Source organism: Kitasatospora sp. NPDC058162 (assembly GCF_042884005.1).
Lineage (GTDB): Bacteria > Actinomycetota > Actinomycetes > Streptomycetales > Streptomycetaceae > Kitasatospora.
In genome coordinates this window covers 1-55917 of record NZ_JBHVUS010000002.1, presented here as the reverse complement: position 1 = coordinate 55917, position 55917 = coordinate 1, and the positions used below count along the sequence as shown (strand labels likewise).

Here is a 55917-nt window from a genome sequence, read left to right as displayed (position 1 = left end):
CGGCCGGCGTGCTCGGCCTGGTCGCCGGCGGCTTCGCCGCCCTGGCCGGCACCGGCGCGGCCTCCGCGTCCGCCTCCACCACCGACGCCGGCCCCGGGCTGGGCAGCAACTGGTACGCCTCGGCACCGTACCTGATGCCCGAGGACAACAGCCCGCCGGACGCCGCCGCCGTGATGGACGCCACCGGCCAGAAGGCCTTCCAGCTGGCCTTCATCCTCGCCCAGGGCAACAGCTGTTCGCCCGCCTGGGGCGGCACCTCCTCGATCGACTCCGACACCACCATGCCCGCCGTCATCCAGACCATCCGCGGCAAGGGCGGGGACGTCTCGGTGTCGGTCGGCGGGTACGGCGGCACCAAGCTCGGCCAGGTCTGCGGCACCCCGGAGGCGACCGCCGCCGGGTACCAGCAGGTGGTCACCAAGTACGGGCTCAAGGCGATCGACTTCGACCTGGAGGAGCCGGAGTACGAGAACACCGCCGCCATCCACAACGAGATCGGCGCGGCCCGCATCCTCCAGCAGAACAACCCCGGCCTGTACGTCTCGATCACCACGGCCGGCACCAACGCGGGCACCGGCTGGTTCGGCACCCAGATGCTCAACGAGGCCAAGTCGCAGGGCTTCACGCCGAACAACTACTCGATCATGCCGTTCGACGGCGGCTTCAACGGCGCCGCGGCGCAGACCGACGCGCTGGTGAAGTTCAACCAGATCCTGCAGACCACCTTCGGCTGGAGCGAGGCCACCGCTTACGCCCACGAGGGCGTGTCGATGATGAACGGCCGCACCGACGCCGCCGAGTACTTCCGCCAGGCCGACTTCCAGAGCGTGCTGGACTTCGCCACCGCGCACGGCCTGGCCCGGTACACCTTCTGGTCGGTGAACCGGGACCGCCAGTGCGCGGGACCGGTGGACCCGGGGCTGTCCGGCTCCTGCTCCAGCGTGGCGCAGAGCGACTGGGACTTCACCAAGTACACCGTGAAGTTCGCCGGGGCGACCCCGCCCACCACCCCGCCGACCACGCCCCCGTCCACCCCGCCGACCGGCCCGGGCACGCCGACCGGCAGCCCGACCGGCAACCCGGGCAGCTGCACCGCCCCGGCGTGGAGCGCGAGCACCACGTACACCGCGGGCGCCAAGGTCTCGTACAACGGGCACGCCTACCACGCCAAGTGGTGGACCCTGAACGAGGTGCCGAGCGCCAGCGGCCAGTGGGGCGTCTGGGGCGACGACGGCCCCTGCTGACCAAAGCCCGACACGGGGGTGGGGGCGGGCGTCCAAGGACACCCGCCCCCACCCCCGGCCTCAGCTCCCCGCGAACCGCTCCCGCAGCTCGGTGAGCACCCGCGGCGCCTCGGTCAGGCCGGCCGCCTCGGAGCGGGCGATCCCCTCGGTCAGCCGCTGCACCGCCGCCCCGGCCCGGCCGAGGTCGCCGCCCTCGATGAGCGCGGCCAGCCGGACGGACTCGGCCCGCAGCGACTCCGGCTGGGGCGAGCCGGCCGGCTCCCCCTCCTGCCCGTACACCGCGACGGCCCGCTCGGCCTCGGCGAGCGCCTCCTCGAAGCGGTCGGCGATGGCCAGGCAGCGCGCCCGCGCGTAGTGCGAACCGCCGCGCAGGTACCAGCCGTTGCACTCCTGCCCGAGCCGCTCGGCGGCCTCGCCGAGCGCGTCGGCCTCGGCCAGCAGGGCGAGCGCGGCGTCCAGCCACTCCTCGGGGCCGCCCCGCTCGCACGTCGTGAGCTGGGCGAACTCCCGCAAGGTGGCCGCCAGTTGGTCGACCTTCGGGGCCTTCTCATGCGCCTCCCGGGCGCGCCCGAGGGCGGCCTCGGCGGCGTCCCAGCGGTCCGCCTTGGCGAGGGTCAGGGCGGCCTCGCAGGCGACCATGGTGTGGGTCTCCTGGTCCTCCCAGTCGGAGACCAGCTCGGCCAGCCGCAGGTACTCCTCGGCCGCGTCCCGGTACTCCTCCAGGTCGACCAGGCCCCGGGCGAGGTCCAGCCGGACCTGGGCGACCATCCGCGCGTCCAGTCCGGCGGTCGAGGCCTGGGCGTCCAGGACGGACTCCAGCACGGCCACCGCGTCGGCGTCCCGGCCGGTGCCGCGCAGCACGTCGGCGAGCTGCAGCCGCACCCGGGCCGCCTCCTCGACGGCCCCGGCACCCTGCCGGTCGAAGCGCGCGGCGGCCTCGGACAGCGCCCGGACGGCGCCGCCGAAGTCCTCGACCTGCATGCTGGCGTGGCCGAGCATCATGTACGTCGGCGCGTACGGGTAGGCGTCCTCGCCCCAGCGCACGGCCTCGGCCAGGGCCCGGTGGAACACCTCGACCGCCTGGCCGGGTTCGCCGCCCTGCAGCAGCACCTGGCCGAGCAGACCGAGCACCCGCGGGGTCTGCCAGGGCAGTTCGGCCTCCTCCAACTGGGCCAGCACCTCGCGCAGTTCGGCCGCGGCCTCGGCGAGGCGGCCCTGCCGGGCGGCGGCGTCGGCGAGGTACTGGCGGGAGGTCGCGGCCCGCCGGGCGGAGCCGAGCTCGACGGCGGCGCGCCGGTAGCCGCCGACGGCGGCCTCGAAGCGCTCGGCGGTCTCGGCGGGCGGCTCGGGCAGCGCCTCGACCAGGTCGTGGTGGGCGGCGTAGGCGCGCGACTGCAGGACGATCAGGTAGTCGTCGTCCAGCATGCCGCCCGCGGCGTGCAGCTCCTCGGCCCGGGCCAGGGCGGCGTCCAGGGCCGGCCAGTCGACCACCGCGCCCTCGACGTCGCCGAGTTCGACGATCAGCGTCCGGGTGCGGGTCATCAGGGCCGGGCCGGGCAGCCCGGCCTGCTCGAACAGCTCGGCGGCGGCCAGCAGCCCCGCCGCGCCCTCCGCGTGGTCGTCGCGCCCGAGCGCCTCCTGGGCGCGCTGCTCGGCGAGTTCGGCGCGCAGCTGCTCCGGGCTGCCGAGTCCGGCGTCCTCGGGGTGGGTGAAGTCCGCGGCGGCGGCGCGTTCGGCGATCCGCTTCCAGAGCCGGTCGGCGTCGGGGTGGCCGAGCAGCTCCAGCTCGCGGGCGCGCAGCACCAGCGCGGCGAAGTCCTCCGGCTCGGCCTCGACGGTGCGCCGCGGGGCCGGGGCCACGGCCGGTGCCGCGGTGGCCAGTTCGGGCGCGGCGGCGGCCCGGACGCCCAGTGCCAGCGGCTCGGCGAGCAGCGGTTCGGCGGCCAGTCGGGCGCGCCGGGCGGCGCCGACCGTGTCGGTGCCGTTGCGGGCGTCGAAGCGGGCGGCCAGGGCGTCGGCCTCGGTGCGCAGGTGGGCGAGCAGGGTGTCGACCGTCCAGGCGGTGCCGGCCGGGCCGCTGACCGTGAGCCCGCCGTGGCCGGCTGCGGCCAGGGCGGCGACCAGCACCTCGACGCCGGTCAGGAACTCCAGCCGGGCGGACGGCTCGCCGGTGACCGCGAACAGGTCGCGGTTCTCGGCGAGCAGCTCCAGGCCGCGCGGCTCGTTGCCGGACAGCGCGCAGAACTCGATGTGCTGCCCGATCGCCGCCAGCATCGCGGCCTTGCCGCGGGCGTAGCGGTAGCCGGTCAGGTGCGCGGAGCGGGCCTCGTCCGGCCGGCCGCGGCGCAGCAGCGGCAGCAGGGCGGTGGCCTGGCTGAGGTAGGGCTCCTGCTCGCAGCTGCTGCGGCCGTCCAGCACCGGGGCGAGGACCTCCAGCGCGCGGGCGTCGTCCCCGGCGTCGACGAAGTGCCGGGCCCGGGCGCGGGTCTCGCAGGCGTGGCAGTCGCTCAGCTCGGTGCGCGGGCGGGCCGTCCACAGCTCGTAGGCGTCCTGGACGTCGACGCCGGTCTGCGCGGCCAGGTGGTAGCGCTGGGCGTAGTACGGCTGGAGGTCGTAGCCGGCCTTGCGGTAGCGGTCGCGCAGTTCGGTGTGCCAGCGGCGGATGGCGGGCAGCGGGACGTCCGGGGTGTCCATCAGCGCGGCGGCCACCCACTTGAAGCGCCAGTACACCTGGTGGCGGGCCCATTCGCCGAAGCCGTCCGGGTCCTGGTCCCAGAGCTTGAGCACCCGGGCGAAGACCACCGGGCTCTTGCTGCGCTCGCCGTCGTACTCGTAGGCCTCCATGAGTTCGAGCAGGGCCATCGAGCGGACCCCGGTGTCCTCGAACTGCTCGGCGGCGTCGACGAGTTCCTCGGCGGTGACGGTGCGGGTGCGGCCGTACGGGCGGGCGTCGTTCTCGCGCAGCCCGGCCATCACCGCGTCGGTGGTGTCCAGCATCACGCCTCCTTCTCGTCGGCGCCGGCCGCCTCGTGGCCGAGCATCGCGTGGTCGAGCAGGCTGATGAACGAGCGGTTCAGCAGCGCGGACTCGCTGGCCTTGAGCGGGCGGCGGGTCATCAGCACGGCCTGCCCGTAGAGCGCCTCGACGGCGGTGACGGCGAGGTCCCGGTCGGTGACGGTGGCGGCGCGGCGCACCAGCGGGTTGAGGTGGTTCAGCACCAACTGGGCGCGGGGCACCTCGGCGCGCAGCGAGCCCAGGATGTCCGCCCACAACCCGTCGGCCTCGTCGGCGAGTTGGGCGCGGGTGCGCTCGTGCCGGGCCTCCCGGTTGTCGAGCAGCAGGGCGGGCGCGTTGGTCGGGTGGAAGCTGCGCAGGGCGACGTCGCAGTCGAACCGGCCGACCACCTCGCGGGCGATCGCCAGGAAGGCGCCGGCGGCCAGTTCGGCGGCCGGGTCGACGGTGTCCAGGTGCGCGGTGACGGTGCCCGGGTCGAGGTCGGCGACCGAGACGCCGGGGCGGATCTCGGGCAGCCGGTGCACCAGGTCGCGGTCGTAGGTGTAGCCGCCGTTGACCACGCCGAGCCCGGCCGCGCCGGCGATCGGGGCGACCTGGCGGAACTCCTCGACCGTACGGGTCACCAGCACCACCGGGTGGCTGCGGGCGAACTCGTCCAGGGTGACGTTGCCGTCGGTGGTCTCGAACGGCAGCCAGGGCAGCATCATCCGCAGCAACTCGTCGTCGTAGCGGGCGAGTTCCTTGACGGCCAGGTGGTGCACGGAGAGGAAGCGGTGCAGCAGCGTCGGGTCGCTCGCGGACAGGCCGGTGAGCCAGTCGCGGATCCGGGCGCCGAGCGCGTCCCGGACGGCGGCCAGCGTCTCGTCGGCGTACAGGCCCTCGCGCGAGGCGGTGGGGCGCAGCCCGTCGGTGTCCACCACGCAGCGGACGAAGAACGCCCAGTCCGGCAGCAGTTCGGCGGCCTGGTCGGAGAGCAGCATGCCCTTGAGGTGCACCCGGTGGCCGTTGCGGCGCGAGGGCGGGGCGGCGTCCGGCAGGACGTACGCGACGCCGCGCAGGCCGACCAGCGGGAGGTCCAGCTCGATGGTGTCCAGCGGGACGAAGTCGAAGGTGGCGCGGCAGTACTCGGCGAGCGCGTCGCGCCGGGCCAGCGGGGAGCCGTGCCGCTCGGCCCACGGCGGGGTGCGGTTGACCGCGTGCGCGGTGCCGTCGGCGTCGACCACGGTGACGTCGTGGCGCAGCAGGCTGCCGAAGTCCCGGGCGAGGGTGAGCACCCGGGCGGGGCGGGTCCACTCGGCGGCGTCGGCGCGCGGGGCGAGGGTGACGGTGGTGCCGGGCTCGGGCTTGGCCGAGGAGGGCAGGGTGCGGATGGTGTAGCTGCCGTCCGACAGGCCGCGCCACTCGATCACCGGCGCGTCCGGGCTGCCCGCGTGCCGGGTGACCACGGTGATCTCGTCGGCGACCACGAAGCAGGCCAGCAGGCCGATGCCGAACTGGCCGATGAAGTCGCCGCGGGCCTGGGCCAGGCCGTCGCCGTCCAGCCGGCCGTCGGCGTCGCGCTTGGAGCTGCGGCCGATGGTGGCGAGGAAGGTGTGGACGTCCTGCTCGGTCAGGCCGATGCCGGTGTCGGTGACGGACAGCTCGTCATCGGCCCGGACGGTGATGGCGGCCGGCGCCCCGGGGTCGAGGGCGCGGCGGGCGGAGATCGCGTCCACCGCGTTCTGCAGCAGCTCGCGCAGGTAGACCCGCGGGCTGGAGTAGAGGTGGTGGGAGAGCAGGTCCACCAGGCCGCGCAGGTCCACCTGGAAGGTGTGCGCACTCGTCGGGTTGTCGGTTGGGGACACCGGAGGCTCTTTCGGTCGCGGAATGCGGAAGGGGTGACGTACGGGGCGTACAGGGTGTACGGGACGCGCGGGGCGTACGGGGCGTACGGGGCGTACGGGGCGCGCGGGGTGCGCGGGGCGCGCGGGGTGCGCGGGGTGCGCGGGTCAGGACGCGGCGCAGCGGTCCCGGTGGGCGCGGAAGGCCTTGACCGGCTCGCCGGCCAGGTAGTGCCAGGGCGACTCGGTGACCATGCCGTCCAGCGCGTCGAACAGCAGCCGCGCGGTCTTGCGCTGGTCGGCGAGCGAGAAGGCCATCGCGAAGGTGTTGAAGCCCGCCTGCCAGCCGCCGGCCGGGACGAAGTCCGGGTGCAGGACGGAGCGGAACGCCGCCTCCTGCAGATCGGCCAGCACGGTGGGGCTGGTCAGGTAGGCGTGGTCCTCGCCGTCCGGGAGGTCCAGCCAGCGCTCCAGGTGGGCGAGCGCCACCAGTTCGCCGAGCGGGCTGCCCTCGGGGGCGGCCAGCATCGAGGAGCGGGCGAACTCGTGCATGGCGTCGTGCGAGCCGCCCCACTTGGCGCTCAGCTGCTGCAGGCGCTGGCGGTGCGAGCCGGGGTGCCCGGGCACCCGGCGCACTGCGGCCTCGAAGCGGCAGGTGGCGACCTCGGGGGCGAGCGAGGCGCCGCGCGCGCTGATCTGCAGGAAGTACCAGGGCGCGAGCCAGGACGGCTCCCGCTCGGCGACCTCCAGCAGCTGCTCCTCGGCCACCTCCAGCCGCTGGTGGAAGAGCTTCCACTGCTCCTCGGTGACGTGCTTGGCGCGGGCGCCGCTGCGCGCCTCCCAGGCCCAGGTGACGTGCCGGGCGCCGGACAGCAGCAGCGGCAGCGCGTCATCGGGGGAGTCCGCGATCGCGCGGGCCGTCCACTCCTCGACCCCGGCGACGTCGGAGACCGCGCCCACCAGCCGGTTCAGCTCGGCGCCGTCCGCGGCGGCCAGGGCCGGGCGCAGCGCCGTCCACTCCCCGGCGGCGGCCTGCCCGAGCACCAGCCGGACGGTCTCGTCCCCGAGGGCCGGATCGAGCCGCGGCTCGGCCCCCCGACCGGCCGCGGGCGCCTCGGCGGCCCGCTTGCCCAGCCCGAACCCGAACCCGCGGCGACCGGCCCGGTCCTGCGCGCCCTCCCCGCCCGAGCGGCGTCGGAACAGCGGCATGTGTGGCCCCCTCGAACATCATCGGCATCAATCGCACGGCCGCCCAGCGGCCGTCCCAGATGAGTACATATCACGGCCGACCGACATCCGTTTGCCCAGCCCAGCGCCCCCGGGCCGGGTGACATCTTGCTGCCTGACACTTTCCTGACACCACGCCCGCCACCACCCGGGCCGACGATCCGTCAGGCTGTCTCCCGTGCACGCCATCCGCTTCCACCTGCGCGCCCCGACCCACCGCGACGGCCCGCCGCCGCCCTCCCCGGAGACCCTCCGGTCCGGCCTGGCCTGCGGACTCCCCGCCGGGGCCCGGATCGAACACGCCCACCTCCAAGTCGGCCCGGGCACCGTCGACGGGGTGGCCTTCGTCCTCGCCGACGACCTGCTCACCGCCGAGGCCGCCCTCACCCTCGCCTGCACCGCCCTGACCGAACCCACCGGCCCGCTCCCCGGCTGGCACCTCGCGCACTGCGCCCTGGACACCCTGCTGGCCCTCGGCGTGCACGAGCTGCCGGTGTTCCCCTGACCCCGCCCGGCTGACCCCACTCGACACAGGGGGTGGGACGGTTCGTGTGCGGGGTGGTCGCTATCTTGAGGGATCACGGACAGGCGTAAGGGAGTGGGCGCATGGGGATGGGTGGTCGGCGGGGCACCGTCGTGGTGGCGGCCGGGGTGCTGGCGGGCGTGTTGGCGGGGTGTTCCTCCGGTGCGTCCGAGGGGGCCAAGAACGCTGCGGGGGCGCCGAGTTCGGCGATGACGAGCGCGGCGGCCGGTGGTACGACGGCCAGCGGTTCGGCCGCGGTGCCGGGTGGTACGGCTTCGGCCCCGGCCCCGGCCGGCGGGTCCGCCGGGGCTTCGGCGCCCGCAGGCGGGACGGCTGGCGGGTCGGGTGGCGGGGCGGCGCAGGTGCCGCCGCCGGCCGCGCCCAGCGCGGACCTGGAGGCGGCACTGCTGGACGACAAGGTGGTCGGGCAGGTGCTGCCGGACGCCAAGGCGATGGCCGGGTGGCAGGAGGAGAAGCGCAAGGTCGACACGGCCGACCACGCCGTCACCTGCACCGCCTCGGCGCCGTGCACGGGCAAGCCGTTGAGCGGGTCGGTCCGGTTCTCCTCGGGGGATCTGGTGACCCGCTTCCTGGTGGAGACGCTGCCGAGCCGGGACGCCGCCAGGAACCGGGCGAAGGAGACGTACGCCTCCTACCCGGTGGGGCCGTTCAAGAAGGTCGACGCCCCGGCCGTGGGCAGTGAGAGCCAGGCGTTCGTGGGGCCGCTGGCCGACGGCGACGGGGTGAGCATCGTGGTGCGCTCGGGCACCGTGGTGGCGAGCGTGACCACGGAGGGCGGGCCGGTGGACCTGCCGGCCGCCCGGCGGTTCGCGGTGATGCTGGTGAACCGGATCGAGCAGGCGCAGTCGGGGAAGGCGCCGGACGCGGGGCTGGGCCAGGCCTGACCGGTCCGCCGCACCCCCGGGAACGCCGGCGGGGCGGCGACCACACCGTGGTCACCGCCCCGCCGCTACGAACCGAGGCCTACCGACTGATCAGACCGCCGGCACCGGGAACGTCGGGAACTCGACGCCCGAGATGTACTGCACGACCCGCACGACCTGGCACGAGTAGCCGAACTCGTTGTCGTACCACAGGTAGAGGATCGCGTTGTCGCCGTCGACCTTGGTCGCCCCGGCGTCCACGATCGAGGCGTGGCGCGAGCCGATGAAGTCGCTCGACACCGCGTCCGGCGAGTCGGTGAAGTCGATCTGGCGCTTCAGCGGCGAGGTGAGCGAGATCTCCCGCAGGTAGTCGAGGACCTCCTCGCGGTTGGTCTCCCGCTTGAGCTGCAGGTTCAGGATCGCGATGGACACGTCCGGGACGGGCACGCGGATCGAGCTGCCAGTGATCTTCGCCTTGAGGTCCGGCAGGGCCTTGGCGACGGCCGAGGCGGCACCGGTCTCGGTGATCACCATGTTCAGCGGCGCCGAGCGGCCGCGACGGTCGGCCTTGTGGTAGTTGTCCAGCAGGTTCTGGTCGTTGGTGAACGAGTGGACGGTCTCGACGTGGCCGCGCACGACGCCGTACTCGTCCTCCATCGCCTTCAGCGGCGGGACGATCGCGTTGGTGGTGCAGGAGGCGCAGGAGATGATCTGCTCGTCCGGCTTGATCATGTCGTGGTTGACGCCGTGCACGATGTTCGGCACGTCGCCCTTGCCCGGGGCGGTCAGCACGACCTTGGCGATGCCGGGCCGAAGGTGCTTGGACAGCCCCTCGCGGTCACGCCACCGGCCGGTGTTGTCGATCAGGATCGCGTCCTTGATCCCGTACTCCGTGTAGTCGACCTCGCTCGGGTCGTTGGAGTAGATCACCGTGATCTCGTTGCCGTTGACGACGATCTTGTTGTTCGCCTCGTCGACGGTGATGGTGCCCTGGAACTGGCCGTGGATCGAGTCCCGGCGCAGCAGCGACGCGCGCTTGACCAGGTCGTCGCCGCCGCCGTTGCGCACGACGATGGCCTTCAGCCGCAGGCCGTTGCCCGAGGCCTTCTCGATCAGCAGCCGCGCGACCAGCCGGCCGATGCGGCCGAACCCGTACAGCACGACGTCCTGCGCGGACCGGCGCTCCAGCTTGTTCGCACCGGTGGCACCGGCGACGGCACGGGCGGTGAACTCCTCCACCGACAGGCCGTGGTCGTCCGCCCGGTACGTCGAGGCGAGCATCCCGAGGTCGATCTGCGAGGGGCCGAGGTCCAGGGTGGTCAGCGCCTGCAGGAACGGCATGGTCTCGGTGACCGAGAGCTCCTCGCCGGCTATCTGCCGGGCGAAGCGGTGCGTCTTGAGGATGCTGACCACCGACTTGTTCACCAGGGAACGGCTGTGGAGCAGGACGGTGACGTCCTTCTCCCGGTGCAGCCGCCCGATGATCGGGATCATCGACTCCGCGATCTCCTCGCGGTTCTTCCAGTCCGTGAACACGTCGTCGTTGACAGTCACAAGTCCATCTTTCGAGCTGAGGGTGTTGCGCACATGGTAGCTTCGCCCGCTCCCGACCCGACGGCCGGTCCCTCCCCCGCCCCTCCGCCGCACCCCTCCCACCTGCGCGTTCCCCCGCCGCGCGGCCGCCAAAGGTGATCACCGCCACCCCCGGGGCCCCCAGTAGAGTGGGCGGCACCGAAGATCCGGACGCGAGATCCGGACGAGGCTTGAGGGGGCCTGGGTGGGGACGCTGGGCATGCACCGGGACTTCCTGCTGGAGTTCGCGGCGCTGGAGAAGTCGGTGCAGCGGCGGGTCTTCGAGACCTTCGAGAAGTTCACCGGGGCCACCCACGCCGGCGCCCACCTGGAGAAGATCACCCACCAGCGGGACCCGCGGATCCGGACCATCCGGATCACCGACTTCTGGCGCGGGGTCGTCCTCAAGGCCGACCGGGGCGACGGCTACCTGCTGCTCAAGGTCCTCCCCCACGACAAGGCCAACGACTGGGCGCTCAAGCACCGCGCCTCCGTCAACGCCGCCACCCAGGGCGTCGAGATCCGCAACGACGTCGCCCTGGAACGCGCCTCCGTCTCGCTGCGGGCCCGGGCCTCGGACGAGCCCCAGCGACTGTTCGCCGACCGCTCCGACAAGGTGCTGCGCAGCCTGGGCATCGACGAGGAGATCCTGCCGATCATCCGGCTGCTGCCCGACGAGGCCCACCTGGAGGCGCTCCACCGGGTCCTGCCGGAGCAGCAGTTCGACGTGCTGATCGGCCTCGCCAGCGGGATGGAACCGGCCGAGATCGACCGCGAGATCGTCCAGGCGTACGCGCGGGCGGCGGCCCCGGTGGACACCGGGCAGCCCGGGGACGGGCTGGTCGCGGCGATGGCCCACGCCCGCGGCCGGGTCGCCCTGGTGTCCGGACCCGAGGAGCTCCAGGAGATCCTGGAGCGCCCGTTCGACACGTGGCGGATCTTCCTGCACCCGGCCCAGTACCGGATCGCCTACCGGGGCTCGTACAACGGCCCGGCCCGCGTCACCGGCGGCCCCGGGACCGGCAAGACCGTGGTGGCCCTGCACCGGGCCTACCACCTGGCCCGCCGGCTGCCGGCCGACGCCCCCGACGGCTCGGTGCTGCTCACCACCTACACCAAGGACCTCGCCGCCGAGCTGGAACGCTGCCTGACCCTGCTGATCACGGACGGGCGGATCCGGGCGAAGGTCCGGGTGGTCACCGTCGACGCCCTGGCGAACGAGGTCCTCCGCCGCGCGCACAGCGGCGCCGCGCTGAAGATCGTGTTCAACCAGCGTGCGGTGCTGGCCCGTTGGCGCCGCGCCGCGCAGCGGACCGGGGTCGACTTCACCGACGTCTTCCTGGACCAGGAGTGGCGGCAAGTCGTCCTGGCCCAGTCGATCGATAGCCCGGAGCAGTACCTCAAGGCCCCACGCCCCGGCCGGGGCACCGCCCTCGGCCCGCTGCAACGGGCCGAACTGTGGCGCGCGGTGGCCGCGTTCGAGGAGGAGCTGCGGCAGAACGGGGAGCGGACCTTCCTCCAGGTCTGCGCCCACGCCGCCCGGGCGCTCGACGAACGCTCAGCACTCGACGAACGGGCGCTCGGCGAAAGGGACTTCGGCGAACGGGAGGACCGCCCGTTCCGGCACGTGGTGGTCGACGAGGCGCAGGACCTCCACCCCGCGCAGTGGCGCTTCCTGCGCGCACTGGTCGCCGCCGGACCGGACGACCTGTTCCTGGCCGGCGACCCCCACCAGCGGATCTACGGCAACAAGGTCTCGCTGCGCTCGCTCGGCATCCAGGTCGTCGGCCGGTCCGCCCGGCTGCGCGTCAACTACCGCACCACGCACGAGATCCTCAGCTGGTCCGCCTCCCTGCTCACCGGCGAGCGCCCGGACGACATGGACGGCGGGGAGGAGTCCCTGGCCGGCTACCACTCGACCCTGCACGGCGCGCACCCCGAGACCCACGGCCACGCCGACCAGGACGAGGAGCTCCGGGCCCTGGTCGCCCGCATCGAGGAGTGGACCGCCTCCGGGGTCGGCCCGGAGGACATCGGCGTCGCCACCCGCACCGCCCAACTCGGCCGCGACATAGCCCAGGTGCTGGAACGGTCCGGCACCCCGGCCTGGCTGCTCGGCAACACGCCGGCCCCCGGCGTGCGGATCGGCACCATGCACCGGATGAAGGGCCTGGAGTTCCGCTGCGTCGCCGTGGTGGGCGTCAGCGCCGGCATGGTGCCCAACGGCAACGCGATCACCCCCGAGGAGACCGACCCGCAGCAGCACCGGGAGGACCTCAACGGCGAACTGAACCTGCTCTTCGTGGCCTGCACCCGCGCCCGGGAGGCCCTCTCGGTCTCCTGGCACGGCGCCCCCAGCCCCTTCCTCGCCCCGGTCGTCCGGGCCGAACCACCCACCCCCTGACCCACCGCCCCGGTGCCCCCGCCGGTGCCCCGCCGAGGATTTGCCGGGGGCCGGGCGCGGTGGGGTAATGGGGAGGGCCGGTGCTTGAGGGTGAGTCGTGAGAGAACCCGGGAGCGAGCGATGAGCGGTGGGCCGGAACCGATCAGTGCCGAGGGGCTGCGTGCCGTGCAGGAGGAGTTGGCGCAGCTGCGGGCGGAGCGGGGGGAGGTGGCCGCGACGCTGCGCGGGGAGGATCCGGTGGGGGACCGGGCCGATGCGGCGGACGAGTTGCAGCGGGCGTCGGACGTGACCCGGCTGGACCGGCGGATCGTCGAGCTGGAGGAGCGGCTGCGGGAGGCCGAAGTGGCCGGGCCGCCGTCCACGGACGTGATCGGGGTGGGGTCGACGGTCACCGTGCGGTTCTCGGACGGCGAGGAGGAGACCGTCGAGATCTCCGAGCTGGCCGAGGAGCGGGAGCTGACCCTGGTGACGTACGACAGTCCGCTGGGGAAGGCGCTGCTGGGCCGCCACGCCGGGGACACGGTGAACTACGAGACGCCCGGCGGCGCGGCGAGCGCGGTCGTACTGGCGGTGGGCGACGCCGCATGACCGACGGCGGGTGACCGACGCCCGGGCTCGATAGGCGCCGCCTCTCAGCCGAGCGGGATCACCTCTTTGACCTGCGACGATGCCGGACAGGACACTGGACGGACGGCCTTCCGCCGCCTCCACCCCCGCCTCCGCCCCGTCCGGGCGAACCGTCCGAGGAGCCCCCGCACGTGCGCCTGGTGGTGGCGGCCGCGGTCTACCAGAGCACCACCTCCAGCGGCTTCCTCACCCCGCTGCTGCTCACCGGCACCGCCGGCCACGCGTCCTACCCGGCGCTGCTGATCGGCATGGCCGCCGTGGGTGTGCTCTGCCTGGCGCTCACCGGCACCCACAGCCGCCGCCACCTGCCCGGGCACCCGGCCGGCCCGGAAACGCGCGAGGATTCATCCGTACAGTCCTGACGTGCAGGCCTGACGCACCCGACCGCGAGACCCACCCCGAGGAGCCGACGACCATGGGCCGAGTGACCGTCCCCCGCAGGGTGCTGCGGCTGCGCAAGGGCGTGCCCTCGTACCGCCCCGACACCCTGGCCGCCGAGGAACCGATGGAGATCCGGGTCGGCGGGCGCCCGCTGACGGTGACCATGCGCACCCCCGGCAGCGACTTCGACCTCGCGGCCGGCTTCCTGGTCAGCGAGGGCGTGCTGCACGCCGCCGACCACCTGGCGGGGATCCGCTACTGCGCCGGGGCCACCGCCGACGGCGGCAACACCTACAACGTGGTGGACGTGGTCCTCGCGGCCGGCGTGCCCGCCCCGGACGCCTCGCTGGAGCGCAACTTCTACACCACTTCCTCCTGCGGCCTGTGCGGCAAGGCCAGCCTGGACGCGGTGCGCACCACCGCGCCGTGGAGCGTCGCGCAGGACGGGCTGCGGCTCACCCCCGAGCTGCTGTCCGCGCTGCCCGACCGGCTGCGCGCCGCCCAGAAGGTCTTCGACAGCACCGGCGGCCTGCACGCGGCCGGGCTGTTCGACGCGCAGGGGCGGCTGCTCTGCCTGCGCGAGGACGTCGGCCGGCACAACGCGGTGGACAAGGTGGTCGGCCACGCGCTGCGCGAGGGCCTGCTGCCGGCCCGCGGCACGGTGCTGATGGTCAGCGGCCGGGCCTCCTTCGAGCTGGTGCAGAAGGCCGTGATGGCCGGCATCCCGGCGCTCGCCGCCGTCTCCGCACCGTCCTCGCTGGCGGTGGACCTGGCCGAGGAGACCGGGCTGACCCTGGTCGGCTTCCTGCGCGGCGACTCGATGAACGTCTACACCCGCACCGACCGGATCGACACCGCCCCGGAAAGCAGCTAGATGCACTTCCGCCAGCTCGAGTACCTGGTCGCCCTCGCCCGCGAGCGGCACTTCGCCCGCGCCGCCCAGGCCTGCCGGGTCTCCCGGCCCGCGCTGTCCGAGGCGGTGCGCAAGCTGGAGGACGAGCTGGGGGTGCTGCTGGTGCGGCGCGGCCGCGCCTACGAGGGCCTGACCGCCGAGGGCGAGCGGATCGTGCTGCGGGCGCAGCGCATCCTGGCCGACCGGGACGCCCTGCGGGACGAGGTGGACGCGCTGCGCACCGGGCTGAGCGGGCGGCTGCGGATCGGCTCGGTGCCGACCGCCTCGGGCGCCGTCCCGCTGCTCACCGGACCGTTCTGCACCGCCCACCCGCTGGCCGCCGTGGAGCTGTCCGGCGGCCTGCGTTCCGAGGAACTCCTGCGCCAGGTAAGGAACTTCGAGATCGACGCGGGCATCACCTACCTCCCGGAGCAGGACGAGGACGGCCTGCGCGCCGTCCCGCTCTACGAGGAGCGGTACGTCCTGCTGACCAGCCCGGCCGACGGGCTCGCCGGGCAGCCCCGGGCCACCTGGGCGGAGGCCTCCCGGCTGCCGCTGTGCCTGCTGCACCCGGGCATGCAGGGCCGCCGGGTGCTGGACGGGGTGTTCGCGGGCCTGGGGCTGGCGCCGACCCCCCGGGTGGAGACCGACTCGGTGGCCTCGCTGTTCGCGCACGTGCGCACCGGCCACTGGGCGAGCGTGGTGCCGTACGCCTGGCTGCACGTGTTCGGGGTGCCGCCCGGGATGCGGGCCGTACCGCTGGTGGAGCCGGTGCACAGCGCGCCGATCGGGCTGGTGATCGCGGCCCGGGAGCCGGGCTCGGTGATGGCCCGCGCCCTGCTGGAGGTGGCCCGCCGGACGGACGTCGCCGGGGTGCTGGGCAGCCTGCCGCAGGCGTGACCCGGCTACTCCGACGGCTGGGGCGTCCAGCGGTGCAGCCCCTTGCGGTCGTAGTAGCGGGTCATCCCGAAGCCGAAGGCCAGCGCCAGCGCCACCCCGATGGCGATCATGATCCAGCCGCGGGCCAGCCCGGCGTCCCCGCGGGCGTCGAAGAACAGGATCGCCCGGATGCCGTCGCTCAGCTGCCGCATCGGCTCGAAGACGGCGAGGAAGCGGTAGAAGCCGGGCACCGCCTGGAGCGGGACGGTCGCCCCGGAGGACGGCAGGGCGAGCGCGATGAACACGAACATGGACACCAGCTGCCCGATCCCGCCGAACGCGGCGTTGATGGCCTGCACCCCGAGGCCGACGGCGAGGCTGGCGCAGTAGGCGAACACCCACAGCAGCGCCTGGTGCGGGGCGTCCATGCCGAGGATGCCGGCCGTGCAGAGCAGCACCAGCGAGGTGGTGACCAGCATGAGCCCGGCGGTCATCAGCATCTTGAGCAGCAGGGTCTGGGTGCGGCTGATCGGGACGGTCGGGCGGCGGGTGTGCCAGGGGCCGATCTCGCTGTCGCTGTAGCCGAGGGCGCCGTCGACGCCGTTGTGGATGATGTTGCCGCCGATGAAGCCGGTCAGCACGGCGAGCAGGGTGAAGTAGAAGGCGCTCAGGCCGAGGCCGCTGTGGCTGCCGATCGGGTGGCCGACCTGGGTGGTGACGGCGAACGGGTCGGCGAGCAGCAGCCGGGCGGTGGCACCGGTGTCCGGCCCCTGAGCACCCGAACCGCCCGAACCGCCCGGGGCCGGCACGGCGGCCAGCAGCTGCTGCCCGGCCGCGACCGAGGCCTGGTGGGCGGCGTTCTGGGCGATCTGGGAGGCGATCGAGGAGCCGAGGCTGCCCAGGCCGGGGTTGGTGAGGACGGTGAGGGTGGGCCGCTTGACGGCCCCGCCGGTGGCGAGCGCGGAGACGGTGGCGGTGAAGTCGGCGGGGACGAGCAGCACGCCGTAGACCTTGCCGGCGGCGAGCAGGTCGCGGGCGCCCGCGTCGTCGGTCTGCCGCCAGCGGACGGTGTCGTCGGGCGTGCCGGCCACCACGGCGCGGGTCAGCTGAGTGCCGAGGTTCACCGGCTGGCCGGGCGGCGGCGGGGCCTGGTCGGCGTTCACCAGGGCGATCGGCAGCCGGTGCAGGTGGCCGGTCGGGTTGACGATGCCGCCCAGGTAGAGCAGGGAGAGCAGCACGGCCACCAGGGCGCACAGCACGCCGGGGAAGAGCCAGAGCTTGGGGCGCCGGGCGAGCGCCAAGGCCCTCGCCTGCCGGGGAGCCCCCTGGGGGCCTGCGGTCTGGGAGCCGGCGGTAGCCATGCCACCCCTCTGCTGCGTGTGCGGGTACGGATCCGGCGGGAAGTCGTTCCGTCGTCACGCGGTGCTCAAACCCGCGTCACCCGGACGGGGGCCACGCCCGACGCCACACCCGCCGTCACATCTGACATCACACCCCCGCCAAAGGTAAAGGTTCTACCAAGTGCGCAAGTATCGCGCTCCGGCCGGTCTATGCTTCTTGAGGTTTGAAGAAGGCACCTCGTTCGGTGAGGCTTCTTCACGGACACAGGCCACTGATCCGACGACGTCGAGAGACGCCCAGGGTTAGGACAGATCTTCCCGACCTAAGGGTTGATCCGAAGTGGCTTCCGGCCCAAGCGGGTTGGACACGCCGTGGAGTGCCAAAGCTCTGACGAGTTGGGGTGAGCCGGCGTCTCTGTAGCGCGTCGGCGAACTCCTTGCCGTGTCGATGACACGCACCACGGGGTGCGTCGACCGGGAGGAGGCGAGAGACATGGATTGCAGTAGTCCGGGCCACAGTTGCCCCCACCCCCGCTTGTCCTCGTACACCTCCGGCACGCGGTAACAATCTCCCCTGCGCGTCCCTCCGGCGACGCATCACCTCACGCTCGCGGCTTCGCCGTGCCCGCACCGCCGCGCGCTGATGCGCCATGCCCTCACGCAGGGGGAATTGCTGCTGCGCGCCCCCATCACCCCGCCTGCCCAGGGGTCCACGGGAGGAACGTCATGACCACCAACGCCACACTCAACTCCAAGGTACCGCCGCAGCGTTCGGCCGTCCTGGACGACGCCCACGTCGGCGACATCAAGGGTGCGCTCGGCACCATCAAGCTCGATGACGACGCACCGCGCACCGGTCTGTCGGCGAGACTCAAGACCCTGCTCGCGATCGTCGGCCCCGGCCTGATCGTGATGGTCGGCGACAACGACGCGGGCGCCTTCTCCACCTACGGCCAGGCCGGGCAGAACTACGGCACCCAGCTGCTGTGGACCCTGCTGATGCTGGTGCCCGTGCTGTACGTCAACCAGGAGATGGTGCTGCGCCTGGGCGCCGTCACCGGCGTCGGACACGCCCGGCTGATCCTGGAGCGCTTCGGCAAGTTCTGGGGCGCCTTCAGCGTCATCGACCTGTTCCTGCTGAACGCGCTCACGCTGGTCACCGAGTTCATCGGCGTGACACTCGCGGCCGGGTACCTGGGCCTGCCCAAGGTCGCCTCGGTGGTGCTGGCGGCGGCGATCATCATCGCCTCGGCCTTCACCGGCTCCTTCCAGCGCTTCGAGCGGGTCGCCGTCACGCTGTGCATAGGCTCGCTGCTGCTGGTGCCGATCTACTTCATGGTCCACCCCAAGACCTCGCAGATGGCCCACGACTTCGTGGTGCCGCAGATGCCGGGCGGCGCGGGTGAACTGGCCGCGGTCATGCTGGTCATCATCTCGATCGTCGGCACCACCGTCGCCCCCTGGCAGCTGTTCTTCCAGCAGTCGTACGTCATCGACAAGCGCATCACCCCGCGCTTCATGAAGTACGAGAAGGCCGACCTCTGGATCGGCATCGCGATCGTCATCATCGGCGCCGCCGCCATGATGGGCTTCACCGCCGCCGCCTTCGCCGGCACCGACGGCTTCGGCCAGTTCTCCGACGCGGGCGCCGTCGCCCAGGGCATCGAGGACAAGGCCGGCCACCTGGCGGGCGTGCTGTTCGCCATCGCCCTGCTGGACGCCTCGATCATCGGCGCCTTCGCCGTCTCGCTCTCCACCGCCTACGCGATCGGCGACGTCTTCGGCATCAAGCACTCCCTGCACCGCGGGGTCAAGGGCGCCAAGGGCTTCTACGGCATCTACGCGGGCCTGGTGATCGCGGCGGCCGCCATCACCCTGCTGTCCACCGGGTACATGCAGGGCCTGATGACCCAGTTCGTCCAGGTGCTGGCCGGGGTGCTGCTGCCCTCCGCCACCGTCTTCCTGCTGCTGCTCTGCAACGACAAGGCCGTGCTCGGCCCCTGGGTGAACGGTCCCAAGACCAACGCCTTCACCGCCGCCGTGGTCGGCGTCCTGGTCACCCTCTCGCTGATCCTCACCGCGGCCGTCGTCTGGCCCGACATCAGCTCGGACGCGATCCTGCGGATCATGGCCGGCTGCGGGGTGGCGGGCGTCCTGGTCGCCGGGTACTCCTTCCTCTCCGGCCGCCGCGGCACCAAGGAGGACCCCATCGACCGCACCGGCCGGGAGAACTGGCGGATGCCCCCGCTGGAGACCCTGGAGAAGCCGGTGATGTCCACCGCCCGCAAGATCGGCATGGGCGCCCTGCGGGCCTACCTGCTGGTCGCGATGGTGATGGTGATCATCAAGATCGTGCAGACCGCCCTGAACCACTGACGCCGAACCACTGACCGGCCGCCGGGGGCGGCGCCGCGCACGACCGCCCGCCGCCCCCGGCCCGCCCCGGAACCCTCGACCGCCCCGCACCCCGGGGAAGGAAGGAAGTACGGCCATGCGCACCACCCCGTTCCACCGCTGCCCGAGCGTCCGCCTCGCCCTCCACGACGGCGTCGAGCGCGCCTACCGCCTCGACGACCCCGGCAGCTGCCCCCACTCGGGCACCCGCAACACCCCGGCCTCCGCGTACGAGCCCCGCGTCCACCTGGCCTACCTGCTGGCCCGCCAGGGCCACCGCCCGGACTGGCTCGCCCGCTTCGCGGACCTCCCGCCGGCCGCCGCGCACCGGCTCGCCCACGCCGCCGCCCATCACCGGGCCGCCTCCGCGAGCACCGCGTCCGCGCCGTTCGCTGCCTGAATTTTCGTCAATTCCCGTACTCACCAGTGCAGTTGTTCACATTCATTGTCCTTGTCACGGAGGTGACCAGCCATGTCCATCGTTGCCGCGTTCCAGCCCGCCCTTCCCTCCTCCGACCCCGGCCGACTGCGCGCCGCCCTCGCCGCGGTGGGCCGACGGCTGGCCACCAGCCCGCTCGACAACACCGTCCTGCGCGCCGTCGGCACCCCGGCCACGCCCCTGCCGAGCAGCCGTCCGACCCGGCTGCGGGCCCGCTGGCACTCCGTCACCGGCCCCGACGGTGCCGCCCGACTGGAAGCCTCCTGGCACCCGGGCCACTGACCGGCCGCCCCTCCCCCCTTCCCACCACTTCGACCCGACGAAGGAGCTTCCGCCATGGCCGTGCGCTACCGCAGGCTCGACGCCATCTTCTCGGACCACATCGCCGCCGCCCCGGTCCTGCGGCCCGTCCCCGCCACACCGCCCGCCCCCGGCCCGCGGCCCGTCATCGACTCGGCCGGCCTGGTGGTCGACTCCGAGCAGCGCACCGTCATCGTCGACGGCCAGCAACTCACCCTGCCGTACCTGGAGTTCGAACTGCTCGCGCACCTGGTCGGCAACCCGCTGCGGGTGCACTCGCGCCGCCAGCTGATGGAGTCCGTCTGGGGCCGGCCGGACACCGGCGACACCCGCACCATCGCCACCCACATCGCCCGGCTCCGCCGCAAGCTCGGCCCCGGCCACCGGGAGGCGATCGCCACCGTCCGGCAGATCGGCTACAAGTACGACCCCCGGCTGGTCCGCGCCGCCTGAGGCCGGCCCCGCCGCAGCACCGCCGCAGCACCGAATCACCGAATCATCGAAGGAGGACACCGCATGACCAGAACCGCCCTGTTCCCCTGGACGAACCGAGTACGGCGCTCTGCGTCGTCATGCTCCTCCTGGCCCTCCAGGTCACCGCCCTCGGCGTCGCCCCCGCCCCGCTGCGGCTCTTCCTCTCCGGCGTGCTGATCGGCGCCTCGGTCGTCGGACTGCTGCTCGCCCTGCTGCTGGCCCACAGCCGGCAGCGGGCGGGCCGGCCGACCGCCGACCGGGCCGCCGCCGTCGCGGTCGCCGCCGGGGACGACGACGCCCAGTGGTTCAGCGCCCGCTCACTGGAGGGCTTCCCGATGGAGCAGGTCCGCCCGCTCCTGCTCGGCCCCGACGCCCCCGGCCTCAACCGGCTCTACACCGCCTGGGTGTTCGCCACCCACGGGCACGACCCCCAGTGGATCGCCCACCACCTCGGCCTGCCCACCCCGACCGCCCGGCTGCTGGTCACCGCGGCCCGGCAACACGCCACGCCCACCCCGTCCGACCCCTCCGAGAGGAAGCCGCAGTGATCACGGCCCTCGACCACGTCCAGCTCTCCGCGCCACCCGGCAGCGAGGCCCTGCTGCGCGCCTTCTACGGCGACGTCCTGCAGATGGCCGAGATCCCCAAGCCCCAGCCGCTCACCGGCCGCGGCGGCTGCTGGTTCGCCGCCGACGGCGGCCGGGTCCGGCTCTACCTCGGCATCGAGGAACGCTTCCGCCCCAGCACCAAGGCCCACCCCGGCATGGCGGTCTGCGAGATCGAGGACTTCGCCGACCGACTCGCCGAACTCGGCGCCCAGGTCGTCTGGGACGACACCCTCCCGCCCCGCCGCCGCTTCTACACCACCGACCCGGTCGGCAACCTCCTCGAGTTCGTCGAAGCCCCCGCCTGACCACCGAACCGGCCACCGACCGGTCCGAACACGGGTTCATTTGCGTACGGACGTCAGAAGGGAGCAGACTGCCCGGGTTTGCGCCGGAGGTCCCCGCCATGTCCTTCCCGTCCTTTCCGAAGTCCGCCCCGGGCCTGTCCCGGGGCTCACTGCCGTCCCGGACCGCGGGCCGCCTGGCCCGGATGGGCTGGGTGGACGTGGTCGTCGCGGCCGCCGTGCTGGTGCTGCTCTACCTCGCCCTGCGGGTCGGGCAGGGCACGACCGTGCGGTTCTCGACCGCGCGCGACGCCGCCGTGGACACCGACCCGGCCCGGCTGCCGTACGACGCGGCGCGCTCGCTGCTGCGGATGTTCGCCGCGCTCGTCGTCTCCGTCGGCTTCACCTTCGGCTACGCCTACGCCGCCGCCCGCAGCCGCCGGCTGGAACGGGTGCTGATCCCCGCGCTGGACATCCTCCAGTCGGTGCCGGTGCTCGCCTTCCTGACCGTGGCCGTCACCGGCTTCCTCGCCCTCTTCCCCGGCTCCGTGCTCGGCCTGGAGTGCGCGGCCGTGTTCGCCATCTTCACGTCCCAGGCGTGGAACATGACCTTCGGCTTCTACCACTCGCTGGTCTCGCTGCCGCGCGAACTCGACGAGCTCTCCCGCTCCTTCCGGTTCAGCCGGTGGATGCGGTTCTGGAAGGTCGAACTGCCCTCCGGCATGATCGGCCTGGTCTGGAACGGCATGCTCAGCTTCGGCGGCGGCTGGTTCTTCCTGGTCGCCTCCGAGGCGATCAGCGTCGACAACCAGCGCTACGCCCTGCCCGGCGTCGGCTCGTACGCGGGCGCCGCCATCGCCGCCGGGGACCTCGGCCGGGTCGGCTGGGCGATCGCCACCATGGCCGTCCTCGTCGTCGGCGTGAACTTCCTGTTCTGGCGGCCGCTCACCGCCTGGGCCGAGCGCTTCAAGAACGAGCAGTCCGAGGCCACCGAGGTGCAGCGCTCCGTCGTCCTCGACCTGCTGCGCCGCTCCCGGCTGCCCGGCCTGCTCGGCCGGGCCCTGCTGCCCCTCGGCCGGGCCCTGAACCGGGCCGGGCGGCTCCTCGGCACCGACGACCGGCCGCTCGCCGTCAGTCCCGCCCGGCAGCGCACCGGCGACCTCGTCTTCGCCGTCGTCTGCGGCGGCATCGTGCTCTGGGGCCTGGTCGACCTCGGCCGCTACCTCACCGACACCACCGGCCTCGGCGTCTTCGGCGAACCCCTGCTGCTCGGCCTCGCCACCCTGGCCCGGGTCGTCGTGCTGGTGGCGGTCGCCACGGTCGTCTGGGTGCCGATCGGCGTGAAGATCGGTTTCTCCCCCCGGCTCACCAGGATCGCCCAGCCGCTGGTCCAGATCCTCGCCAGCTTCCCCGCCAACTTCCTGTTCCCGCTGGTGGTCTGGCTGCTGCTGCGCACCGGCCTGTCGATCGACCTCGGCGGCGTCCTGCTGATGGCCCTCGGCGCCCAGTGGTACATCCTGTTCAACGCCATCGCCGGCGCCATGGCCATCCCCAGCGACCTGCGCGAAGCCATGGACAACCTCGGCGTGCGCGGTCGGCAGCGCTGGCGGCGGCTGATCATCCCCGGGATCTTCCCCGCGTACGTCACCGGCGGCATCACCGCCTCCGGCGGCGCGTGGAACGCCTCCATCGTCTCCGAGGTGGTCACCTTCGGCGGCACCACCCTCACCGCCACCGGCCTCGGCGCGTACATCGCCCGCGCCACCGAACGCGGCGACTACCCGCACCTGCTCGCCGGGGTCGCGGTGATGAGCGTGTACGTCGTCGCCCTCAACCGCCTGCTCTGGCGCCGGCTGTACCGGCTGGCCGAGCGCCGCTACTCGCTCCAGTGAGGTACTCCCCGATGCGCTTCCCGTTCCTCCCCCGCCCCGCCCACGCCGCCGCCCAACCCCCGGTGGCGGACGGCGCGACGCTGCTGGAGACCGTCGGCCTCACCAAGTCCTACGCCGGGGCCGACGGCGAACTGCCGGTGCTCTCCGGGATCGACCTCACCGTCCGGGCCGGCGAGATCGTCGCCCTGCTCGGCCGCTCCGGCTCCGGCAAGTCCACCCTGCTGCGCTGCCTGGCCGGCCTGCTCCCGCCCAGCTCCGGCACCGTCCGCTACCGCGGCACCCCGCTCACCGGAGCCAACCCCGGCACCGCCCTCGTCTTCCAGACCTTCGCCCTGCTGCCCTGGCTCACCGTCCGGCAGAACGTCGAACTCGGCCTGGAGGCCCGCGGCGTCCCCCCGCGCGAACGCGCCCGCTCCGCCGACCAGGCCATCGACCTGATCGGCCTGGCCGGCTTCGAGAACGCCTACCCCAAGGAACTCTCCGGCGGCATGCGCCAACGCGTCGGCTTCGCAAGGGCGTTGGTCGTCGAACCGGACGTACTGATGATGGACGAGCCGTTCTCCGCGCTCGACGTGCTCACCGCCGAGAACCTGCGCGGCGAACTCATGGAACTGTGGGACTCCGGCCAGTTCCCCACCCGCGCCGTCGTCCTGGTCACCCACAACATCGAGGAGGCGGTGCTGATGGCCGACCGCGTCGTCGTCCTCGGCTCCCGCCCCTACGGCACCATCCGGGAGGCCGTCGACGTCGACCTGGAACGCCCGCGCGACCGCGACTCCGCCGCCTTCGACGAACTCGTCGACCGGGTCTACCGGATCATGACCGGCCGCCCCAAGGACACCCGCCCGGCCGAGCCCCCGTCCACCGGGCGCCCCGAACCGGACCGCCCCGAACGCCGCACCGTCGCCAACACCCCGCTACCCACCGCGAGCGTCGACGGCCTCTCCGGCCTCGCCGAGATGATCGCCCACCGCGCCGGCCGCTGCGACCTCGCCGGCCTCGCCGACGAACTCGGCCTCGACATCGACGACATGCTCCCCCAGGTCGACGCCCTCGACCTGCTCGGCTTCGCCGAGATCCACGGCGACGACCTCCTACTGACCGAGGACGGCACCGCCTTCGCCCACGCCGACGTCCAGGACTCCCGCGCCCTCTTCGCCGGCGCCGCCCTCGACGTCCCCCTGGTCAAACTGATCGCCAACAGCCTGAGCGGCCACCCCGGCGCCACCGTCCGCACCGGCTTCTTCCGCGACCTCCTCGCCCACCACTACACCAGCGAACAGGTCGACCGGCAGCTGGAGACCGCCACCGACTGGGGCCGCTACGCGGGCCTGTTCGGCTACGACGCCGCCCGCCAGGAATACCGCTCCGACGACACGTAGCCCGTGCACAATGCCATGCAACTCCCTCACCCCGACCGGACGGAGCACACCATGGCATTGAACAGGCGTCACTTCCTGGGCGCAGCAGGCGCCATCGGACTGGCACCATACGCAACACCCGCCGCACCACAGAACCACGAACACTTCATGACAGCGGCGATCGAGGAGGGACGCAAGAACGAGCGCTACCCCTTCGGAGCGGTGCTCGTCCGCTCGGGCCAAGTAGTGGGCCGAGGCGTCAACGTGGCGCAGGACGGCCCGACGTACCACGCCGAGATGGTCGCCATCGACGACTACGGGCAGCCCTACGGCAGCCCCGAATGGGCCGGCACCGCCCTCTACACCACCGCCGAACCCTGCCCGATGTGCATGAGCGCCTGCGCCTGGGCCGGCATCGGCCAGGTCGTCTGGGCCACCTCGATCGAAGGGCTGCGCCGCACCGGCCTCGACCAGATCGACCTGTCCGCCACCGCCGTGGCCAAGGCCGCCGAGTCCTTCTACCACCCGCAGCTGCTGCTCGGCGGGGTACTCGCCACCGAAACGGACGACCTGTTCCGACGCGCCCAGGTCATCCGAAACAACAACGAAGACGGCGCGTAGGGCCCGCGAGGAACTGGCGGGCCCGGCGGCCGCGTGGCGGCCACCGGGCCTTTCAGCACTCGAAGATGACGATCCGTCAGGAGGGCCAGATCGAGAGCCGGGCCGTGTTCGGGGCGACGTCACAGAAGTAGGTGATCGCCTCCCCCCGGGCCACGTAGGCCTTGCCCGCCGCGTCACACGCGGCGCCGCTCGGGTACATGCCGATGTAGACGTAGCCGGTGGCCTGCGCGGACGGCGCGGCCAACAGGGCGCCGGCGGTCAGTAGTCCGGCCAGGCTCAGGGTCGAAATCGCTTTGCGCATGGTCGTATTGCTGCCTTCCCGTTCCGGTGGCGAGGGCTCCGGTCGTGATGATCCGGTGCCCGGTGGGCAGCAGCCTCCTTCACCTGCGCACGGAGGGCAATGGTCGAGACCAATTCGGCCGGAAGCCACCGGTGGTGGCGCAGCCCGCGACCGGCGGTCCGTCGACGAAGAACCGGCGCCGGCGGCGGGCACGGCCGCCCGTAGGGACAGCCCACCGCGGACCCACGCGTTCCGGCCACTGGTCCAGACCACTTGATCATGCCCAGCACAACCGCAGGGCCCGACGGGCCCCGCCTCAGCCCGCCTGCCCGGCCGCCGGGCGGCGGCGCACCCCCCGCACGGCCCGGGCGAAGGGCTGCTCCGCCGTCTCGGCAGCCGGAGCCGCACCCCCGTCACCCCCGCCGCCACGACCCGGCAGATCGTTCGCGATCACAGCGGCCTCGGTCAGCAGCCCACGCACCTCGGTGGCCCGGTAGAAGATCCGCGTCCCCTCCCGCCGGGCCACCACCAGCCCCGCCGCCCGCAGCTTCGCCAGGTGCTGCGAAGTGGCCGCCACATGGGCCCCCAGCAGCTCAGCCAGCTCGCTGACCGGCAGCTCCCGGCGGCTCAGCGCCCACAGCAGCCGGTACCGCGACGGGTCGGCCACCGCCTTCAGCACCGCCACCGCCCGCTCCGCCGCATCGGCATCCCAGGCCTCGTCCTTAGCACCACCCATACAGCGATCGTACCGACGCCCACCAACCCACCCACCCCAACCACCCCCTCCCCCACCTCCGCACCCACCCCAACCACCCACCTCCCCCTCACCCGACCAAGGCGAGAGGGACGCGCTGCGGGAGGGGGCGGTGGAGGGGGTGGGTGCGGAGAGGGGCGTGACGGGTGATTTTCAGACCGCCAACGGCGCCCAACACCCCTCGATGAGGGTCGGCGGTCCGAAAATCATCCAGCCCCCGGAGCGCCCACCCCCGGAACCGCCCCCGGACCCACCCACCCTCCCGAAAGCCCACCCCCACACCCAAGCCCCGCGCAGCGGACCCCCTCCTACCCCGACCGGGTCCCGTCCAGATACGCGAGCACCGCAAGAACCCGCCGATTGTCATCATCCGAAACCCCGAGCCCGAGCTTCGCGAAGATGTTGGAGGTGTGCTTGCTCACCGCCCCCTCACTGAAGCGGAGCCGCTGGGCGATCGCCGCATTGGAGCGCCCCTCGGCCATCATCGCGAGCACGTCCCGTTCCCGCGGAGTCAGCATCGCGAGCGGTTCGTCGAAGGCGTTGCGGGCGAGCAGCCGGGAGATCACCTGCGGGTCCATCACCGTGCCGCCGGCCGCCACGGTGCACACCGCGGCGACGAACTGGTCCGCCTTGGACACCCGGTCCTTGAGCAGGTAGCCGACCCCGCCCGCACCGTCCGCGACCAACTCCCGGGCGTACAGCTGCTCGACGTGCTGGGAGAGCACCAGCACCGGCAGGCCGGGCTGCTCCCGGCGGGCCGCCAGCGCGACCTGGAGGCCCTCGTCCGAGTAGGTGGGCGGCAGCCGGACGTCGACCACCGCGATGTCCGGACGGTGTTCCGCGAGCGCCGCGGCCAGTTCCGGTCCGCTCTCCACGGCGGCGACGATCTCGTGGCCGTGGGCGCTCAGCAGGAGTTCCAGTCCGTCCCTCAGCAGGACGAGGTCCTCGGCGAGGACAACACGCACGGCAGCTCCATGATCAGCCTGGTCGGGCCCCCCGGGGGGCTGGTCAGCGTGAGCGTACCGTCGAACACCGCCAGCCTCCGCTGGATGCCCCGCAGGCCGCTGCCCCCGTCAAGCACGGCGCCGCCCCGGCCGTCATCGGCGACCTCCGCGCGCAGCAGCCCGGCGGCGTGGGTGAGTTCCACCGTGGCGTGCCGGGCGTCGCCGTGCTTGACGGCGTTGGTGAGCGCCTCGCTGACCGCGAAGTACACCGCCGACTCCACCGGCGCCTCGGCCCGGCCCGGCAGTTCGGCCCGGACCTCCACCCGCAGCGGCACGTCCAGGGCGAGCGCCCGGATCCCCTCCGCCAGACCGCGCTCGGCGAGCACCGGCGGGTGGATCCCGCGCACCAGGTCGCGCAATTCCTGCAAGGCCTGGGTGACGTTCTCCTGCGCGTCCGTCACCACCTGCTTCGCCTTCTCCGGGTCCCGGTCGATCAGCGGCACGACCGCGCCGAGCCGCAGGCTGACGGCGACCAGCCGGGCCTGCGCGCCGTCGTGCAGGTCCCGTTCGATCCGGCGCAGTTCGGCGGCCTGGGCCTCGGTGGCGTCCAGCCGGATCTCGGTGAGCTGCTCGACCCGCTGGGCCAGCCGGGAGCGCTCGGTGGGGCCGAGCAGGGAGCGGGTCCACCGGCCGTGCAGGTGCAGCGCGGGCCGGGCGAGGGCGAGGCCCGCGGACACCAGGAGGAGGCCGAGGAGCGGTCCGAGCAGCCCGGGCAGCGGCAACAGGCCGTAGCCGGGGCCGGGTTGGGGCAGGACGGGCTGCGCCAGCCCGTACAGGCCGTAGCCGGTCAGCAGGACGGGCGTGGCCGCGACGGCGCCGCCGACCAGCGGGTCGACGAGCACCCAGGCGGCGTCCCGCCAGGTCGCCGGGTCGTTCCACAGCCAGCTCAGCGTGAGCGCGAAGCCCGCGAACCAACGGTTCTTGTGGTAGTCGCGGCCGGTCCAGAACCAGCCGTGCAGGGTGCGTTCCAACGCCGGACGCGGCACGTACGGCACCGGTACGGGCACCTGCGACCAGTGGCCGGCAGCCCAGCGCGCCCGCTCGGCGGCGGACCGGATCACCCGGGTGGCCAGCGGGAACAACGGGAACAACCCGAGGCAGCCCCAGAGCAGGAACGAGGTCAGGTAGAGCACCGCCAGCACCGCCCCGGCCGGGATCAGCAGGGTGCGGACGGCGAGCCGCCCGAGCGCCTGGAGGGCAGTGCGCAGCGCCTCGGCGCCTCGGGACTGCGCGGTGCTCATGGGGCCTCCTCCGGTCGGCTCGAACGACATGTGCTGCGCTGGACGATCATGATGGCAGCCCGCCAACGAGCCCTGATCAGCTGCCCGTTGCCTACTCGGTACCCCGCTCCGCCGCATGCTTGGCCCGGATCAGCCGGTACACCCCCACGAAGCACACCGCGCCCAACAGGATGAACCCCGACGCCACCGGCACCTGCCAGCCCGGCGGCAGGTACAGGGCCAGGAACCAGCTCCGGTTCGCCGGTGCGAGCAGCGACATCGCCAGCGCCACCCCGCCCTGCGGGGCCGTGCTCAGCACCCCGACCGTCACCAGCAACCCGGCGGCCGCCGTCCGACGCCGGGCGAGACGGTCCAGCAACACCTGCTCCTCCTGCGACCGGCCAGCCGGCCCGCCCGCGGCCCCACCCACCGGCCCACCCACGGACGACGTCCCCCGACGGACCCCCTTCCGCATCACATCCAGCAGCTCCGGCCCGCGGCTCTCCAGCCGACGGCGGGCCGCCCGTCCCATCCACCAGCCGTACAGCAGCCCGGTGCCCAGCCCGACCACCACCCCCGCCCAGCGCAGCGGCGAACTGTGCAGCAGCGTCCCCGCCAGCACGACACCGGCGGCCGGCAGCGCGGCGAACAGCTGGAGCACCAGGACGGCGAGGCTCTGCATCCGGACCTGGTCGCCGCTCTCGTCGCTGAACCCGTCCAGCGGGTTGCCCCCCGGCCGGTCCGGGAACGGCGCCGGACCGAGCAGCGACATCAGCGGCACCAGCCCGGCCCCGGCGCCGAGCACGGCGGGCAGGACGGCCAGCAGCCAGGGCCAGGCCCAGCCCCCGTTCGGGACGGCCAGGGTCGCCGCCACGGTGAGCAGCAGCGCGGCCGGGCCGACGATCAGCAGCCAGGCCAGCTGCCGGGCCCGGACGTCGACCCGCTCGGCGCCGGGGACGACCAGGGTCAGCCAGAGGGCACCGGCATCCAGCCCGTACAGGCTGGAACCGAGCGGGCCGGCGTACAGCGCCAGGACCACGCCCGTCCAGGGCAGCACCGTCGGGAACCCGCCGAGCACCGGCAGCAGGCCGGTGAAGAGGCCGGTCCACAGGGCGATCCGCAGGAAGCGGGCGCGGCGCGGGTCGCGCGCCCACAGCCGCAGCTCCTTGCCGACGACGGCGCCCCCGGGGGTGTCCGGCAGGAACCGCAGCCGCGCACCGCGGCCGGCACCGCGGCGAGCGCCGGCCCGCCCGCCGCCCGCCGTGCCGCCGCCCGCCGTGCCGCCGCGCACCAACTGCCGGGCCAGCAGGGCGGTCCACGCCGCGAACAGCACCCCGCACAGGGCGAGCAGCCCGCCGAGGCAGGCGACGACCAGGGCCCAGTCGGAGCGCCGGGCGGCATCCACGGCGACCACCGACCAGCCGGAGGGCAGGGCGCGTACGACCGTGCCGACGGTCGGCGCCCAGTGGCCGCCCAGCAGCTTGAAGAAGAAGGCGAGGCCGAACCAGCCGGTGTTCAGGAACCCGCAGACCAGGCCCACCAGCAGCGAGGACAGCTCCCAGCCGAGCCGCGACCGGGCGACGCTGCCCAGGCCCTGGAGGCTCAGCTTGGCCAGCAGCACCACGAACAGCAGCTGCAGCAGCATCCCGGGCACGGCCACCAGCGCGGGCAGCGGCCCCAGTCCGGCGCCGAACACCACCAGCACGGCGAAGGCGACCAGGCCGAGCGCCGGGGTGACGCCGACGAAGGAGGCGACCAGCAGGCCCAGCGCGAGCCTGCGCGGGGGCTGCGGCACCAGCGCGAAGTACGACAGCCGCAGGGTCGGGTCCCCGCCGGTGAGGGTCGGGCCCACCGCCCAGCCGACCGTCCAGACCAGCAGCACCAGGGCGATCGTGCCCACCCCGGCCTCCGGCACCGGGAAGTCCACCAGGCCCAGCAGCGCCGTGCCCACCGCCATCGGCGCCCCGCATACCCCGCCCGCGATCAGGCTCGCGGCCCGCGGGCCGGACATCGACCGCCGCAGCACGGCCAGCTTCATCCCGGTCAGCACGGCCGCCGGGCTCATCACACCCCCGACGCCCCCGGAGTTCAGGACGCCAGCCACGACAGCCCCTCCGCCCCGCCCGTACGGGCACCGACCAGCTCGACGAAGACCTCCTCCAGCCCCCGCCCGGCCCGCACCTCGTCCACTGGCCCGGCGGCCGGCACCCGGCCTGCGGCGATCACCCCGACGTGGTCGCAGAGCTGCTCCACCAGGGCCATCACATGGCTGGAGAACACCACCGACCCGCCCGAGGCGACGAACCGCCGCAGGATCACCCGGATCGTCGTGGCGGACACCGGGTCGACCGCCTCGAAGGGCTCGTCCAGCACCAGCAGCCGGGGCGCGTGCAGCAGCGCCGTCGCCAGGCCGATCTTCTTGCGCATCCCGGTGGAGTAGTCGATCACCGGGGTGTGCCCGGCCCCGTCCAGCTCCAGCACCGCCAGCAGCTCCGCCGCCCGGGCGTCCACCGTCGCGGCCGGCAGCCCGCGCAACCGCCCCAGGTAGTGCAGCACTTCGGGCCCGCTCAGCCGCTCCGGCAGCATCATCCCGTCCGGCAGCACCCCGACCAGCGCCTTGGCCCGCACGTCGCTCCACACGTCGACCCCGAACACCGCCGAACTCCCGGCGTCCGGGCGCAACAAGCCGACCGCCATCGACAACACGGTCGTCTTCCCGGCCCCGTTCGGTCCGACCAGCCCGTAGAACGACCCGCTCGGCACCACCAGGTCCACCCCGTCCACCGCGACGTGCGCCCCGAACCGCTTCCGCAGCCCGGACAACCGCAGCGCCGGCGCCCCCTCCCCCACCGCTCCCCGCACGACGCCTCCCCACTCCTCACGGCCACCCACCCGGGCAGCTCGTGATCGAATCTAGGGACACCGAACCGCCGGCAGAATCCACCTGCCTCCCCGCCCGGGGGTGGGCCTTGCCCCACCCCCCCGGGCGGGGGTCAGACGCGGAGGGGGTCAGACGCGGCGGCAGTCAGACGCGGCGGCGGTCGCCCGCGGCGAGCCGGCGGTCCCGGCGGCTGCGGCGGATCGAGGCGACGTAGGTGACCAGCGAGAGGGCGATGATGCCGAGGCTGAGGTAGAGGAAGGCCGAGTCGAGGTTGGGCAGTTGGGTGAGGGCGACGGCGATGCCGGCCAGCACCACCAGGACGCTCAGGCCCTTGAACACGTTCATGGTTGTACCGGGCTCACTTCCACGCGGAGACGCGCGTCATGTACGACTTCACCACGGAGGACACCAACCAGTACGTCCGGACCACCGTGTAGACCAGTTCCGGGAGCAGCAGGGCCTCGACGAGCATCGCCTTCCAGCCCAACTTGCGGACCCGCAGGGCCGGGTAGACGACCCAGAAGCCGATCAGCGCCCAGAACAGCGGGGCGTGCGCCATCCCGTAGCGGGCGGCGGCGACCAGCGTGCGCGAGCCCCAGCCGAGGATGTACGCGGAGCCGACCAGCGCCAGGATCAGGGTGCTGATGGAGTGCCAGGTGACCTTGGTCCAGCCCCGGGCCCGCAGGGTGTCGACGGTGCCGCGGCTCCACCGCTCGCGCTGTTGGATCAGCTCCCGCAGCGTGGGCATGAGGTCGGTGTAGGCGATGCAGAGCTCGTTGGCGGTGACCTTCCAGCCGGACTCCTTGAGCGCCAGCGTGGTCTCGTAGTCCTCGACCAGGTTGCGGTGGTCCTCCCAGAAGACCTCGCCGCGCCAGTCGATGAGGGTCTGCAGCGCCTCGGCCCGGTAGAAGGAGCCGGCACCCGACATGGTGTGCACGTCGGTGCGGTAGCGGGCGCTGGCCGCGCGGCCGTACTCGATGATCTGCATGCCGAGCAGGTAGCGCTGCCAGGGGTTGCGCCACAGGCCGGTGCGGCCGAAGCAGGCCGCGCTGACGCCGCCGAGCTCGGGGTCGGAGGCGATGACGTTCCGGGCGCGCTGGAGGAACTTGGGGTGGAGCTCGGTGTCGGCGTCCATCACCAGGACGTGCCGGACGGCGCCGGTGAGCCGGCCGCCGACCGCCTCGCGCAACCAGTCGAGACCGTGGTTGAGGGCGCCCGCCTTCTTGTGCGGGTTGTCGTCCAGGTTCAGCACCACGGTCGGCGGCGCGTTCTCGCCGTCGGCGAACTGCTGGGCGAACTCCCGGGTGCGGTCCGTGGAGTTGTTGACCACCACGATGATCAGATCCGGACGCCTGGACTGCTTGGCCAGTGAGTCCAGCGAGGTGAAGACGCCCACCTCCTCGTTCCGGGCCGGGACCAGGATCACGGTGTCGTAGCGCACCGACCCGTCGGACGAGACCGGGGCCACCCGGCCACGACGGTGTCTGCTGCGTGCGGCACGCGACTCGTCGGCCTGCGCACTGGGCGCGGCGGTGCCTGACAAGGGCCTTCTCCCCCAACTCCGGCGGACCATCAAACGCCGTCCACACTGTGTAACTCCTGTGATGGTGGGCAAAGAGTACCCAATCAAGATGCCGAGCGATCGCCGCGTAGTGGAATGCGGAAATCCCCCTTCACCCCGTGCGACCGGGCCATTTCGAAGCGTGAATGCAACCGGCTGTTCTTCCGCCCCGAAGAACGTCAAATCCGACACATCGCCCCACTCGCATGGCCTCTGACGTGGCCGGGGACACATCGGGCCGCCATTTCGCGAGATCGGATCACACGTACACGAATACTCTTGAACCGGCCGATTCGGACATTCTCCGCAAGCGTCGTTCGTCTTCCCGGCCTTCCGGAAACCGGCCCGGGCAGGGCTAGGATGTCCGCCGAATGTGAACCATTGGTAGATCCGATGCGAAGTGCGTGCACCTGACACCCTCTGCATCCACCCAGAGGAGCAGTCGTGAGCCGTCCCCGCCCTGCCCGGCACCTCCGCCGCACCGTGCTCGGACTCGCCGCCCCGCTCGCCCTCCTCGCGGCCGCCACCACCGCCTGCTCCTCGGACGCCGCACCGGCCCCGGGCGGCGCGAAGGGCGACAAGGCCACCGCCGCCGCCCAGCAGGGCGGGACCACCCCGGCGGCCCCCACCCCGGCCGGTCCGCCCGGCGTGCTGTTCGACAGCTTCCGCTACACCGGCGCCGAGGACCCCAGCCTCGCCGCCCACGGCTGGGAGGTCCGCACCGACGGCGGCGGCCCCGGCGTGAAGGACACCTGGACCAAGAGCGGGGTCTCCTTCCCCAACGGCGGCGACGCCCAGGGCGGACAGGCCATGCAGCTGCGGCTCACCACCGACGGCACCCCGAAGAACACCAAGCAGGTCGAGATCGGGCGCAGCGAGGGCGAGTTCCTCAACGGCACCGTGGCGGCGCGGGTCTGGTTCAGCGACAAGCCCACCAGCGGCAAGGACGGCGACCACATCAACGAGTGCTTCTACACGATCTCGCCCTCGCACACCTCCGCCAAGTACAGCGAACTCGACTACGAGTACATGCCCAACGGCGGCTGGGGCTCCGCCGGCCCCCGCCTGGACACCACCAGCTGGCGCAGCTCCACCCCGGGCGACCGGGACACCACCGGCACCAAGAAGAGCCTGGCCGGCTGGCACACCATGATGATCACAGCCGACAACAAGGCCGTGACCTACTCGATGGACGGGAAGGTCCTCTTCACCAGCGACAGCCGCTCCTACCCCAAGGAGAAGCTGAGCATCCGTTTCAGCGCCTGGCTGATCGACCTGCCGAGCACCGTCACCGGCCCGCGCACCTGGGACATGAAGGTCAACTGGCTCTACTACCAGGCCGACAAGAACGTCCCGCAGGCCGAGGTGGAGAAGGCCGTCGCCGGCCTCTACGCGGCGGGCACGCCGTACCTGAACACCGTCGGCAAGTCCTGAGCGTCCCGCCCCCTCCGGGCCGGCACGGCGACAGCCGAGAATTGCGTCTGCACACCCGGTGTGATCAACCTGCTTCTCCGAGTAAGGTCCACCCACGGCCGGGGCACCGGTCGGTGACGAACCCTTCGGCCCCCGAGGAGTGCGACCGTGCCCGAGCAGGACCGGCAGGCAGGCCAGTTCGAGTACCTGCGGCCGCGGATGAGGGCGCTCGCGTACCCGTTGCTGGGCTCGCACGCGGAGTCGGAGGTCGCGGTGCGGGAGGTCTGGGTCCGGCTCGGCCGGATCAATCCGGAGGAGGTCGCGGACCTCGCCGCCTGGCTGACCACGGTGACCGGGCGGGTCTGCCTGGGTCTGCTGGGTTCGCGGGGCGCCCGGCCGGTGCGGCTGCCGGACGCGGTGGCGGGGCCGGCGCAACCGGTCCCGCCGGGCGGGGCGGTCGGGCCCGCGCTGCTGGTCGCGCTGGACGTGCTGGCCCCCGCCGAGCGGGTCGCCTTCGTGCTGCACGAGGTGTTCCGGCTGCCCGTCGACCTGATCGCGACCGTCCTCGAGCGGACCACCGCGGACACCCGCGAGCTCACCGACCGGGCCCGCCGCCGGGTGGCGGAGGCCCGTCCGGCGGACGCCGCGGGCGGCCCGGTCGGCCGCCGGAGCCGGTGGACGCCTTCGCTACGGTGGCCCGCGACGGGGACCGGGCGGCGCTGACGGGAGTCCGGAGAACGGACCCTAGCCCGCGGTGTCCAGGCGGTGGCGCTGGTCCGCGTCGAGGGTCAGCTCCAGGGCGGCCAGGCTCTCCTCCAGTTGGGCGACCGAGCTGGCGCCGATCACCGGGACGGTCGGGACGGGGTGGCCGATCAGCCAGGCGAGGACGACCTGGTTGACGGTGGCGCCGGTCTCCCGGGCGACCTCGGCCAGGGCGGTCAGCCGGGCCTCGGTGCCGGGCCACCGGTACTCCTCGCGCAGCGGGCGGTCGGGGCGGCTGTAGGAGCCGCCGAGGAGCGGGGAGTAGGCGAGCAGGGTGAGGCCCGGCCGGTCCGCGAGGTAGGTCAGCAGCTCCCCGTCGGCGTGCCGCTGGATGCCGAAGTCCGCGCCGGGCCGGGGCTGGAGGTAGCTGTGGCGTTGCTGGACGCACCGGTAGCCGGGCCAGCCGCGTTCGGCCGCGAGGTCGTTGGCGGCGGCGAGGTCGGCGGCGCGGTGGTTGCTGCAGCCGAGGGCGGTGACCTTGCCGTCGGCGACCAGGCCGGCGAAGGCGCCCATGGTCTCCTCGACGGGGGTGGCCGGGTCGGTGACGTGGGCGTAGTGGAGGTCGATCCGGTCGGTGCCTAGACGGCGCAGGCTGCCCTCGGCCGCGGCGCGCAGGGCCGGGGCGGAGAGGCCTTCGCGGTGTTCGGGGTAGGGCAGTCCGGGCACCGGGCGGGCGCCGGCCTTGGTGGCGAGGACGAGCGCGTCGCGGTTGCGGCGGCGGGCGGTCCAGCGGCCGAGGAGTTCCTCGCTCTCGTGCCCGGTGCCGCCGGGGGCCCAGAAGGCGTAGTTGTTCGAGGTGTCGATGAACGTCCCGCCGGCCTCGGTGAAGCGGTCGAGGATCGCGGTGGCGGTCCGCTCGTCGACGGTGGTGCCGAAGGTCATCGCGCCGAGGCAGAGCGCGCTCACCCTCGGTCCGTCAACTCCCAAGCTGCGGTGCAGCATCAGTGTGCCCTCCCGTGGTCCGAAGGGCTCGACCCTACGACGCCCGCCGCCCCGCCGCGAGCACGATTCCCGCGCAGCTGCTGCCCAGCAGGGCGCCGGCCAGGACGTCGCCGGGGTAGTGGACGCCGGTGTGCACCCGGGAGTAGCCGACGGCGGCGGCGAGCAGCCCGAAGGGCCGCCTCCGCCGGACGGCGGGGGCGGCCCTTCGGCAGGGGGCCTGGGCAGGTGGCCGTCAGGCCGTCCCGATCCCGGTCGACCGATCGCCTTGACGCCCGCCGCGCCGAACCTATAGCGTCCCCTGCCATGAATAAGAACCCTGACACTGAACAGAGTTCTTGTCACTCATCGAACCCGTCGACACCACCGACCCATCGACATCGGAGTCCTCGACCCATGAAGAGCTACCCACGCACCACGCTCGCCGCGGTGTGCATCGCCGGCGGGCTGCTCCCCGCCTCGCTCACCGGCGCCTCGGTGGCCCTGCCGAAGATCGCCACCGACCTGGGCGCGGGCCTCGGACCGCTCCAGTGGGTGGTCAACGGCTACAACCTGACCTTCGCCAGCTTCATGCTCGCCTGCGGCGCCATCGCCGACCTGGTCGGCCGCCGCCGGATGCTGGGCATCGGCATCACGCTCTTCGGCCTCTGCTCCCTGGTCAGCGGCCTGAGCGGCAACATCCACCTGCTGGACGGCGCCCGCCTGCTGGCCGGCGCGGCCGCCGCCGCGGTGCTCACCGCCGGCAGCGCCGTGCTCGCCACCACCTTCTCCGGACCCGCCCAGGCCAAGGCCTTCGGCGTCCTCGGCTCCTCCTTCGGCGTCGGACTCGCCCTCGGCCCCTCCACCTCCGGCCTGCTGGTCTCCTCCTTCGGCTGGCGCTCGGTCTTCCTGCTGCACGCCGCGATCGACCTGGCGCTGCTGCTGGCCCTGCCACGCATCGCCGAGTCCCGCGACCCGGGCGCCCGCGGCGTCGACTGGGGCGGCACCGTCACCTTCACCACCAGCCTCGCGCTGGTCACCCTCGCCATGGTCGAGGGCCCCCAGCAGGGCTGGACCAGCCCCGTCGTGCTCGGCCTGCTGGCCGGCTCCGTGCTGCTGCTCGCGCTCTTCGTCCTGGTCGAACTGCGCCAGGAGCGCCCGATGTTCGACCTGACCCTGTTCACCCAGGGCCGCTTCGTCGCGATCTGCTCCGTCCCCGTCGCGCTCGCCTTCGGCTTCGTCTGCCTGCTGGTCTTCCTGCCCTCCTACTTCATGGGCGCCAACCGCTTCAGCAGCTCCGAGGCCGGCGCCGTGATGCTGCTGCTCACCGCCCCCGTGCTGGTCTTCCCGATCCTCGCCGGTCGCCTCGCCCAGAAGATCCCGGTCCGCACCCTGCTGGCCGTCAGCCTGCTGCTGGTCGCCGGCGGCGCCGCCTGGCTCACCACCATCCACCCCGGCATCGGCATGGCCGGCCTGATCGGCCCGTTCCTGATCATCGGCACCGGCGTCGGCATCTCCTTCGGCCTGCTGGACGGCGCCGCGATCGGCTCCGTCCCGCCGGAGCGGGCCGGCATGGCCGCGGGCATGTTCAACACCATGCGCCTGGCCGGCGAGGCGATCGCCATCGCCGGCATGGGCTCCGTCCTGGTCAGCCTGGTCAGCTCCAACGTCTCCAAGGGCCTCGACGGCTACGGCAGCGGCTTCACCGGCAACCCGGACGGGCTCGCCGCCAAGGTCGCCCAGGGCAACCTGGCCGACCCGGAGTCCGGCGTCGCCGAAGCCGGCCGCCAGGCCTTCCACACCTTCCTCGCCGACGGCTACACCGACGCGCTGCGCACCGTGCTGTGGATCCTGGCCGGCGTGGCCGCGCTCAGCGCCCCGCTGATCGCCGTGATGCTCCGCGACCGCAAGGCCGCCACCCCGGCCGCGGTGACCGCCCCGGCGGCCGAGGAGGCCCCCGAGCCGGTCGGCGCCGGGCACTGACGCCCCGCCACCAAGGTCGGGCTGGTCCAGGAGCCGGACCGGCCGATGTACCGCAACGGCCGTCCCGAGCACCTGCGCGCCGCGGTGGAGGGTTCGCTGCGGCGGCTGGGCACCGACCGGATCGACGTCTACTACCTGCACCGGGTCGACCCGAGGGTCCCGCTCGTGGAGAGCTGGGGCGCCCTGGCCGAGCTCCAGCAGGCGGGCAAGATCGTGCAGTTGGGCCTGTGCGAGGTGTCCGTTCCGCAGTTGGACGCGGCGCACGCGATCGCCCCGGTCGGCGCCGTCCAGTCCGAGCTGTCGGTGTGGAGCCGCGACCCGCTGGCCGAGGTGCTGCCCTGGTGCGCGGCCAACGGCGCCGCCTTCGTGCCGTTCTCCCCGCTCGGCCGCGGCTTCCTGGCCGGCCGCTTCGACGGCGGGAACGCGCCGGACCAGGACGACTTCCGGGCCCGGCTGCCGCGCTTCCAGGAGGAGGCGCGGGCGCAGAACCAGCGGATCTCGGACGGCATCCAGGAGGTCGCCGCCCGGCACGGGGCCGCCCCCGCCCAGGTCGCGCTGGCCTGGACGCTGGCCCAGGGCGAGCACGTCGTGCCGATCCCCGGCAGCACCCGCCGCCTGCACATCGAGCAGAACGCCGCGGCCGCCGAGGTCCTGCTGAGCGACGCCGACCTGGCCGCGTTGGACGCCCTCCCGGCCCCGGTCGGAACCCGCTACTGACGTGTCCCGCAGCCGAGTTCGTCTTCGGAGTTGTAACTCAGGGCTCTACGAAGTATTAAGGTTCTGAGTAGCAGTTCAGGTTCCGCCCACCGAGGAGGCCCCGCGGCTCCCACCGACCAGGACGCCGAGCCGGTCGGCCTGCATCAGTTCGCACATAGCGACTGATCAGCCCACTGATGTACCTTAAAGTCCGAATAATCCGCCGCGGGGGGCAGCCAGGGATGCGATCACTGTGACCGACAGCAGTTCCGACCAGCCGAACTCGGCGCCGCTCAATTTCCACGACCGCCTCGGCCACGCCATCAAGCGGGCCGAGCAGGCACTGATCAGCGAGAAGAGCCGCGCGCTGCGCGCCGTCGACCTGACGGTCCCGCAGTACGTCACCCTGCTGGTGCTCCAGCAGTCGTCCGGGATGTCCGGGGCGCAGCTGGCCCGGGAGTGCATGGTCACGCCGCAGACCATGACGACGATCCTGACCAACCTGGAGAACAAGGGCCTCATCACCCGTGAGACGTCGAGCGTGCACCAGAAGGTGCTGGTGGCCAAGCTCACCCGCTCCGGCCGCACGCTGGCGAAGAAGGCCGACACGCTGGCCCGCGAGGTGGAGAAGCGGCTCACCGACGCCCTCGACGACACCGAGCAGGCCCAGCTGCGCGAGCTGCTGGAACGCTCGGCGGCGGCACTGCGCAAGACCGACTGAGCCGTACGACCGCACCACAGCACCGGGCGGAAGGCCGCCCCCTGGACGCCCGTTCACCACCCGGGGCGCCAAGGGGGCGGCCTTTCCCGTTCCCGGACACGGAGCCGGGCCCGCTGGACCGCCCTGCTCATCGCCGCCGCGTGACCGACCGGCCCGCACAGAGCCCCCGAACGACCACCCGAGGAACCCCGATGCCCAACACCCCCGCCGCCCTCACCCCCGGCACCGTCCTGGTCCTGGTCGACCTCCAGCAGTGGATCGTCGACCGCCCGGTCGCCCCGCTCAGCGGCCCGGAGGTGGTCCGCTCCGCCGCCCGGCTCAAGACCGCCTTCGAGGCGGCCGGCCTGCCCGTCGTCCTGGTCCGCTACGCCCGCATGGACGGCAGCGACGGCGGCCCCGACTCCCCCTTCAACCGCTTCGCCCCCGAGGTCGCCGCCCGCCCCGGCAACGAGGTCGTCACCAAGTACGGCATCGACGCCTTCGCCGGCACCGACCTCGCCGAGCGCCTCAACCGGCTCGGCGCCACCAGCCTGGTGGTGGCGGGCATCGCCACCGAGCACGGCGTCGGGGAGACCGTCCGCACCGCCGTCGCCCTCGGCTACCCCACCACCGTCGTCGAGGACGCCGTCGCCGCCCTCTCCACCCCGGGCCACCAGGCCGCCATCGACGCCTTCCACCGCCTCGGCGTCACCCTCACCCACACCGCCCCCCTCCTCACCCCGACCGCCTGACCGCCTGACCGCCTGACCGCCCACAAGCACCAGCGAGCCCCCGCCCGACCCCGGGCGGGGGCTCCGCGCGCTGCCACGCTCAGGCCGCGGCGGGGACCGGTGCGGACGCCGGTGCGCCGGAGGGCTGACGCGTCTCCCACAGGGTCAGCAGGCCGGTGACGACCATCCCCACCGCCGTCAGGCCGTGGACGCCGAACGCGGCGCCGGCGGAGCCGTGGTGGGCGAGCACGGTGGCCATGTCGCCGAACGGGATGACGGACCCGGCCAGCAGGACCCAGGCCAGGGCGCGGCGCTGACCGGTCAGCAGCAGGACGCTCAGGATCAGGCCGTTCCCGACGTCGCGGATGCCCTTGAGTATCAGAAAGCCGCCGCCGTCGCCGGAGGGCCAGCTCGGCAGGCCGAAGGTCGGCGCGATGGTCTCGGGGGCCAGCATGAAGGTCAGCCCGAACCAGAAGATGAAGAGGATGCCCGCGGTGGTCAGGGCGGTGTTCACGATCTTGAGGGACATCGGAGTCTCCTTGCAGGAATCGAGTTGCGGGAATCGAGGTGCGGGAATCGAGGTGCGGGAATCGAGCCGGCGGGCTCAGACGAGGGCGGTGACCAGCACGGCGAAGGCGGCGATGATGACGGCGACCCGGCCGTAGTGGTAGCGGTCCCAGCGGTCCGACTGCTCCTTCCAGTCCGCGGGACGGTTCTCCGGGGTCCAGGTCTTGCTCCGGTTGTTGATCGGGACGAGCAGCAGGACCGACATCAGCACGCTGACGATCAGCAGTGCGCCGGCCGTGACGAGGAGCCCGGTGCCGTGGTGGTGCCGGTCGGTGACGGCCCAGACCGCGACCAGGACGAGCGAGCCGATGTACCAGAACGGCATCACGGCACCGAGCATCCGTCCCCCGTGGGCGCGGCCGAGCTGGCCGGCGTCCTCGGGGAGCGCCTTGAAGATCCGGTTGAGGATGACGGCAACGGCGAACTCCACCCCCACCATCACGCCGAGTTCCACGGTGGTGAAGACCTTGAGTGCGTTGAGCATGATGGTGCCCCCTGGTATCTAGCGCCGCTAGCTGACAAGGCGATGCTAGACCTGCTGCCGCTTGAATGTCTAGCGGTGCTAGGATCGAGTCATGTCGGTACAGGAACGCAAGCAGCGCGAGCGGGCAGAACGCGAACGCCTCATCGTGGCGACGGCCCGTGAACTCGCCGAGCAGCAGGGCTGGGACGCGGTCACCACCCGCCGACTCGCCGAGCGCATCGAATACAGTCAGCCCGTCCTCTACAGCCACTTCCGTGGCAAACGGGACATCATCGGCGCCGTCGCCCTCCAAGGCGCCACCGAGATGGCCGCGGCCGTGCGGGCCGCGACCCGCGCCGCGGACGACCCGCGCGCCCGGGTCGCCGCCCTCGCCCGCAGCTACCTCGACTTCGCCGCCCGCAACCCGGCCGTCTACGACGCCCTCTTCCAACTCGACGGCGGCCTGGCCTTCGCGCAGGAGGAGACCCCCGAACCGCTGAAGGACGCCTTCGCCGCCCTGCTCGAAACCCTCGTCGAAGTCGCCGGGGACGGCGTGGACCCGGGACTGTTCACCGAGGTGTTCTGGGCCGCCCTGCACGGACAGGCCACCCTGACCAGGGCCCGCCGCCTCCCCCCGGAGGACACCGAACGCAGGGTGCAGCTCCTGGTGGACCGGCTCGCCGTCCTCTGAACCACCGCCGGTCGCCGTCTTACGGGCGGCGACCGCCCGGTGGGTCAGGGGTGGGGCGAAGCCGGGTCGCCGCCGAGGCGGAGGGTGCCGCCCAGTCGCCGCTCATCAGCACCAGGCACAGCGGGGGCGTGCCGCCGACCGCCGGCAGGTGTTCGGCCCCGCCCGGGTGGTGCATACCCCCGCGCCGGGGGTCCTGGCCCCGGGAGACCGGGGATTGCCCGAACAAGCGGCTGATCATGAGGCAGGGTGAGGACCATGCGGTCTGCCGAGGCGGACCTGCCGATTCGGGAGGGGGCGGTTCCGGTGCTGGATCTGCAGGAGATGCGGACCCTGTTGGCGCTCGGGGAGGAGCTGCATTTCGGGCAGGCCGCCAGGAGACTGGGGGTCTCGCAGTCCCGGGTCAGCCAGACGCTGCGGGACGTGGAGCGGCGCATCGGCGGCCGACTGTTCGAGCGGACCAGCCGTCAGGTCCGGCTCACCGGACTGGGGGCGAGCCTGATCGACCGGCTCAAGCCGCTCTACCAGGAGATGGCCACCGTCTACAGCGACACCGTGGCGCAGGCCCGCGGCGTCGACGGTCGGCTCCGGCTGGGCTTCACCGGTGCGGCCGGCGGGGCCTACGCGTCGGGCCTGATCCGGGCCGGGCGGGCGTACGCGCCGGAGTGCGACATCACCCTGCACGAGGTGGCGTGCAGTGACCTGCTCGGCCCGCTGCGCCGCGGCGAGGTGGACGTCCTGGTGGTCCGACTGCCGATCGAGGAGCCGGACATCACGGTGGGGCCGGTGATCGGCCTGGAGTCGCGGCTGCTGGCGGTCGCCCTGGACCACCCGGTCGCCGAACGGCAGTCGATCTCGATCGAGGAGATCGCGCACGAGACGGTGTTCGCCCTGGCCAACACCGCGCCCGACTACTGGCGGGACTTCCACGTGCCGCTGGCGACACCGGGCGGGCACCCCCTGCGCCGGGGCCAGGAGGTGCAGACCTGCCAGGAGATCCTCTCCCTGGTCGCCGCCGGGAAGGGCGTGGCGCCGCTGGCCGAGTCGGTGGCCCGCTACTACGCCCAGCCGGACGTGGCGTTCGTGCGGATCCACGACCTGCCCCCGGCGCCGGTGACGCTGATCTGGCGCACCGCCGAGGAGAACGCGCGGATCCGGGCCCTGGCGGAGTGCGCGGCCCGCATGGCGGACACCGCCGTCCCCGGTGCGGCCCGACGGCGGCTCCCGGCCCCCGCCCGGGCCTGACCGGGCGGGGGCCGTACGTGCCGCGTCACGCCCCGGCGGGCCAGCGGGGCGGGCGCCCCAGCATCGCCAGGATCCGGTCGAGCCGGTCGGCGCTGCCGGTGCTGAGACCGGGGCGGAAGGAGGCGTCGGGCCGGCGCCGGTTGCTCCCGTCGGGCACCTCCTCGACGAACGGCAGCACCGCGTCGAGGAGTTCGGCCTCGAACTCGGCGGGCACCCCGATCGCGGCGGCCACGTCCCAGCCGTGCACCACGTAGTCGACGAAGTGGAAGCCGATCGCCGTCCGGGCCGGGAACATCTGGCCGCCGCGCACTTCGGGCAGCCAGAACTCGCCGGCCAGCACGCCGTCACCGGCGAACGCCTCGCTCACCCGGGCCGAGGAGGCCCGGAAGGCGCCGGCCCAGTCGTCACCGAACTCGCGGTCCGCCCAGTCCGCGCGCTCGGTCCGCACGCCCTCGGCGGCGGCGGCGAAGCCGTGGTTCTGGCCGATCATGTGGGCCAGCAGCTTGTGCAGCGTCCACTCCGAGCAGGGGGTGGGCCGGCCGAGGTCCTCGACCGTGACCCGGTCGATGATCTCCTCGGTGACCTGGAGCGCCCGCCGGTCCCAGGGCCGGATGTCGGGTGCGGTGCCGTTGTCGGGCGTGGTGTTGATGGGAATCACCTTTCGTTGTCTTGCGAACCCGCCGCCCGCGCGGCCGACGGGACCGGCTGCCCCGGCAACGACTGGCTCTGACCGCGGAATTCGGCGATCACCGTGCCGTCGGCCCGGCGCACGGTGACGTCGTAGATCCCGCTGCGGCCGAACCGGGAGCGCTCCACCGCCTCGGCGGCGAGCTCGTCCCCCACCGAGGCCGGGCGCAGGAAGGTCACCTGGGCCGCCTGGGCCACCGTGGCGACGCCGTGGGTGTTGCAGGCGTAGGCGAAGGCCGCGTCGGCGAGCAGGAACAGGTACCCGCCGTGCGCGGTGCCGTGTCCGTTCACCATGGTGTCGGCGAGCTTCAGGTGCGCGGTGGCGCGGCCGGGGCCGACCTGGTCGATGGTGATGCCGAGCGCCTGGCAGGTCCGGTCATCGGCGTACATGGCCTCGGCGCAGCGCCGGGCGGCGGCGGCCGCCGCCTCCGCATCACTGGTCATGGCTGGGCTCCTGGGGTCTGTCGGGCTGTCGGGCTGTCTGGTCCTGGGCCGGGCGACGGGCACCGACTCCAGTCGGTCTCAACTCCTGCCGCCTGACGGCGGTGTGACGTTATATCAGTTCACGTCGGCCGACTTTGGGCCTTGGGCCGGCCACGGTCGACAGCAGCGGCGCGTCGGAGCTCACCGACCAACCGGTGTCACCGCCCTGCGCGCCGTCGTCGACGCGCTCCTCGTGGGCGCCGCCCTGAAAGGCGTTGAGGCAGCGGATGCGCTCCGCCGGGGACCGGTCACTCATGCTTGCTCCTTCACGCGTGGTTCTGCCGCGGGCGGATCGGGCCTCCGCGAACGACGTTCGGGGGCGGTGAACGCGGTGCCTGGTGACGGTGTTGATCACCTCGCCGCCGGAGACCACCAGCTGGGAATGCATTGCCCGGCCCGGTCCGCCTTGCCGGGCATGATCCTGCGCCGCCGGCACGCGGTGATCAAGCACGATTCCCGAATCGATCGATCTGCGGGCCAGATCATTGCTGGTCGGCGGCTTTCCACCGACCCGGCCGAGCCGAGCGACAGCACAGATCGGCCGGCCGGGTCGACCGTGCGATTCCGCTCGCAGGTCGGCCCGGCCGGCCGTCGGGGCCAGCCGTCGGGGTCGGCGCCCGGGCTACCAGGCGGCTCCCGCGTACGGTCGGGACCACAGCGACACCTGGAGCGTGACGGCCTTGAACCACACCTGGTGCATCGACTCGACCTCCTCCTCGCCGTGCCCCTTGGCCGCGAGGAAGGGCCGCATGGTCGCGGTGATCGGGTAGATGAACGCGATCAGGTACCGCAGCGGCACGTGTGAGACGGACCGCGCGCCGTCGGTGGCGTTCTTCTTCGCCGTGGTGTGGCGCAGCGCGATCTCCTCCTGCTGGGCGAGCCAGCGGGTGTCGTACGGGCGGGTGCAGGTGTCGGCGATCCACTGCCCGAAGCGGAGCCGTACGGCGGCCAGGTACGCGTCGACGGGCGCGCCCTCCAGGTCGTCGGCGGTGACCGGCGAAGCGGGAAGCGCGGGGTCGTCGTAGTGGTAGCCGGGAATGGGCGTGCGCGTCATGGCCGTCCTCGAATCCTTGAGCCGGTGGGCGGATTCTGACGAAAGGTCAGCGCGGCGCCGACTGGTGTTCCCGGCAGTCGACGCGCAGATCGGCCGCACCCAGCGGGGCCTCCAGCAGCCCCTTGCGGACCAGGGCGGAGGCGGCGTCGCTGACGGTCGGCGCGGAGACCTCCAGCCACCGCGCGAAGCTTCCGGTGCTCTGCGGCCCCGCCGTCGGGGTGGCGACCCGCAACAGCAACTGCGCCTGGGTGACGGAGAGTCCCTCCCGCTTGGCCGCGTCCCGCAGCATCGCCCGGCCGGCGTCGCCGAGCCGCTCGACCGCGTCGATCAACCGGGCGTCAAGGGCGTCGAACCCACGCCCCGCGGTGCCGTCCTCGACTCCCACCAGAATCTCCTCCCGCCCCGGCGCACCGACGGACCGGACCCGGCGGCCACCCAGTCCATGCAGTGCCGCCCGGCCCGGGCCCGGCTGATGACGGGTCGATGACCGGCCGATGACCGGCCCAAACCCGGCCGATAACCGGCCGTGCCGCTACCAGGACGCGCTCCGCCACGGGCTGTCCTCGCGGGTGAGCAGCTCGTCCGCGTGGAACTTGAAGGTCCCGACGGAGCTGGCGATCTTCTCCGAGTCCGGGTAGTCCGACTGGGCCGCCTGCCAGAAGGCGCGGCCCGCGAGGAACCCCTGGGTGAACTCCCCCCACGAGGCGTAGTGCGGCCGGGCCAGCTCGACGGCCCGGTCGATCATCTCCCACGCCTCGTCGGGCTCGATGAACTTCGCGTCCACGAACAGCCGACTGACGTGGACGATCCGCGCCGCGTCCCAGGCGGCGATCGAGGCCGCGCGCGGCGCGGGCAGCTCCTTCTCCAGCGCCGCCGAGCAGCGCCCCCAGTTCGTCGCGTAGTGCTGGACCTCGGCCGGGTCCATCCCGAACTGCACCGCCCGGGCGGCGAGTTCGGCCCCGGCCCGCTCGTGGCGTGCCCGGAGCTCCTTGCGCGACCCGGACATGTCGGACCACAGGGCCTCGACGTGCGGCGCCACCAGCTGGTAGATGCCGCGGTGCCCCCGCTCCAGCAGGTAGCGGTAGGACGCGCGCGCCGACTCCGTGTCGGTCGCCTGCCAGGCGCCGGCGACCACCTTCGCGGCGGTCGCCGGGTCGGCGTCCGCGGTCAGGGCGTTGATCGGCAGGTGGCCCTCCGACGCGTAGATCGCGCCGAGCGCCAGTCCGCGCTCCTGCCGGGGGGTGAGCGGCGGCGCGTCCTCCTTGATGGTGAAGCTGAACTCGAAGATCTTCTTGATCTTGCCGAAAATCCCCATGCGAAAACACCGCCATATCGGGCCGGATGGAATGGCTGGTCGATCCCAGCGGCGCCAGACTAGGGCCCCGCATTGGATTCGCCAACTCAATAGCAGGGCAAAGGCACTTGAGCCACCGGCACCGATTACTCCGGGGAGCTACGTACGTAGGTGTTGCGTAATTCCACGGATACCGGCGGCCGGCCCGAACGGCCATACTCGTGACCGGACTTTCCCTGGCCGGTGACCAGCCGGTGACCAGCCGGCCCCCGGCCGGAAAGCCCGGCAGGAAAGCCCGTCCGGAAAAGCCCGGAAGCACTCCTGTCGAATATTCCATGCCTACAGAACGAGATACGGGAAACACCATGCCCTCGAGCAAGCTGCAGCGCCGAAGTGCGGTCACCGGGGCTGTCGTCGGGGCCGCACTGACCCTCGTGGCCGGGTGCGGGTCCTCCGCCGGCCCGCACGACGCCGCCGCCTCTGCCCCGTCGTCCGTCTCCGCCCCGTCGTCCGTCTCCGCCCCGTCATCCGCCTCGGCGGCGCCGACGAAGTCCGGGTCCCCGCGCCTGCGGCCCACGGGCAAGCCGACCTCCCGGGGTGCGGGGGCGGGCGCCTCGGCAGGCGCCGGAGCCGCAGCGCCCGGTGACACGGCCCGCACGCTCAAGCTCGCCCTGCCCCAGACCCTGCCCGGCGGCTACGCCCAGCAGAGCAGCACCGTCGACGAACCCGTCCTCGGGGGCGACCTCGCCATCACCGACGGCACCGTGTACGCGACGTACGCCAAGGGATCGGACGCGCAGGGCGACATCGCCGTCGAGATCGGCGGCTCGTTCGGCAGCATCGTGGACCCCGCCCAGTTCCTCAAGGAGGCGGGCGACGAGATCACCAACGGCGGCAACGTCACCTGGCAGGGCCGGCCGACCCCCTTCGACGCCCGGGACCCCAAGGACCCGAGCGCGAAGCTGGAGTGCGGCCTCACCACCCAGGACGAACCCGACCTCCCGGTCTGCATCTGGGCCGGCCACTCCACGGGCGCGTTCGTCAACTTCATCAACGCCACCGCGCCCGGCTCGGCCACCCGGATCACCCTGGCCCAGGCCGCCGACCTGGCCCGCACCGTCCGCGACACGGCGGTCGTCGCGCGGTAGGCCAGACGGCATCCCTTCGCCCAACTCGCCTTCACTGCACCGAACTTCACGTCCACCTGACGGGTCGTCCGGCGGGCGCCCCCGGTTTTACGCTTGCCAAGTGATCAGCTGATATGAATCAATGCACCAGGTTCATTCATTTCAGCTAATGGACCGCAGGCTGGGCCAGGCCACGGGGGACGGCCCGGCCGGACGGGGGTGGCACACGTGGCACGGTGGCGAACGCCTGACGATACACAACTCCTGGCGCGCGAAGGCGAAACGACCCGGCTCCGGGCTCTCGTCGACGGTCTGCGCAGCGGCCGCGGTGCCGTGATCGAGATCGCCGGCGATCCGGGCCTGGGCAAGAGCGCGCTCCTGCGCGTGGTCGCCGACCACGCCCGGACCCGCGGCATCCCGGTCACCCGGGCCCGCGCCGTACGACGGCCGACGGTGCCGTACCAGATCTTCGTCGACGCGTACGGCGACCGGCTCGCCCGCGAGACCGCCGACGACCAGCGCGAGCACTGCCGCTCCGTCTGGGGCTCCCTCACCGACACCGGAGCGAGCGTCGAGGACCGCTTCCGCCGTGGCCGGGCGGCCCGCGAACTGCTGGCCGACTGGGCCGCCGCCTCGGGCGGCGCCGTGCTGCTGCTGGACGACCTCCACCTCTGCGATCCGGAGTCGGCCGAACTCGCCGCCCACCTCATCCGCACACCGGTGCCGGGCCCGCTGCTCCTCGCCGTCGCACACCGACCCCGCCAGACGCCCCTCCCCCTACTGGAGGAGCTGGGCCACGGCGTACGCGCCGGCACCGTCGTACGGATCGAGCCGGCCGCGCTGGACCCGGCGGCCGTCACCGCCCTCCTCCCCGAGCTCCCCGAGATCCCAGAGCTCCCCGAGCTCCGCGACACCTCCAAGACCCCCGACGCCCCCGAGCTCCCGGACAACGCCGACACCCCCGAGATCCCGGTATTCGCCGACACCCCCGGGCTCACCGACACCCCCGACACCCCCGACCTCGCCGGCCCTCCCGCCCGCACCCCCGCCGACAGCGACCGGCTGTGCGCCGCCGCCGACGGCAACCCCGCGTACCTGCGCGTCCTCGCCGCCGCCGACTGGAGCCCCGACGGCTGGCCGGACAGCCCCGGGGAGGACCGGGCCGGGCTGCTGCGCGAAGCGGTGCCGCTGGCCGCCGAGTTGGACGCACTCACGCCGGAGGCGACCGCAGCGGTCGACGCCGCCGCCGTGCTGGGCGACCACGTCGACCCGGCGGACCTCGCGGCGGTCTCCGGACTCGACCACTGCCGGATCCACACCGCACTCGCCGAACTGACCCGCGCCGACCTGCTCCGCCCCGACTCCGGCGGCGTGCGGTTCGCGTTCCGCCACCCGGTGCTGCGGCACGTCGCCCATGAACGCGCGGACGCCGTCCGCCGGTTGGCGGCCCATCGCCGCGCACTGGACCTGCTCGAGGACCGCGAGGCCACCGCGGCCGCCCGCGCCCGGCACGCCGAGCACCTGATCGGCACGGACGGCGTCGCCGCGCTGGAGCTGCTGGTCGAGGGCGCCCGGGAGCTCGCCGACGACGCGCCGGCCACGGCGGCGCGCTGGCTCCGGCTGGTGCTCGAAGCCCAGCCCGCCGGGGACCCGCTCGGCCTGCCCCGGGAGGCTCTGCTGCTCGCCCGCGCCCGCGCGCTGGCCGCCACCGGTCGACTCGCCGACGCGCGGGCCCTGACCCAGGAGGTGCTGCGCGACGCGGCGCGGCTCGACCCGGAGTCCCGCACGGAGGCGTACCTGGTCTCGGCCCGCTGCGAGCGGCAGCTCGGGCGCTACCGGGAGGCGGAGGCGCTGGTCCGTACGGCGCTGGCCGGCCTGCCCGGGCCGCTGCCCGATCCGGTCCCCGCGCACATCGCCGAACTCGCCCTGGAATACGGCCGGGCCTCGCTGCTGGAGGGGACCTACCAGCGCACGCACGTGCTCGTCGGGCGCACCGCGCAGTCCGCGAACGGCGCCGAGGACCACGCGTCGGCGCTGGCCGCCAAGGCGCTCGCGGCCCTGGGCGACACCTACCTCGGCGAGGTGGCCGCCGCAGCGCCCGCGGTCACCGACTGCGCCAGGCTCCTGGACGGCCTGCCGGACGCCGAGTTGGCCCGCAATCCCGACCTCCCGGCGGCGATCGGCTGGTCCGAGTTGTTCCTGGAACGCTTCCCGGCCGCCTCCCGGCACTTCGGCCGGGGCCTGGCCGTCACCCGGGCCGGCGGCCCGCACCAGATGGTGCCGCACCTGCTGCTGGGGCAGTGCAACGTCGACACCTGGACCGGCCGGCTCGACCGGGCCGTGCGGTCGGCGCTGGAGGCCGAACGACTGGCCCGCGCCGCCGGCGCCCACGACGTGGTCGGCCGCGCCATGGCCCACCGGGCGATGGCCCTCGCCTGGGCCCAGGGCGCGCAGCAGTCCGCCGTCGTCGTCGCCCTCGCCGAGGCCGGCACCCACAGCACCCGTCCCGGCGACAGCTGGTGGGCGGCCTCCCGGGTCGGCGTGCTCGCCCTGACGCAACTCCTCACCGGTGACGCCCCCGGGGCACTGCGGACCCTGCTGGAGGACGGCGGGGGCGAGGGCCTGCCGCTGCTCCAGCCCACGCTTCTCCCCCAGTGGCTGGGCCTCCTGGCCATGGCGGCGGTGCGCTGCGGCGACCGGTCCGACGCCGAACGCTGGGCCCGGCAGGCCGAATCGGCCGCCGACCGGCTGGGCCTGCCCGGCCAGCGCATGCACGCCCAGCGGGCCCGGGCCCTCGTCCACGCCTCCGGGGGCGAGCACGACACCGCCGTCCTCCTGTTCGAGCGGTCGGCGCAGGGATTCCGGCGCGCCGGCCTGCCGATCCAGCAGGTCTGGACCCTCGTTCTGGGCGCGGTCTCGACGGCGGCGGTCCACGGACCGGCGGCCGCCGCGGCCCAACTGGACTCGGCCCTGCACCTGGCCCGCCACTACGGCGCCCTGCGGCTGGCCGAGGAGGCCCTGCGGGAACGGGAGCGGCTGACGACCGGAACGCCCCTGGTGCCCCGCCCCGCGACGGACCGGCGGCAGCCCTTGTGCCTGCTCACCGAGCGCGAGCGCGAGGTCGCCCGGCTGGTCGGCGCCGGCGGCACCAGCCGCCAGGTCGCCCACGAGCTGGTGCTGAGCACCCGCACCGTGGAGACCCACCTCCAGCGGATCTACCGCAAGCTCGACGTACCGTCACGAGCCGCCCTGGCCCGCCTGGTCGAACGGGAGCTGCACGGCCAGAGCTAAGGCGTGTCCGGCGATTCCCGCCGGGCGCGCGACGCCGGGGCACGCCCTGGGGCGGGCCTGTCCGCTCTCACCCGGGAACGCGGTCCAGCTCCTCCCGCACCCGGCGGCGGACCTCGGCCACGGCCGGGGAGGTGGTGAAGGCGTCCGCCACCTTGACCAGCCAGGCGACCTCCTCGTCGACGCCGACCTGTCCCTCGGACGGGACGTACCCGGTCGACGGTCCGGCCGGGTAGCGGTGCCCGGCCTCGGCCGCCTCCAGGGCGGCGGCGATGCCCGCCGCCTCCACGGTCGCCGCGACCTCACGGCGCCGACGGAAGCGCGCGCCGCCCGTACTCCGGTCGAACTCCTCGACCCAGGACGGCACCTGCGGGTGCACGTACGGGCGGAGCGCGAGCTGGCCGTCGCGGATCTCGATGATGCGGCGGTAGAGCGCGAACTGCGCCCCGTGCGGCGTGCGCCGCCCCACCCGCACGGTGTCCGGCAGCAGTTCCACCCCCGGTACCGTCGCCCGCAGCGCCGACCACAGCGGTTCCAGCCTCCGGTACGCGTACCGGGCGCGCAGCGGTCGCGACCACCTCGCCAGCCGGCCGCCCCAGGCGGGCGCGGTCGCTCCGGCCAGCATCAGGACGACGCAGACGAGTGCCGGCACGGCGGACACCGCGGTCTCGGCGCCGACCTCACCGCCGGTGGTCAGCAGGTCGACCACGTCGTTGATGTTGCCGGCGATCCAGAACAGCCCGATCACGGTGCCGGACGCCATCAGCCGCAGTCCGGAGCGCAGCGCGCCCGGCGGCATCCGGCGGGCGGAGCGGCCGGTCAGCAGTCCGAACACGGCCAGCCGCCAGACCAGGTGGACCGTGAGCAGCCCGATGTAGGCGACCAGGACGTACCGCCGCCGGCCGTGCGCGACGACGAGGGTGCCCACCTGGGTGGCGCCGGAGGCGGCGTACGCGACGGCGCTCAGCACGAAGGCCCCGGCCGTGATGGCCACCTGACGTCGAAGCCCGGCCCGGACGCCGCCCCGGACCCCGTCCGGCGGCTGGATCGAGTACGCCACCATGGCCAGGAAGCCGACGGCGACGAGTTCCAACTCGTCGCCGACGAGCCTGAGGTAGCCGAATCCGAGCCAGGACCAGGGCCCGGACGCGAGGCCGCTCACCGCGGTGAACGTCGCCGGAGGCGTGAGCGCCAGCCCCAGCCCCAGGCACAGCCCGGCGGCGTAGACGTAGCGGAGCGCCGGATCCGACCGCCGACCGCGGTCGGACAGCGCCTTGGCCGCCGTTCCGACGAGGGTGATCAGGCAGGCGAGGTAGTCGGCCGCATCGGCCAGCCGGTCACCCATGACCGGCCGCACGGCCCCTCGGCGCGGGCCCGAACACGGAGCCCAGCCGGGTCACCCGACCGTCGGGGTCGCCGGCGTCCGCCGACGGCGTCCGGGCCCGGTGCCGCGCGCGCTGCAGGACCAGGGAGGCGATGAGTTCGGCCTCCCGCTCCTGCCGGTCGGAGTAGGCCGAGCGGCCGAGCACGCGCCGGATCAGCTCACCCGACAGATGGGGCATCAGCGCCTCGGAGGCGGCGGATCCCAGCGCGGTCGTACCGGTGTGGCCGCAGAGCAGATGACCGACCTCGTGCAGCAGGATGTGCTGCTGGTGCAGCACGCTGGTGTCGGAGGGGTACCCGATGTAGTCGGCCCGGTCCGTGCTGGCCAGGATCCCGCACGGCCCCCTGCTGCGCCCCGGCAGCGGCACCAACTCCAGTGGCCTGCCGCGCATGCGCGCCAGTGTCGCGGCGAGGGCGGGCATCTCGAAGGGCTCCGGGAGGGGCAGCGCTTCCGCGATCTCCCGACACCTCCGCCACAGCTCCGCGTCCCCGTGGTCCTCCTGCCTCACGCCTTCTCCCCAGCCCTTCGACAGCATGCCGATAGAGGAATGATCTCAGGCCGGGACGACAGGTCGCTCGGGTCAGCCGGCCCGCCCGCCGTCGGCCTCGCCGCGGGCGTTGGCCTCGCGCCGGGCGATCGCCTCGATCATGTCGCTGATCGTGCCGAGCCCGTCGGCGGACAGCGCCACCGCGCGCAGGGCCACATCCCGCACACCGGCGTCGCGCAGGGCGCTGAGCAGGGCGAGTTCCTCACCGATCCGCGCGCTCTGCTGGTCGTCGAAGAAGTAGACCGGGGACACCTGGAAGAACGTCGCCAGCGCCTCCAGGTGGCGCTTGGTCGGGTTGTCCCGCCGGCCGGTGCGCAACTGCCACAGGTACGTCGCCGAGAAGCTCTCACCGGTGGCCTCACGGCACGCGCGGGCGACCTCGTCATGGGTGTACGGCTCGTGGTCGGGGCGGCGGACCACCTGGAACAGCCTGTCGATCTTGTCGGCGAGCGTCGACGTGCCGGGGTCGGGGTCAAGCACCGCAGACCTCCCTCACGCCTCGCGCCGTTCGCCCGGACGCACCGGGCCTCTCGTCGCGATCATCCTAGGTGACGCCGGACCCGCCGACCCTGCCGCGGGCCGAGGAACGGTCGGGGCGGGCGTCCGTAAAATTACTCATCCGCTACGCAGGCCCGCGGCGGACGGCTCGGGGCTCCGGGAACACCAACTACCGTACCGATCATGGTTGATGCAGCGGGTGACCGGCGTCCGGACGCGGACCCGACCGGGGCACCGAGATGGTGGGGGAACGCGGCACTGCTGGTGACCGGCCGCCCTCGGCTGGTGTGGCCGCTGCTGGACGCGGACCCGGATCCGCGGGCCCGGCTGGTCGCCGCCGTCTACCGCGCCTCGGCGCACCTCCACCGCGACGCCGGGGCCCCGGTGCGACGGCACCTGCTGGCCCTGGACGCGGCCCGCTACGGGGACGGGGAGTTGGCGGCGCGGATCGACGCGGTGCCGCTGGACGGCGACACCGAGGTGCCCTTCCGGGTGGAGTGGGCCACCGGCAGGGAGCTCGACCCCCGGCTGCTGTGCACCCTGCGAGGCCACAGCGATGACGTGCGGGCGGTGGCGACGGCGGTGGTGCGCGGCCGCCCGGTCGCGGTCACCGGTGGAGTGGACCGAACGGTACGGGTGTGGGACCTGGCCGCCGGCCGGCCGATCGGCGGGCCCCTGCCCGGCCAGACCGGACGGGTGTTCACCGTGGCGGCGGGAACGCGGGGAGGCCGCCCGGTCGCCGCCGCCTGCGACGACGGCACCGTACGGATGTGGGACCTGACCACCCGCGAACAGCTCGATCAGCACCTGGACCGCACCACCGACTACGCGTGCGAGCTGGCGACGGCACCGGACGGCCGGCCCCTCGCGGTCACCTGGGCCGACCACAGCACCGTGCGGGTGTCGGACCCGGCCACCGGACAGCGGATCAGCGGTCCTTTCCCCCACCACGTCGACGCGGTGGACGCGGCAGCGTTCACCACGGTGGACGGGCGCCCGGTGGCGGTCACCGCCGGCGGCGTCCACGACCGCTCCTCCGTGGGCTGGGCCTGGGACTTGGCCCTCGGCGAACCCCTCGGCGAGCCGCTCGGGGACACCGCCTTCACCGGACGCGCGGTCGCGACCGGCACGGTCGGGGGCCGGCCCGTCGCCTTGACCACCGCCCTGCACGCACAGGTACGGGTGTGGGACCTCAGCGCCGACCGGCAGCTCGACCGACCCCGCGGAACACGCCCCACGGAGACGGACATGGTCGCCACCGCGCTCCTGGACGGCCGCTCCGTCGCGATCAGCGCCGGCTACCGCGAGACGGTGGAACTGTGGGACCTGGCCACCGGAGAGCAGGTCGGCAAACCCCTGGAAGTCCAGTCCGAGCGGGTGTTGGCGGCAGCGACGGCCGTTCTGGACGACCGCCCCGTCCTCGTCACCGCGGACGGCCCCGGGAACGTGCGGGTCTGGGACCTCGCCACCGGCGAAAAGGTCGGCGAGCTCCCGAAGGACCAGGCCGGCACGGTACGCGCAGTGACGACGGGAGCCCTCGACGGCCGCCCGATCGCCGTCACCGGCAGCAGCGACAGATCGGTACGGGTCTGGGACCTGGCCACCGGCCGACAGCTCAGCCGGTTCGAGGACTACTGCACCGGCGGACTGGCGCTGGTGGACGGCCACCCCCTGGCCGTCACCGGCAGCCGGGACGACCTCCGTCTCTGGGACCTGCCGACGGGCCGACCGGTCGGCGGGCCCTTGACCGGCCACACCCATTCGGTCCGAGCGGTGGCGACGACGGTGGTGGACGGCCGCCCCGTCGCCGTCACCGCCGGCAACGACAAGACCGTGCGCCTCTGGGACCTGACCGCCCGTGAGCAGATCGGCGACCCCCTGACCCTGCACAGCGACTGGGTGGAGACCGTGACGACCGGTCAACTGGGCGGGCGGCCGGTCGCGGTCAGCGGAAGCTACGACGGGACGGTACGGGTGTGGGACCTCGGCACCCACGAGCAGATCGGCACGGAGCTGGTGTTCCCCGAAGGGGTGCACGGGGTGCTGATGGCGCCGGACGGTCGACTGGTCGTGAGATTCGGCTACGAGGTCGCCTGCCTGACCGCCCGCGCTTTCCTCTGACGTACCTCTGGCTTTCCTCTGACCTGATCGACCGGCACGCCGGAAACGCGAAGAACCCCCATCCGGGATCCGGATGGGGGTTCTTCTGAATGATTGTTCGGCGGCGTCCTACTCTCCCACAGGGTCCCCCCTGCAGTACCATCGGCGCTGTGAGGCTTAGCTTCCGGGTTCGGAATGTAACCGGGCGTTTCCCTCACGCTATGACCACCGAAACACTATGAAACTGTCAACCGCACCAACCCGTGCGATTAGGGTTGGGGTCGTTGTTTCAGAACAACACAGTGGACGCGAGCAACTGAGGACAAGCCCTCGGCCTATTAGTACCGGTCAACTCCACCCCTCACAGGGCTTCCATATCCGGCCTATCAACCCAGTCGTCTACTGGGAGCC

52 protein-coding genes, 2 rRNA genes, 2 pseudogenes and 1 riboswitch (1 of these 57 only partly in view) are annotated in these 55917 nt (G+C 73.3%); of the genes and pseudogenes, 28 read left to right on the top strand and 28 right to left on the bottom strand.

Annotation, left to right across the window (positions count from 1 at the left end; genetic code table 11):
- Positions 1-1244, top strand: partial view of a carbohydrate-binding protein gene (locus ACFVXG_RS03730; RefSeq protein ID WP_387923978.1) — the 3' portion only. It extends 106 nt beyond the left edge of the window; only the last 1244 of its 1350 coding nucleotides appear in the window; the start codon falls outside the window, past its left edge; it ends in the stop codon at positions 1242-1244.
- 60 nt (positions 1245-1304) lie between these two features.
- On the opposite strand, the gene ACFVXG_RS03725 is transcribed toward ACFVXG_RS03730, so the two are convergent.
- The 3 genes from ACFVXG_RS03725 to ACFVXG_RS03715 all read right to left on the bottom strand — a co-directional run bounded on the left by ACFVXG_RS03725 (position 1305) and on the right by ACFVXG_RS03715 (position 7288).
- Positions 1305-4241 (bottom strand): hypothetical protein, encoded by a 2937-nt coding sequence (locus ACFVXG_RS03725; RefSeq protein WP_387923976.1) that lies wholly within the window; start codon positions 4239-4241, stop codon positions 1305-1307.
- On the bottom strand, positions 4241-6103 hold the full coding sequence (locus ACFVXG_RS03720) for an HSP90 family protein (RefSeq protein ID WP_387923974.1): 1863 nt from the start codon (positions 6101-6103) through the stop codon (positions 4241-4243). The genes ACFVXG_RS03725 and ACFVXG_RS03720 overlap by 1 nt, the downstream gene beginning before the upstream one ends.
- Before the next feature lie 144 nt (positions 6104-6247).
- Positions 6248-7288 (bottom strand): hypothetical protein, encoded by a 1041-nt coding sequence (locus ACFVXG_RS03715; RefSeq protein ID WP_387923973.1) that lies wholly within the window; start codon positions 7286-7288, stop codon positions 6248-6250.
- A gap of 196 nt (positions 7289-7484) precedes the next feature.
- Between ACFVXG_RS03715 and ACFVXG_RS03710 the strand changes: the two genes are divergently transcribed.
- Together ACFVXG_RS03710 and ACFVXG_RS03705 are read left to right on the top strand one after the other, a co-directional pair.
- Positions 7485-7811: a hypothetical protein gene (locus ACFVXG_RS03710; protein WP_387923971.1), complete on the top strand. Its 327-nt coding sequence runs from the start codon at positions 7485-7487 to the stop codon at positions 7809-7811.
- 101 nt (positions 7812-7912) lie between these two features.
- Positions 7913-8734, top strand: coding sequence for a hypothetical protein (locus ACFVXG_RS03705; protein WP_387923969.1), 822 nt, complete (start codon positions 7913-7915; stop codon positions 8732-8734).
- A gap of 90 nt (positions 8735-8824) precedes the next feature.
- Here the strand turns inward: ACFVXG_RS03705 and ACFVXG_RS03700 are convergent, their stop codons facing one another.
- On the bottom strand, positions 8825-10267 hold the full coding sequence (locus ACFVXG_RS03700) for a glyceraldehyde-3-phosphate dehydrogenase (RefSeq protein WP_350508454.1): 1443 nt from the start codon (positions 10265-10267) through the stop codon (positions 8825-8827).
- A 223-nt stretch (positions 10268-10490) separates the two neighbouring features.
- Here ACFVXG_RS03700 and ACFVXG_RS03695 point away from each other — a divergent pair, with 223 nt between their 5' ends.
- The 5 genes from ACFVXG_RS03695 (at position 10491) to ACFVXG_RS03675 (ending at position 15489) form a co-directional block, all read left to right on the top strand.
- On the top strand, positions 10491-12689 hold the full coding sequence (locus tag ACFVXG_RS03695) for a UvrD-helicase domain-containing protein (protein ID WP_387923968.1): 2199 nt from the start codon (positions 10491-10493) through the stop codon (positions 12687-12689).
- A gap of 120 nt (positions 12690-12809) precedes the next feature.
- Positions 12810-13277 carry a GreA/GreB family elongation factor gene (locus ACFVXG_RS03690; protein ID WP_387923966.1) on the top strand — a complete coding sequence of 156 codons (468 nt, stop codon included), beginning with the start codon at positions 12810-12812 and terminating at the stop codon, positions 13275-13277.
- Between the two features lie 170 nt (positions 13278-13447).
- Entirely contained in the window at positions 13448-13678 is a 231-nt protein-coding gene (locus ACFVXG_RS03685; RefSeq protein WP_387923965.1) for a hypothetical protein, read from the top strand.
- 53 nt (positions 13679-13731) lie between these two features.
- The gene (gene fdhD / locus ACFVXG_RS03680; protein ID WP_387923963.1) at positions 13732-14571 is read left to right on the top strand and encodes a formate dehydrogenase accessory sulfurtransferase FdhD; all 840 of its coding nucleotides are present in this window, start codon (positions 13732-13734) and stop codon (positions 14569-14571) included.
- On the top strand, positions 14572-15489 hold the full coding sequence (locus ACFVXG_RS03675; protein WP_387923962.1) for a LysR family transcriptional regulator: 918 nt from the start codon (positions 14572-14574) through the stop codon (positions 15487-15489). It abuts the gene before it with no gap.
- 5 nt (positions 15490-15494) lie between these two features.
- On the opposite strand, the gene ACFVXG_RS03670 is transcribed toward ACFVXG_RS03675, so the two are convergent.
- Positions 15495-16829, bottom strand: coding sequence for a YhgE/Pip domain-containing protein (locus ACFVXG_RS03670; RefSeq protein ID WP_387923960.1), 1335 nt, complete (start codon positions 16827-16829; stop codon positions 15495-15497).
- Between the two features lie 209 nt (positions 16830-17038).
- Positions 17039-17216, top strand: a riboswitch (M-box (ykoK) riboswitch).
- 318 nt (positions 17217-17534) lie between these two features.
- Between ACFVXG_RS03670 and ACFVXG_RS03665 the strand changes: the two genes are divergently transcribed.
- The 9 genes from ACFVXG_RS03665 (at position 17535) to ACFVXG_RS03625 (ending at position 25178) form a co-directional block, all read left to right on the top strand.
- Positions 17535-19184 carry an NRAMP family divalent metal transporter gene (locus ACFVXG_RS03665; protein ID WP_387923959.1) on the top strand — a complete coding sequence of 550 codons (1650 nt, stop codon included), beginning with the start codon at positions 17535-17537 and terminating at the stop codon, positions 19182-19184.
- Positions 19185-19299: 115 nt separating this feature from the next.
- On the top strand, positions 19300-19602 hold the full coding sequence (locus ACFVXG_RS03660; RefSeq protein ID WP_387923957.1) for a hypothetical protein: 303 nt from the start codon (positions 19300-19302) through the stop codon (positions 19600-19602).
- Positions 19603-19674: 72 nt separating this feature from the next.
- Entirely contained in the window at positions 19675-19923 is a 249-nt protein-coding gene (locus tag ACFVXG_RS03655) for a hypothetical protein (protein ID WP_387923955.1), read from the top strand.
- Positions 19924-19977: 54 nt separating this feature from the next.
- Positions 19978-20394 (top strand): winged helix-turn-helix domain-containing protein, encoded by a 417-nt coding sequence (locus ACFVXG_RS03650; RefSeq protein ID WP_387923953.1) that lies wholly within the window; start codon positions 19978-19980, stop codon positions 20392-20394.
- A gap of 119 nt (positions 20395-20513) precedes the next feature.
- Positions 20514-20963 carry a hypothetical protein gene (locus ACFVXG_RS03645; RefSeq protein WP_387923951.1) on the top strand — a complete coding sequence of 150 codons (450 nt, stop codon included), beginning with the start codon at positions 20514-20516 and terminating at the stop codon, positions 20961-20963.
- The gene (locus ACFVXG_RS03640) at positions 20960-21328 is read left to right on the top strand and encodes a VOC family protein (RefSeq protein WP_350508416.1); all 369 of its coding nucleotides are present in this window, start codon (positions 20960-20962) and stop codon (positions 21326-21328) included. Before ACFVXG_RS03645 ends, ACFVXG_RS03640 begins: the two co-directional genes overlap by 4 nt.
- A 98-nt stretch (positions 21329-21426) precedes the next feature.
- On the top strand, positions 21427-23196 hold the full coding sequence (locus ACFVXG_RS03635; protein ID WP_387923949.1) for an ABC transporter permease: 1770 nt from the start codon (positions 21427-21429) through the stop codon (positions 23194-23196).
- Positions 23197-23207: 11 nt separating this feature from the next.
- Entirely contained in the window at positions 23208-24578 is a 1371-nt protein-coding gene (locus ACFVXG_RS03630) for a nitrate/sulfonate/bicarbonate ABC transporter ATP-binding protein (RefSeq protein WP_387923947.1), read from the top strand.
- Positions 24579-24593: 15 nt separating this feature from the next.
- A complete protein-coding gene (locus tag ACFVXG_RS03625) occupies positions 24594-25178 on the top strand; it encodes a nucleoside deaminase (protein WP_387923945.1) in 585 nt (194 codons plus the stop codon).
- 76 nt (positions 25179-25254) lie between these two features.
- On the opposite strand, the gene ACFVXG_RS03620 is transcribed toward ACFVXG_RS03625, so the two are convergent.
- The 8 genes from ACFVXG_RS03620 to ACFVXG_RS03585 all read right to left on the bottom strand — a co-directional run bounded on the left by ACFVXG_RS03620 (position 25255) and on the right by ACFVXG_RS03585 (position 32860).
- A complete protein-coding gene (locus tag ACFVXG_RS03620; RefSeq protein WP_387923943.1) occupies positions 25255-25479 on the bottom strand; it encodes a hypothetical protein in 225 nt (74 codons plus the stop codon).
- 295 nt (positions 25480-25774) lie between these two features.
- Positions 25775-26194, bottom strand: coding sequence for an ArsR/SmtB family transcription factor (locus tag ACFVXG_RS03615; protein WP_387923941.1), 420 nt, complete (start codon positions 26192-26194; stop codon positions 25775-25777).
- Between the two features lie 326 nt (positions 26195-26520).
- Entirely contained in the window at positions 26521-27177 is a 657-nt protein-coding gene (locus ACFVXG_RS03610; protein ID WP_387923940.1) for a LuxR C-terminal-related transcriptional regulator, read from the bottom strand.
- Positions 27141-28457: a sensor histidine kinase gene (locus ACFVXG_RS03605; protein WP_387923938.1), complete on the bottom strand. Its 1317-nt coding sequence runs from the start codon at positions 28455-28457 to the stop codon at positions 27141-27143. Before ACFVXG_RS03605 ends, ACFVXG_RS03610 begins: the two co-directional genes overlap by 37 nt.
- Before the next feature lie 91 nt (positions 28458-28548).
- Complete coding sequence (locus tag ACFVXG_RS03600; protein WP_387923936.1) at positions 28549-30540, bottom strand: hypothetical protein; 1992 nt, start codon at positions 30538-30540, stop codon at positions 28549-28551.
- Entirely contained in the window at positions 30525-31298 is a 774-nt protein-coding gene (locus ACFVXG_RS03595) for an ABC transporter ATP-binding protein (protein ID WP_387923934.1), read from the bottom strand. Before ACFVXG_RS03595 ends, ACFVXG_RS03600 begins: the two co-directional genes overlap by 16 nt.
- A 163-nt stretch (positions 31299-31461) precedes the next feature.
- Positions 31462-31662, bottom strand: a complete 201-nt coding sequence (locus tag ACFVXG_RS03590) for a hypothetical protein (RefSeq protein ID WP_387923932.1) — start codon at positions 31660-31662, stop codon at positions 31462-31464.
- A 13-nt stretch (positions 31663-31675) separates the two neighbouring features.
- Positions 31676-32860 (bottom strand): glycosyltransferase family 2 protein, encoded by a 1185-nt coding sequence (locus ACFVXG_RS03585; RefSeq protein WP_387923931.1) that lies wholly within the window; start codon positions 32858-32860, stop codon positions 31676-31678.
- A gap of 462 nt (positions 32861-33322) precedes the next feature.
- Here ACFVXG_RS03585 and ACFVXG_RS03580 point away from each other — a divergent pair, with 462 nt between their 5' ends.
- The gene (locus tag ACFVXG_RS03580; RefSeq protein ID WP_387923930.1) at positions 33323-34312 is read left to right on the top strand and encodes a glycoside hydrolase family 16 protein; all 990 of its coding nucleotides are present in this window, start codon (positions 33323-33325) and stop codon (positions 34310-34312) included.
- 147 nt (positions 34313-34459) lie between these two features.
- Complete coding sequence (locus tag ACFVXG_RS03575; protein WP_387923928.1) at positions 34460-35014, top strand: hypothetical protein; 555 nt, start codon at positions 34460-34462, stop codon at positions 35012-35014.
- 21 nt (positions 35015-35035) lie between these two features.
- On the opposite strand, the gene ACFVXG_RS03570 is transcribed toward ACFVXG_RS03575, so the two are convergent.
- Both ACFVXG_RS03570 and ACFVXG_RS03565 read right to left on the bottom strand, forming a co-directional pair.
- Complete coding sequence (locus tag ACFVXG_RS03570) at positions 35036-35995, bottom strand: aldo/keto reductase (protein WP_387923927.1); 960 nt, start codon at positions 35993-35995, stop codon at positions 35036-35038.
- A gap of 34 nt (positions 35996-36029) precedes the next feature.
- A pseudogene (locus ACFVXG_RS03565) lies at positions 36030-36170 on the bottom strand (phosphatase PAP2 family protein); the annotation flags it as partial.
- A gap of 218 nt (positions 36171-36388) precedes the next feature.
- Between ACFVXG_RS03565 and ACFVXG_RS03560 the strand changes: the two are divergent.
- The 4 genes and pseudogenes from ACFVXG_RS03560 (at position 36389) to ACFVXG_RS03545 (ending at position 40102) form a co-directional block, all read left to right on the top strand.
- Positions 36389-37954, top strand: coding sequence for an MFS transporter (locus ACFVXG_RS03560; protein WP_387923925.1), 1566 nt, complete (start codon positions 36389-36391; stop codon positions 37952-37954).
- An 18-nt stretch (positions 37955-37972) separates the two neighbouring features.
- Positions 37973-38671: pseudogene (locus tag ACFVXG_RS03555) on the top strand (aldo/keto reductase); the annotation flags it as partial.
- A 232-nt stretch (positions 38672-38903) separates the two neighbouring features.
- Positions 38904-39371: a MarR family winged helix-turn-helix transcriptional regulator gene (locus ACFVXG_RS03550; protein ID WP_387923923.1), complete on the top strand. Its 468-nt coding sequence runs from the start codon at positions 38904-38906 to the stop codon at positions 39369-39371.
- A 191-nt stretch (positions 39372-39562) separates the two neighbouring features.
- Positions 39563-40102 carry a cysteine hydrolase family protein gene (locus tag ACFVXG_RS03545; protein ID WP_387923921.1) on the top strand — a complete coding sequence of 180 codons (540 nt, stop codon included), beginning with the start codon at positions 39563-39565 and terminating at the stop codon, positions 40100-40102.
- Between the two features lie 79 nt (positions 40103-40181).
- Here ACFVXG_RS03545 and ACFVXG_RS03540 read toward each other — a convergent pair whose 3' ends face one another.
- Both ACFVXG_RS03540 and ACFVXG_RS03535 read right to left on the bottom strand, forming a co-directional pair.
- Positions 40182-40610, bottom strand: coding sequence for a DUF4267 domain-containing protein (locus ACFVXG_RS03540; protein ID WP_387923919.1), 429 nt, complete (start codon positions 40608-40610; stop codon positions 40182-40184).
- Positions 40611-40685: 75 nt separating this feature from the next.
- Positions 40686-41132 (bottom strand): anthrone oxygenase family protein, encoded by a 447-nt coding sequence (locus ACFVXG_RS03535; protein ID WP_387923917.1) that lies wholly within the window; start codon positions 41130-41132, stop codon positions 40686-40688.
- 91 nt (positions 41133-41223) lie between these two features.
- On the opposite strand from ACFVXG_RS03535, the gene ACFVXG_RS03530 reads away from it, so the two are divergent.
- Together ACFVXG_RS03530 and ACFVXG_RS03525 are read left to right on the top strand one after the other, a co-directional pair.
- A complete protein-coding gene (locus tag ACFVXG_RS03530) occupies positions 41224-41802 on the top strand; it encodes a TetR/AcrR family transcriptional regulator (RefSeq protein ID WP_387923915.1) in 579 nt (192 codons plus the stop codon).
- A gap of 303 nt (positions 41803-42105) precedes the next feature.
- Positions 42106-43044 (top strand): LysR family transcriptional regulator, encoded by a 939-nt coding sequence (locus ACFVXG_RS03525; protein WP_387923913.1) that lies wholly within the window; start codon positions 42106-42108, stop codon positions 43042-43044.
- Between the two features lie 25 nt (positions 43045-43069).
- On the opposite strand, the gene ACFVXG_RS03520 is transcribed toward ACFVXG_RS03525, so the two are convergent.
- The 6 genes from ACFVXG_RS03520 to ACFVXG_RS03495 form a co-directional block, all read right to left on the bottom strand.
- Positions 43070-43702 (bottom strand): TIGR03086 family metal-binding protein, encoded by a 633-nt coding sequence (locus tag ACFVXG_RS03520; RefSeq protein ID WP_387923912.1) that lies wholly within the window; start codon positions 43700-43702, stop codon positions 43070-43072.
- Positions 43699-44175 carry a hydroxyphenylacetyl-CoA thioesterase PaaI gene (gene paaI / locus ACFVXG_RS03515; RefSeq protein WP_387923910.1) on the bottom strand — a complete coding sequence of 159 codons (477 nt, stop codon included), beginning with the start codon at positions 44173-44175 and terminating at the stop codon, positions 43699-43701. Before paaI ends, ACFVXG_RS03520 begins: the two co-directional genes overlap by 4 nt.
- A 109-nt stretch (positions 44176-44284) precedes the next feature.
- Positions 44285-44470, bottom strand: coding sequence for a hypothetical protein (locus ACFVXG_RS03510; protein WP_387923908.1), 186 nt, complete (start codon positions 44468-44470; stop codon positions 44285-44287).
- Positions 44471-44836: 366 nt separating this feature from the next.
- Positions 44837-45268 (bottom strand): protoglobin domain-containing protein, encoded by a 432-nt coding sequence (locus ACFVXG_RS03505; protein ID WP_387923907.1) that lies wholly within the window; start codon positions 45266-45268, stop codon positions 44837-44839.
- Between the two features lie 46 nt (positions 45269-45314).
- A complete protein-coding gene (locus tag ACFVXG_RS03500) occupies positions 45315-45653 on the bottom strand; it encodes a hypothetical protein (RefSeq protein ID WP_387923905.1) in 339 nt (112 codons plus the stop codon).
- Positions 45654-45800: 147 nt separating this feature from the next.
- Positions 45801-46583, bottom strand: a complete 783-nt coding sequence (locus tag ACFVXG_RS03495) for a DUF1266 domain-containing protein (protein ID WP_387923903.1) — start codon at positions 46581-46583, stop codon at positions 45801-45803.
- A 344-nt stretch (positions 46584-46927) separates the two neighbouring features.
- Between ACFVXG_RS03495 and ACFVXG_RS03490 the strand changes: the two genes are divergently transcribed.
- Together ACFVXG_RS03490 and ACFVXG_RS03485 are read left to right on the top strand one after the other, a co-directional pair.
- Positions 46928-47710: a hypothetical protein gene (locus ACFVXG_RS03490; protein WP_387923901.1), complete on the top strand. Its 783-nt coding sequence runs from the start codon at positions 46928-46930 to the stop codon at positions 47708-47710.
- A gap of 198 nt (positions 47711-47908) precedes the next feature.
- The gene (locus ACFVXG_RS03485) at positions 47909-50980 is read left to right on the top strand and encodes an AAA family ATPase (RefSeq protein ID WP_387923899.1); all 3072 of its coding nucleotides are present in this window, start codon (positions 47909-47911) and stop codon (positions 50978-50980) included.
- 67 nt (positions 50981-51047) lie between these two features.
- Here ACFVXG_RS03485 and ACFVXG_RS03480 read toward each other — a convergent pair whose 3' ends face one another.
- From ACFVXG_RS03480 to ACFVXG_RS03470, 3 genes are all read right to left on the bottom strand, one after another.
- Positions 51048-52322: an MAB_1171c family putative transporter gene (locus ACFVXG_RS03480; protein ID WP_387923897.1), complete on the bottom strand. Its 1275-nt coding sequence runs from the start codon at positions 52320-52322 to the stop codon at positions 51048-51050.
- Entirely contained in the window at positions 52315-52869 is a 555-nt protein-coding gene (locus ACFVXG_RS03475; RefSeq protein ID WP_387923895.1) for a ParH-like protein, read from the bottom strand. The genes ACFVXG_RS03480 and ACFVXG_RS03475 overlap by 8 nt, the downstream gene beginning before the upstream one ends.
- A gap of 72 nt (positions 52870-52941) precedes the next feature.
- A complete protein-coding gene (locus ACFVXG_RS03470; protein ID WP_387923893.1) occupies positions 52942-53388 on the bottom strand; it encodes an XRE family transcriptional regulator in 447 nt (148 codons plus the stop codon).
- Between the two features lie 201 nt (positions 53389-53589).
- Between ACFVXG_RS03470 and ACFVXG_RS03465 the strand changes: the two genes are divergently transcribed.
- Positions 53590-55527, top strand: coding sequence for a WD40 repeat domain-containing protein (locus ACFVXG_RS03465; RefSeq protein WP_387923891.1), 1938 nt, complete (start codon positions 53590-53592; stop codon positions 55525-55527).
- 95 nt (positions 55528-55622) lie between these two features.
- Here ACFVXG_RS03465 and rrf read toward each other — a convergent pair.
- Both rrf and ACFVXG_RS03455 read right to left on the bottom strand, forming a co-directional pair.
- Positions 55623-55739 (bottom strand): 5S ribosomal RNA (gene rrf, locus ACFVXG_RS03460).
- A gap of 85 nt (positions 55740-55824) precedes the next feature.
- Positions 55825-55917, bottom strand: a 23S ribosomal RNA gene (locus tag ACFVXG_RS03455); the annotation flags it as partial.

Coding starts and splice junctions, on each gene's coding strand:
- ACFVXG_RS03725 (WP_387923976.1), bottom strand. CDS start 4,241: ATGCTGGACACCACCGACGCGGTGATGGCCGGGCTGCGCGAGAACGAC.
- ACFVXG_RS03715 (WP_387923973.1), bottom strand. CDS start 7,288: ATGCCGCTGTTCCGACGCCGCTCGGGCGGGGAGGGCGCGCAGGACCGG.
- ACFVXG_RS03705 (WP_387923969.1), top strand. CDS start 7,913: ATGGGGATGGGTGGTCGGCGGGGCACCGTCGTGGTGGCGGCCGGGGTG.
- ACFVXG_RS03690 (WP_387923966.1), top strand. CDS start 12,810: ATGAGCGGTGGGCCGGAACCGATCAGTGCCGAGGGGCTGCGTGCCGTG.
- fdhD (WP_387923963.1), top strand. CDS start 13,732: ATGGGCCGAGTGACCGTCCCCCGCAGGGTGCTGCGGCTGCGCAAGGGC.
- ACFVXG_RS03675 (WP_387923962.1), top strand. CDS start 14,572: ATGCACTTCCGCCAGCTCGAGTACCTGGTCGCCCTCGCCCGCGAGCGG.
- ACFVXG_RS03670 (WP_387923960.1), bottom strand. CDS start 16,829: ATGGCTACCGCCGGCTCCCAGACCGCAGGCCCCCAGGGGGCTCCCCGG.
- ACFVXG_RS03665 (WP_387923959.1), top strand. CDS start 17,535: ATGACCACCAACGCCACACTCAACTCCAAGGTACCGCCGCAGCGTTCG.
- ACFVXG_RS03660 (WP_387923957.1), top strand. CDS start 19,300: ATGCGCACCACCCCGTTCCACCGCTGCCCGAGCGTCCGCCTCGCCCTC.
- ACFVXG_RS03655 (WP_387923955.1), top strand. CDS start 19,675: ATGTCCATCGTTGCCGCGTTCCAGCCCGCCCTTCCCTCCTCCGACCCC.
- ACFVXG_RS03650 (WP_387923953.1), top strand. CDS start 19,978: ATGGCCGTGCGCTACCGCAGGCTCGACGCCATCTTCTCGGACCACATC.
- ACFVXG_RS03645 (WP_387923951.1), top strand. CDS start 20,514: ATGCTCCTCCTGGCCCTCCAGGTCACCGCCCTCGGCGTCGCCCCCGCC.
- ACFVXG_RS03635 (WP_387923949.1), top strand. CDS start 21,427: ATGTCCTTCCCGTCCTTTCCGAAGTCCGCCCCGGGCCTGTCCCGGGGC.
- ACFVXG_RS03630 (WP_387923947.1), top strand. CDS start 23,208: ATGCGCTTCCCGTTCCTCCCCCGCCCCGCCCACGCCGCCGCCCAACCC.
- ACFVXG_RS03625 (WP_387923945.1), top strand. CDS start 24,594: ATGCAACTCCCTCACCCCGACCGGACGGAGCACACCATGGCATTGAAC.
- ACFVXG_RS03620 (WP_387923943.1), bottom strand. CDS start 25,479: ATGCGCAAAGCGATTTCGACCCTGAGCCTGGCCGGACTACTGACCGCC.
- ACFVXG_RS03615 (WP_387923941.1), bottom strand. CDS start 26,194: ATGGGTGGTGCTAAGGACGAGGCCTGGGATGCCGATGCGGCGGAGCGG.
- ACFVXG_RS03605 (WP_387923938.1), bottom strand. CDS start 28,457: ATGAGCACCGCGCAGTCCCGAGGCGCCGAGGCGCTGCGCACTGCCCTC.
- ACFVXG_RS03590 (WP_387923932.1), bottom strand. CDS start 31,662: ATGAACGTGTTCAAGGGCCTGAGCGTCCTGGTGGTGCTGGCCGGCATC.
- ACFVXG_RS03570 (WP_387923927.1), bottom strand. CDS start 35,995: ATGCTGCACCGCAGCTTGGGAGTTGACGGACCGAGGGTGAGCGCGCTC.
- ACFVXG_RS03560 (WP_387923925.1), top strand. CDS start 36,389: ATGAAGAGCTACCCACGCACCACGCTCGCCGCGGTGTGCATCGCCGGC.
- ACFVXG_RS03545 (WP_387923921.1), top strand. CDS start 39,563: ATGCCCAACACCCCCGCCGCCCTCACCCCCGGCACCGTCCTGGTCCTG.
- ACFVXG_RS03540 (WP_387923919.1), bottom strand. CDS start 40,610: ATGTCCCTCAAGATCGTGAACACCGCCCTGACCACCGCGGGCATCCTC.
- ACFVXG_RS03535 (WP_387923917.1), bottom strand. CDS start 41,132: ATGCTCAACGCACTCAAGGTCTTCACCACCGTGGAACTCGGCGTGATG.
- ACFVXG_RS03530 (WP_387923915.1), top strand. CDS start 41,224: ATGTCGGTACAGGAACGCAAGCAGCGCGAGCGGGCAGAACGCGAACGC.
- paaI (WP_387923910.1), bottom strand. CDS start 44,175: ATGACCAGTGATGCGGAGGCGGCGGCCGCCGCCGCCCGGCGCTGCGCC.
- ACFVXG_RS03510 (WP_387923908.1), bottom strand. CDS start 44,470: ATGAGTGACCGGTCCCCGGCGGAGCGCATCCGCTGCCTCAACGCCTTT.
- ACFVXG_RS03505 (WP_387923907.1), bottom strand. CDS start 45,268: ATGACGCGCACGCCCATTCCCGGCTACCACTACGACGACCCCGCGCTT.
- ACFVXG_RS03495 (WP_387923903.1), bottom strand. CDS start 46,583: ATGGGGATTTTCGGCAAGATCAAGAAGATCTTCGAGTTCAGCTTCACC.
- ACFVXG_RS03490 (WP_387923901.1), top strand. CDS start 46,928: ATGCCCTCGAGCAAGCTGCAGCGCCGAAGTGCGGTCACCGGGGCTGTC.
- ACFVXG_RS03480 (WP_387923897.1), bottom strand. CDS start 52,322: ATGGGTGACCGGCTGGCCGATGCGGCCGACTACCTCGCCTGCCTGATC.
- ACFVXG_RS03465 (WP_387923891.1), top strand. CDS start 53,590: ATGGTTGATGCAGCGGGTGACCGGCGTCCGGACGCGGACCCGACCGGG.